Genomic DNA, 57,671 nt, shown 5'->3' with positions numbered 1-57,671 from the left:
GCATCCGTAACACGGCGGAATCGCCTTAAAGTGTCCCAGCAATCTCGTTAGCAGACGCCGGCCATCTTGCAGAACCGCGATTTGTCTGCTAGTAATATCCGGTTTTTGAACTTGGTTTAGGAGTTTACGGATGTCCAGCGCCCAAAAAGCCGATACCCATGTGACACCTTTCAGCTTCACGCCTTACCCGCTCAAGGAAGGCGAAGAATACATGAATGAGGCTCAAGTCGAGCACTTCCGTCGCATTCTACAGAATTGGAAGGCGGAACTCATGAAGGAAGTCGATCGGACGGTGCATCACATGCAGGACGAAGCGGCTAATTTCCCGGACCCGAACGACCGCGCGACGCAGGAATCCGAATTCAGCCTGGAACTGCGTACCCGCGACCGGGAACGGAAACTCATCAAAAAGATCGAAGAATCCCTGGAAAATCTCGAGCGTGGCGATTACGGTTATTGCGAGACCTGCGGCGTGGAAATCGGCCTGCGGCGCCTCGAGGCGCGGCCGACGGCGACCCAGTGCATCGACTGCAAGACTCTGGATGAAATCCGGGAAAAGCAAGTCGGCTAATCTTTGGTCCATTCATCCTCGGACTTGAACGACACCCAATTCTCGACGACCTCTTCTAAGCCAAAATACCGGGGCCGTTTCGCGCCATCGCCTACCGGCCCCCTGCATTTAGGCTCCCTCTACACAGCTCTCGCCAGTTTTCTCCAAGCCAAATCGCAGCAAGGCGAATGGTATTTGAGAATCGACGATGTCGACCCTTTTCGCACCATTGCCGATTCAGCAGACCGGATTCTTCGCACCCTGGAAACATTCGGTTTGCACTGGAACGGGCCTATCCTCTATCAGAGCGAGCGTTTGGAGGCCTATCGAGCCGCACTTGCGCGGCTCGATCATCAAGAGCTCCTTTATCCCTGCACCTGCTCGCGCAAAGACCTTGCGTCGTTCTCTGACGGAAATACGGACGCATCGATTTACCCGGGGTTCTGCCGGAACAGGAACAAGAAACCTGTGACCGACCCTCATGCCTTGCGCGTCATAACGGAAAACGCTGCGGTAACGTTCGAGGACATGCTCCAGGGACCAGTGACACAGAATCTGGCGAACGACGTCGGAGACTTCATCGTCTTCCGGCGCGATGCAGTTTATGCCTACCATTTGGCAACCGTGCTCGATGATGACGAACAAGGCATTACCGAAGTGGTTCGGGGCGTCGATTTGCTCGACTCCACGCCCCGGCAGATTTATTTGCAGCGGCTACTCGGATTGCCCACTCCGGTATACGCGCACGTTCCGGTTCTCCTAGATCAAATGGGACTCAAACTGAGCAAACAGACCTACGCCGATCCCGTGGATGGGCAAAATCCATCATCGACCTTGGTTAGCTTGTTGACCCTCTTAAACCAAAACCCGCCTCCGGATTTGCAATCGGCAAAAACGGACGATGTCCTCGATTGGGCACTCCGAAATTGGGACATTTCACGACTCTCGGCTCAGCGCACCATCCCGGTGAACTTATCGTGAGCTATCCTTACAAAACCTAAATAATGATCTCGTCTCTTACTCCGAATGCCGTAATGGCCGACGTCCCGCAAAAACAAAGTATTTCAGTCGGTTTTATGGTTTGACAAGTTATTGCTTTTCTTTAAAATTCCGTCCTCCAAATCACGACCCACTTCCCCGATTTTTCCTTAATGAAGGATTACCTGCTCATCCTGGTCGGCACGACCCTGGTCAATAACTTCGTCTTGGTCAAGTTTCTCGGGCTTTGCCCCTTCATGGGCGTATCCAAAAAACTTGAGACTGCGATGGGCATGGGTCTGGCGACGACCTTCGTACTGACCCTGTCTTCGGTGAGCAGTTATCTCGCCAACGAATATCTTCTGGTCCCTCTGGGACTGGAATATCTCCGCACCATCGTCTTCATCGTCGTCATCGCCGTGGTGGTGCAATTCACCGAAATGTTCGTACGCAAGTCGAGCCCCTTGCTCTATCAAGTGCTGGGCATATTTTTGCCCCTCATTACCACCAACTGTGCGGTGCTTGGCGTTGCGCTGCTGAATGTCCAGTCTCAGCACGGATTCATCGAGTCGTTTTTGTACGGTTTCGGTGCCGCTCTCGGCTTTACCTTGGTTTTGGTTCTGTTCGCAGCGGTTCGCGAACGAATAGACGCATCCGATGTTCCTTTACCTTTCCGCGGCAACGCTATCGCCTTGATTACCGCCGGCCTGATTTCCATGGCTTTCATGGGATTCTCCGGCCTCGTCAAGGGCTGATCCGGTTTCATCCATGTTGGCCGTATTCGTCGTTTGCGCATTGTTCGCTTTATTAGGCTTGATCCTGGGCTATTCAGCCCGGCGCTTCAAGGTCGAGGGCGATCCCTTGGTGGATAAAATCGACGCCGTATTGCCGCAAACGCAATGCGGGCAATGCGGTTTTCCCGGTTGCCGCCCGTATGCAGAAGCCATCGCGCGGGGCGATGCGGACATCAACCAGTGCCCTCCGGGCGGCGAGGAAGGCGTTATCGCGCTGGCCGATCTGCTGGGCGTCGAACCAAAGCCTTTGAGCGCCGAACATGGCATCGAAAAACCGAAGTCCGTTGCCATCATCGATGAAAGCAAATGCATCGGCTGCACCCTTTGCATTCAGGCCTGCCCCGTCGATGCGATCCTCGGCGCAGCCAAGCACATGCACACGGTCATTGCGTCGGAATGCACGGGCTGCGAACTGTGCGTGGCGCCGTGCCCGGTGGATTGCATCCGCATGGAACCCGTTAAGGAAACCCTGGCCACCTGGCGATGGCCCGAACCCAAAGCGGTGGGTCAATGAGCTTGTTCAAACTCTGGAACTTCCATGGCGGCCTTCATCTGGATGGCCATAAGCAGGAGTCCTGCAAAGCCCCGCTCGCCGTCGCGCGTTTACCGGAAAGGCTGCTTTTTCCGCTGCAACAGCGGAATGGCGAAGATTCCAAGCCCGTCGTCGCGCCCGGCGACCGGGTTCTGAAAGGCCAAGTCATCGCCTGCGACGACCACCCGTTCTATCCGCCGATTCACGCCTCCAGTTCCGGCATCGTCCGGAAGATCGAAGACTTGCCTCTGCCCCACCCGTCCGGCCTGACTGGATCGTGCATCGTCATCGAGACCGACGGCGAGGATGCCGCCATGGACTTCGCCGGCATAGAGGATTACCGGCAGTGTTCTCCCGACGAACTGCGCCGCAGGATATACGAAGCCGGAATCGTCGGCCTTGGCGGAGCCGCGTTCCCTACCTCGGTCAAGGTGGCACCGGGCAGCGATCGCAAGGTCGACACGCTGATTCTGAACGGCGCGGAATGCGAGCCCTACATCACTTGCGACGACAGCCTGCTCAGCCACTATCCGAACCACGTGCTGGAAGGCGCCAAAATCCTGCTCCAAATCCTGAAGGCGGAACGCTGTCTCCTGGCCGTGGAAGACGATATGCCGGACGCGCTGGCCGCACTGGAGAAGGCGAAGCAGCGCGGAGGTTTCGAGGCTATTCAGCTCGTGCGCGTTCCCGCCATTTATCCCACCGGCGGCGAGAAACAATTGATCAGCGTGCTGACCGGCCGCGAAGTACCGACGCGCGGCATTCCGGCCGACATCGGTATCGTCTGCCAGAATGTCGGAACGGCCGCAGCGGTTTATAACGCCGTCGTTCACGGTACTCCTTTGATTTCCCGAATCGTGACGGTAACCGGCCGCGGCGTAAAACAGCCACAGAATGTTCTGGCTCGGATCGGTACGCCTTTCGCCGATCTCATCCAACAATGCGGCGGCTACACCAACGAAGCCGAGCGGCTCGTTCTGGGCGGACCGATGATGGGCTTTGACGTGCCGACCGACAATCTGCCTTTGACCAAATCGGCCAACTGCATACTGGTTGCCGGTCGCAACGAACTGATCGGCGAAAAACGATCCCTGCCCTGCATTCGTTGCGGCGCTTGCGCCGAAGTCTGCCCGGTGAACCTGCTGCCGCAGCAGCTTTACTGGTACGGCCGTTCGGACCAGATCGAACGGGCGCTGGATTACAACCTGTTCGACTGCATCGAGTGCGGCTCCTGCGATGTCGTATGCCCCAGCCACATTCCGCTCGTCCAACATTTCCGCGCCACGAAAGGCAAGGCCATCGCCAAGCGGCGCGAGCGCGAAAAGGCCGATCATGCGCGCCTTCGTTTCGAGTCGCGCCAGGCTCGAAAGGAACAGGAGAAGCGCGAGCGCGCGGAAGCCGCGAAGCGGAAGAAAGAGAACCTGGGAACAGGAAAGTCGCCGGAAATCATCGAGGCTATCGAACGCGCAAAACTCCGCCGCGCGGAAAAATCGGCACCGTCAAGCGAAGGCGCCGCGCAGATTGATGGCGATAAGCAAGAAACGGTAGTGCCGCCGGCAGGCGCCGAGACTCGTCGAGAGTCCGCCAAGGTCGTTCACACCGAGACTCCGCCAGGCGGCCCGGAATCCGAAGCTCAAGCGGTGCCTTCGGAGATCGATTAGCCGGGCATTTCCAAATTCGACAGCCACTTGAAATACATCCATCATCCAACACTCGCTCACATGCGTTTTCCGACCGCTCACGCGCCGTATCTTGCCCCCGTCAACAGCGTCAACCGCATCATGCTGGAGGTGCTCGTTGCTCTGATTCCGGGCTTGGCGGCATTGGTCTGGCAATTCGGCCCTGGAGTGCTCGTGCAGTGCATGATCGCCCTGCTCGCGGCGCAGCTGGGCGAAGCCGCCATGCTCTCCTTGCGTCGCCGTCCGATTGCGCCTGCTCTTAGGGACTATAGCGCTGCCCTCACCGCCGTGCTGCTGGCCGTGTCGCTGCCGCCTTTGGCGCCCTGGTGGCTTACGGCTTTCGGAGCGCTTTTCGCCATCGTCATCGGCAAGCACCTGTACGGCGGGCTGGGATACAATCCCTTCAACCCGGCGATGGTCGGCTACGCCGTACTCCTGATCTCTTTTCCCCAGCACATGACCGCCTGGCTTCCGCCCAAGGAACTGAGCGGTTCAGCGCTGAGTTTTGCCGATGCCTGGAATGCGATCTTCACCCGCACGCTGCCGTCGGACATGACTTTCGACGCGCTAACCATGGCGACCCCGCTCGACACGATCAAGACCCAGCTCGGGCTAAACCGGTTACTGGACGAAATTCAGGCCGGGGGGCTTTTCGCAGGAATCGGCGGGCGCGGCTGGCAATGGGTCAATTTCGGCTTTCTCCTGGGCGGACTGTGGATGTTGAAACGCGGCATCATCGGCTGGCAGATTCCGGTCGGATTCTTGGGCGCCTTGTTCGGCATTTCGTTGATCTTTTTCCTAATCGATCCGGCGGTCTACCCGACGCCGCTGTTCCAGTGCTTCAGCGGAGCCGCCATGCTCGGAGCCTTCTTCATCGCGACCGATCCGGTCACGGCCTCGACCACGCCGCGCGGGCGATTGATTTACGGCGCATCGATCGGCCTACTGGTATTCGTCATCCGCTCCTGGGGCGGCTATCCGGACGGCGTCGCCTTTGCGGTTCTGCTGTTGAATCTGGCTGCGCCCACCATCGATCACTACACCCGTCCGCGGGTCTACGGACATCCGAAATGAATTTGCCCAAGCCCATCATCAATGCAGCCGCCGCGCTCGGAGTGTTCGCCGTCATCGGCATGGGACTCGTGGCCCTGGTGCACGACGGAACGAAAGAGCGCATCGAGTCCAACGAACAGGCCGTCCTGCTGCACACTTTGGAATCCTTGGTTCCGGCCGACTGGTTCGACAACGATATTCTCGCCGACACCATAACAGCCAGCGACCTCACCCTCGGCACCGATAAAGCGGTTACCATTTATCGCGCACGAAAAAACGGCAAGCCCGTGGCGGCCGTGCTCTCCCCTGTCGCTCCGGACGGCTACAACGGCACAATCAGACTGCTGGTAGCAGTCCGCACGGACGGCTCGCTAGCCGGCGTCAGGGTCGTCAGCCATCGCGAAACGCCCGGACTCGGCGATCCCATCGATACCGACAAATCGGACTGGATATTGGGCTTCGACGGCCGCTCGCTGAGTAATCCTTCAGAATCCCGCTGGAAAGTCAAACGGGACGGCGGCGAGTTCGACCAGTTCACCGGAGCGACGATCACGCCACGCGCGGTAGTCAAAGCCGTTTACAAGACCCTGATTTTCTTTGAGCGGAACCAAGAGCGCCTATTTGACCAAGAGTCGGGAAGCTCCCTAGGATCGAATCCATGATCGACTTTTCCAAATACCAGAAAATCGTCCGCGACGGCCTCTGGCACAACAACCAGGCCTTCGTCGCGCTTCTGGGATTATGCCCCCTGCTGGCGGTCAGCAATTCGGTGATCAACAGCCTGGGGCTGGGTCTCGCCACCACCATGGCGCTGATCTTTTCCAACGTCATCGTTTCGCTGATCCGCAATCACGTCGCGACCGAAATCCGGTTGCCGGTGTTCGTACTCATCATCGCCTCGAACGTCACCGTCATCGAACTATTGATGAATGCCTTCTTCCACGATCTGCATAAGATTCTCGGCATCTTCATACCTCTGATCGTCACCAACTGCGCCATCATCGGACGCGCCGAAGCCTTCGCATCCAAGAATCCGGTCGATCGCGCGCTCATGGACGGCTTGTTCGTGGGGTTGGGATTCACCTTTGCACTGGTCATGCTCGGCGCCCTGCGCGAGGCGATAGGAACCGGTGCCGTGTTGAATCGAGCGGACTTGATGTTCGGCGAAATCGCCAAGAACTGGACTTTACCCGTCTTCAGCGACTACGACGGATTTCTGCTGGCAATTCTCCCGCCTGGCGCCTTCATTGGCCTCGGCCTCCTGATCGCGGTGAAAAACCTCATCGACGCCCGGGCGAAAACGAAAGCTCTCGGCAAGACTGCGCCGGTCCAAACAGACTCGCTCCATAAATCTCCCATGCATGAATCATGAACGCCGAAAAGCGCAGACGGATTTTCGAGCGTCTGGCCGCGGCGATCCCGGAGCCGACGACCGAGCTCAAGCACTCGACGCCTTTCGAGCTGCTGATCGCGGTGGTGCTGTCGGCGCAAGCGACCGACAAGGGCGTCAATAAGGCTACCGCCGAGCTATTCCCGGTCGCCAATACGCCCGAGACCATACTCGCCTTGGGTGAAGAAGGTCTCAAGGAATACATCAAGACTATCAACCTATATCCGAGCAAGGCCAAGAACATCATCGGACTTTGCCGGTTGCTGCTGGAAAAACACGGCGGCCAAGTGCCGCAAACAAGAGAAGAGTTGGAAGCACTGCCGGGTGTAGGCCGCAAGACCGCCAATGTCATCCTCAACACCGCATTCGGCCAGCATACCATCGCGGTTGATACCCATATCTTCCGCGTCGCCAACCGAACCCGGCTCGCGCCTGGCAAAACGGTATTGGAGGTCGAAAGGAAACTGGAGCGTACCGTTCCCAAACAGTATTTCAAGGATGCCCATCACCTTCTCATCCTGCACGGCCGCTATACTTGCGTCGCCCGGAAACCGAAATGCCCCATTTGCCCGATCGCCGACTTGTGCGAATACCCGGACAAAACTCCACCCGAATCCTTTTCGGATACCAAATAATCGTCCGAGACGATTTAAAACATTAGTGCTTGACTGAGAACCTCGTAACAGGTTTAATACGCAACTCGATTCGCCACTGGCCAGGTAGCTCAGTTGGTAGAGCAGAGGACTGAAAATCCTCGTGTCGGCGGTTCGATTCCGTCCCTGGCCACCATGTAAAACGAAAGTTTGCAATTATTTTCTTCTGCGCAAACCTTTCTCGTCTTTCCGAAGACGTCTCCGAAAAACGCACTCACCCAAACCGACCAATCGGGCTTGCGATCTTAAGCGCCGCCACTGCGCCCGGCTCATGCCCTAGCCCTTAGAGCTAGTCGCCTTGGTCATCCGTAATGATCTTGGCCTTTAGGGGCGTCGAGGCAATACTTTCCGGTCACATGCTAATCGTCCGGCGGCGTGGCTGGTAACGAATCCTCGCGGATCTTTTCCGTCCCCCCCTGCGGATGACAGTGAACACGTGCCACTGCGCATGCGCTTCGCAAGGAGACCATGTTGCGACAACCACGGCTCGGTGCAGTTCACGGCCGCGATGTCTTGGGGGTCATGAGGGTGGCATTTCAGTTATCCCTTATCATGCCGTCATCGGGGTGGTATAAATTCGCCGGAAGGGGGCACGGTATAGGTGATCTCCAGCGTGATGTTGGAGAGATCCGAGACACAGACCGTGTTGTCCTGAGCCGTTAGACCATCGATCGACGGGCCTCCGGTCAGCAGAACGCCATACCCCCGCATTCCGCCCAGCGGAGGCGCGGGGCTGGAGAGTTGCCAGGCGATCGGAGAGGTTACATCCCATTGACGTGCATTGATGCGCGATATCGGCTGTCCGCTGGCGAAGGTCGGGAGTCTACCCTGCACCGTTCCACCATTACGAACCCAATCCATGGAAGGGATGCGCACTTCCACGCAGCCGTTCGCTTTCACCTCGTAGTTTCCCTCTCCGTTTTGCCAGCATCGGTAGCTGTATCCCACGACAAGCGGACAGGAAGGAGCTTCGACCTCGTCGTAGCTCAGCACGGCACGGTCGACGATCTTGTCCGGAATCATGTCCATGAGAGTGAAGTCGAATTGCACGGCGCGCTCAAGAACGAAGGCGAAGCAATTTTCGCCGAGCCATCCGATCTCCGCCTGTCCCCACCCTACCATGCCGTCCATCACTCCGGGCATCGGGGTTAGCTCTCCGCAAGTGGAACTGTAGGTTCTACTCTCCCAGGCGTTACGGCTGGTGGTGACTCCTACGAGCAAGGTGTGCTGACCTACAGTGCGGAAGTCTACCCCTCCAGCAACCGTCCTCGATGCTGCGAGTGCGTTCTCTTCCCACACCCGCTGTCGGGCAGCTGGGGTAACACAGACCGTGTCTCCCTCATATGCCTCGCGCCAGACAAAGCCCGACAAGCAATAGTAGACGCCATCGCGCGGTCCCGGCTCGCGCCTGAACGGGGCTTTGGCGTTCTCATCCGCAGCAAGGGCACGGGATTGCGGAATGACGCAGACCAAGTCGTCTGCTCGCGCCGCTCGCCAGACGTATCCGGGAAGGCAGTCGCGAGGGTCTTGGGCAACAGACTCCTCAGCAACTCCGCCGATGAATGCAGGCAGCAGCAACAATGCGAGGGTCTTGTATCCGATCAACATAGTTTTCGACCTTTCTCTTGAAGCGCAAGAGCGATCCGGAATCCCAGGAAAAATAGACGCCTTCTTTTATGTAAAGGAGGACTATAGGGGGGATAGGAAGTTCAAAGGGCGTGATCGGTCAGTTCAGGTGAATGGTTCGCTTCCGATGAGCCGCCATTAAGCGGTGAGCGTTGAGACAACGGGCGGCTTGGGCTCGCGCTCGTTCGACCTTTGACGGTACTAAGTACATTCCGCAAATATTTGCGGAATCTCGACAGATTGGCTTGATTGGCGGGGTTGTCCTGCAGGTTGTCTATGCCGCAAGACTTCCCTGAATGTACTTAGAGCGTTTTCATCTCGCTCGTACGGCAAAACAGGCTTGGCAGGAGTCGTTGGCGCCTTCGGCTCGGGTGAATGGATTCAAGCATTCGTAGGTCGGCAATCCTTTGCCGACGAACCCGTTACCCCAACGGCACCGTCGGGAAGGGCGGCTTCGGCGCTCCCGAAGACGCCGTTTGCGATTGGAAGGGTCGCGACTAAAGCGACCGTTTGCGATTGGGAGGGATTCCCGACCTACGCGCGAGTGCCCGTACAGTCGGTATGAAAATGCTCTAATTGAAGGGGCGGTTCTTTACGTGATTGATCTCATACGCAAGAAAGAAGGCGTAAGGCTTTCGCTATTTGCCTGATGCCGCACAGCTCAGAACGTTCGTTTCCGTCCGCACGTCATGCTGGCCGGGAGCCGCTCATTGACGCTCCGAGCGTGTTCGACATGAGGGGTTCGGATCGCTTTTTCGAATCAAACGTTACTCTTCCTTGATTATTTCCAATTTCATTGTGGTCGAGGCCGAGGCGCTTTGGAGGGGTTTGAAACCAAGCTTTGGATCGTCGGTTCTACCGCCGCTGCATCCGAGACGCATGCAACGCTCCTTGAACTCCCCGAGGGCTTTATTTGCAGATGCCGCAGATTCATACGGCCCCATGATGCCTTCCCTAGCCTCGAAAAACCATTCGACCTGCCCTGTCGTACCGTTACGCGCCGAAAAAACACGATTGACGTTAAACATTGTTCTTATAGTAAGGATTACCAAGCATAACCAACACTTCCCGCTCAGTGGCTATACCTGTATGTTTGCTGGCAACTGATTCCGGCAGATGCATGACGGATGAGCAGGCAAAATATAGCACAAGGCATTTTCGCCGTTCTTTTCCGGGACGGTATCAGGTGGTTGACTTTCTCCTGTGGCCAGCCACAACCCGACCACAGGATTAGGAAGGTGTCCGGCTTTTCCATTCGGCATTGAACCGTCCCCGTCAGCGAGATCAGGGGACCACCTCCACGGTGGCCATCATGCCGTTGTCCTCGTGCGCCACGATATGGCAGTGGTATACGAACTTGCCGACGATCACCGGATTGGTAAACGGAATCAGCAGCTTGACTCGGCTTTTCACGGGAAGATTGACCACATCCTGCCGGCCTGTAAAAGGCACCGGCTGCCCGTCGATTTCTGTGACCTGAAAATCGAGCTGATGTATGTGAAACACGTGCATTTCGTCAGTCACATTCTCGATCGTCCATTCTTCCACATCCCCTAGCTTGACTTGGGTGTCGACGCGATTCGGATCGAACTGCTTGCCGTCGATGAAAAACTGGTTGGTGTCGGGATCCTCCGAGAATTGGAAACTGCGGTGCTGGGCAACGGGATGCCCGCGCAAATCCTCCACCGGAGGGAATTGGTCCGCGGTCGGAAGCTCGACCGGTTCGCGCTCGGCACCTTCTGAAATCAAGGTCGCCAGCACCACTTCCGGATACTGATCCCCATCGGGCCCGGTATCGACGGCGAGAGTGCGCAGTTGATAGATTCCGTGGCGACCGCCCTGAATCAACACCTCGGTGCGCGATGCGGGCGGCAGTAAAATTTCGTCCCGCGGCACGAGCTCGGTATGGCGGTTGCCATCCGCGGCGATTTCATAAAGTACGTGATCGTCCAGCTTCAGACGGTAATAAATATCCGCTCCGATATTGCCGATCCGCCAAAACTGCGTTTCCCCTGGGCGAATCTTCAGGGTCGGGTTGACCATGCCGTTGACGGTGCGGGTCGTGCCGGCATTGCTATCGATGTTGTCCGAAGGGATCTCGCCGCCGATGTTCTGAAAATCCTTGAGGAGCATGATGCGCTCCTTGATGCCGCTCAACTGCGGAAACGGATCGAGCATGCCCTCGACGATCAGGCCACCCGACATGCCTCCGAAAATCTGCGCCTCGACCAAACCGTGCATGTGAGGGTGGTACCACAGAAAGCCCGCAGGGTGCTCGTCGGGAAATACGATTCGTTGCCGATAACGCGTATTCGGCATGATATCGACGAAGACATTGTCGCCATTATCCAGCGGCGACACGTTCGAGCCGTGGTGATGCAGATTCGTCGAATTTTCCAGCGAATTGACCAGCTCGAGATTCAGGGTATCACCGGGCCGAACTCTCAGCGTCGGTGGGATATAACTGTCATTGAACACCATGGCGACGACGCTCTGCCCGCCAATCTCGATTTCCCGCTTGCCGGCGGTAAGCATGACGTTCAAGGCGCCATCCGAACTCGCGACTTCGGGTGGATTTCGGAATGTTTCGGCAGAATCGCCCTGTTCTTGGCGTCCGTTTCCGTTTTCGGCGGAGTCGTCATGTTCCTCGCCCACGGATGCCTGAATGATCGACTCCGGACCGGCATGAACCCATGGATTCGGGAGCGTTGCAACGACAAGACCGACAACCGCCAGCAAGGCTGCAACGGGTAGAAAGGGAAATTTGCGGGGTGTACGCATGACCGGCCCTCCTTGGCTAAAGGTCTTCGGAGCGAATATCCGTTAGTGCATTAATTACTAACTCACGTTCCCGCCTGTTGGGCTAAAACAAGGCAAAAATCATGTGAGGAAGCTTCCTAACGGCTGTGACATTGCCGCATTCGGACCGAACAATGGAATCAGCAATCCAGCAGGGATCTTGCCGCCCAAAAGGCTCGTCCTTCAAACCCTAGAGCGTTTTCCGATCCGGTATCAGGGAGCCCGATAGGTAGGTCGGCAATCCCTTCCCAATCGCAAACGGTCGCTTTAGTCGCGACCCTTCCAATCGCAAAACGGCCGTCCTGGGAGCGCCAGGACGCCCCTTCCCACAAAGTCCTTTGCCGAGCCGATAAGTCGGCAAGGGATTGCCGACCTACGTTCTTCCCGCCCGAACACGAATCCGTACACCGGGATGAAAAACGCTCTATTGCCTGGACGGTCGAAGACAGCCTTTACGGGAGCCATTGTTAGAAAACGGGGAACTTCTCCGGTAGCGACGGAGTATTACGAACGAGTGCGTCGCAAGAAATCGGAGAGCCTTTTTGGTGGCCGATTTCCGGATCGTGGTATGGTAAGGCCCGGTTAAGCGTTGAATCGTTCCTCCGTTCGTCTTCCTCGCAGCAGCGAAAGTTATGGATTCCATCAGTGCGTTCGAAATCATCAAGGTGGGTATCGGCCCTTCCAGCTCCCACACGATGGGACCATGGCGGGCAGCATCGCTGTTTCTGGAAGCCTTGGGCGACCCGGACCGGGTCGAATCCTTGACCGTCCGGCTGTATGGCTCCCTCGCCAAAACCGGCCGCGGGCACGGCACCGACGTAGCCGTGTTGATGGGACTTTCCGGCGAGGATTACACGCTGATCGACACGGCCGTCATTCCGGACCGGATCGCGGCTATCAAGGCCAGCGGTTGGCTGCCCTTGGGCGGAAAACGGAATCTTCCTTTCGTCTGCGAACGGGACCTGGTGTTCGAGAGCTCGACCACCCTGCCGCGCCACGCCAACGGGATGTGTTTTCGGGCGATCCTTACAGACGGCGAAATTCTCGAGCGTATCTACTACTCTCTGGGCGGCGGGTTCGTGGCCGCAGACGATGACATGGAGCAGGCTTCGGCGGCGCGCGTCGTGACGCCTTATCCCTGCCACTCGGGGCAGGATTTGCTGCGAAATTGCAGAGCGCTGGGTTTGTCGGTCTCCGATTTGACCTATTTGAACGAGCAGGCCTGGAGATGCCGGGACGAGATCGACGCCGAGGCGCTTCGGCTATGGCGGGAAATCCGGCACTGTATCTTCCGCGGCGTGCACCGCGAAGGCTATCTGCCGGGCGGCTTGCGGGTCCGGCGCAGGGCACCGGAAATGCACCGCAAATTGCTGAACGGCGCCGACTATACGACGATCGAACAATGGTCCGATCTTCTGCGGCGTCAACCCCGTGATTTCGCCAACGTAGACCGGTGGGTGGTCTGTTTCGCCCTGTCGGTCAACGAGGAAAATGCGTCCTTTGGACGAGTCGTCACTGCACCCACCAACGGCGCCGCCGGGGTGATTCCCGCGGTGTTGATGTACGCTTGGTGCTTCGTCGACGGCTTCGACGAAGACAAGGTCATCCGCTTCATCCTCACTGCCGGCGAGATCGGCACCTTGTTCAAGAAAAACGCCACCATCTCCGCCGCCATGGGCGGCTGCCAGGCCGAAATCGGCGTTTCGTCCGCCATGGCAGCCGCGGGGCTGGCGGAAGTTTCGGGCGGTACACCGGAGCAGGTCTTGCAGGCGGCGGAAATCGCCATGGAGCACCACCTCGGATTGACCTGCGATCCGGTCGGAGGGCTGGTGCAGATTCCGTGCATCGAACGCAACACCATGGGCGCGGTCAAAGCCATCACCGCAGCGACCATCGCCCTGGACAGCGATCCGGCGGACGCCAGGGTCAGCCTCGATGCGGTGATCCAGACCATGTGGGAGACCGCAAAGGACATGAATGGCCGCTACAAAGAAACCGCCGAGGGTGGTCTTGCGGTACACATTCCGGTGAACGTGCCGGAGTGCTGAGCGGAGTATCGTGAGCATCCGATGCGCAAAAACAGGATAATGAGCGGCGCGCCCGCCACGCCCCCGCCGGAAAAGGCGGAGTTGACGTCCACAACTTCTGGCGCGCTACACCATGCCATTGCAAGCTCGCGCTTGTCGTATTGCCGACAATCGGAAGCGGTGGTCGTCACCGAGCTCGGCAATGCAGAGCTCCCGCTACGACCGCGTCTCCACGAACTCGACGGGTGTACTAGCGGCGCATCAGCACAAACGTAGACGGCGCATAAATTGCATTAGTGCCAAAATCAACAACGAGGAGACAAACCCGTGCCTGGATTACTACCCAGCGTCGATCCGGATGGCCTGCTTGAGTACTCGGTGGTCTACACCGACCGTGCGACCAACCACATGTCGAAGGTGTTTCAGGAAAGCATGCGCGACATCTCGCGTATCCTGAAAACTGTGCACAACGGCCACACGGCCGTCATCGTGCCCGGCTCCGGAACCTTTGCCATGGAGGCCGTGGCGCGCCAGTTCGCCACGAGCAAGAAGTGTCTGGTCATCCGCAACGGCTGGTTCAGCTATCGCTGGACCCAAATCTTCGAGATGGGCGGCATCCCATCGGAATCCACCGTCCTGATGGCGCGCCCCGTCGAGTCCGGACCGCAGCCCGCCTACGCCCCGCCGCCGATCGAAGAAGTCGTTGCCGCGATCGGCCGCGAGAAGCCGGATCTCGTGTTCGCCCCGCATGTGGAAACTTCGGCGGGAATGATCCTGCCCGATGACTATCTTCGCGCCGTGGCGGATGCCGTACACGCGGTTGGCGGCCTGTTCGTGCTCGATTGCATCGCATCCGGCACGGTCTGGGTCGATATGCGCCAAATCGGAGTGGACATCTTGATCGGCGCACCGCAAAAAGACTGGAGCGCCCCGCCCTGCTGTGGGCTGGTGGTATTAAGCCCGGCGGCGCGCGACCGTATCGAGAACACCGCCAGCACCAGTTTTGCCGCTGACCTCAAAAAATGGCTGCAAATCATGGAGGCCTACGAACAGGGCGGACACGCCTACCATGCCACCATGCCAACCGATGGCCTGCGCGCTTTACGCGAGGTGATGCGCGAAACTGAAGCCTACGGCTTCGCCAAGGCGCGCGATGAGCAACTGGAACTCGGTCGCCGGGTGCGTGGGATATTGGCCGAGCGCGGCATCAAATCGGTCGCTGCGGCCGAGTTCGGCGCCCCCGGCGTGGTAGTGTGCTACACCAGCGACGACGCCATCAAAACCGGCAAGAAATTCGCCGATCTCGGTCTGCAAATCGCGGCCGGGGTCCCGCTGCAATGCGGCGAAAGCCCCGATTTCAAGACTTTCCGCCTGGGTTTGTTCGGCTTAGACAAGTTGCAAAACATCGAGCGTACGGTTGCGACCCTGGCGCAGGCACTGGATCGGATCGAAAGGTTCTGAACGATTGCGTCATCGCGTCGGCGACGGAGTACGGTTCGGCGTAAGGGATTAGACTGCTGGAACAGACGCACTGGCTGCACAAGAACCAGCTCATCGGACGAGTGCGATCGGAACTGCGCGGAGAAAACGGGCGACCCTATTGCCTGCCGCGCAGATGCTCTCTTCTCGGAGATAAGGATTTTCGAAAGCCGCGTTTCGGACGGCTTCATACTTTTTTTCGACCTTCGCTTGCAAATTTCGATGACGGGTTCAGCCGATTGTCATGCACGATTCAACCAGCCCATAGATGAATACAAGGACGCAAATCGCCAATGCGTCCGGTCAACACCGGACTGCAAGCTTCCCGCCATAGGCACTCCAGCATTTTTCCCGACAGGTTCGTCTGTCGGATCTTGTTTTCGCCTCACAACCTCGCCTTCCTGACTTCGAATCCAGCATTTTTTTCGTCGACGATGCGGGTTTTCGCTGGCTGATCCGTCTTAACTTGATAGACCGTTGAATTCATAAGCAGAGGATAAGGGGGGATGAAACTTACGTCGCAAACTCGCGATGCAGGCATGTCTTCGGAATTCCGGGTATTTCCGTCGGCGCGTTATTTCGAGATTTGTTTCGAGCGACTTTATCGGCTGATTCAGAATCTGATGGATACCGCTGATCGCGATCTCCTACTGGTGCCGACGCACTTGGGTATTGACGTCGCGCAATGTGAAACCATCGCACGCCCCGTCTATCCCTGCTCGCCCAGCAAAACCGTCTCGAGTCGTCGACTCTACACGCGAAATATCCCTGACGATCTTACCGGCCGATGAGTTTTGCTATCGGTAGGATCGACCTGGTCCGGTTGTCGGTTACCCTCTTGACCTTAGTCCTCTCGCTTCTGGCCGGGTGTGGAACGGCGCCAGATCGGGACGCGAAAAATGTCGGAGCGGGGATTCCCTCATTCTGGACGGCAACGTCAGGCCCTCAAGAAACGGTTTCCGAGCGTTGGGTCGAATCATTCGCCGATCCGACTTTGAGTGCCTTGGTGCATGAGGCTTTGGCAAGCAACTACGACCTGAAGTCCGCGGCCGCCCGTGTGGAGGCCGCCCGGCAGCAAGCCCGTATCGATGGCGCCGGACGCTGGCCTCAGCTTTTCTTCGCGCCGAGCTACGAACGCGCTCAGGTGCGTAGCGCGGGTTTCGGCTCGACCGAATTCGGCGCCTTCGAAGCCTTGTTCACGCTGGACTGGGAAGTGGATGTCTGGGGGCGGATACGCGCTTTCCAGCAGGCGTCCCAACAGGAAGCTGCCGCGACGGAAGCCGATTTCCACGCCGCGCGCCTGTCCCTCGCGGCACGGACGGCACAGGCTTATTTCGAACTGGCGGAGGCCAAGCTCCAAGCCGAGGTTGCCGAGCGGTCGATCCGGGACCGGCGCACCATTGTCGACCTGGTGCGCGGCCGCTTCGCCCGGGGACTGGCGCGCGGCCTCGATCTGCGGCTGGCCCTTACCGACCTGGCCAATGCGGAAGCCCAGTTGGCGGCTGCGCGCAACCGGGTTCAAATCGTTACTCGCGTTCTGGAAGTCTTGCTAGGGCGCTATCCGGCGGCCGATCTGACGACGACGGCGTCTTTGCCCGATCCGCCCGCGCCGCTGTCGGCCGGGGTTCCCTCGGAACTGCTCGAACGGCGCCCTGACCTGATCGCCGCTTTCGACCGCCTGCGCGCCGCCGATTTCCGGGTGGAGAGCGCGCAAAAAGCCCTGCTGCCGCGCCTGGCCCTCACCGCTACCGGCGGCACCCGCAGCCCGGCCTTGACGGAACTGGTCGATCCCCGCGCGGCGGTCTGGAACGTCGCGATAGGCCTTCTGCAACCGCTCTTCACCGGCGGGCGGCTCAAGGGAGAGATTCGGCTGAACCAAGCTCTGGCGGAGGAAGCACTCAATCTGTACAAAAACACGGTGCTCAACGCCTTCCGCGAGGTGGAACAATCGCTCGCCGCGGAGGAATGGCTGAGGGAGGAAGAACGGGCGCTCAAGGAAGCCGTCGAACAAACCGAAGCAAGCCGAAAGCTGGCGGTCTATTCCTACCGTCACGGCTTCATCGAAATCCTGACCCTGCTGGACAGCTACCGAAGCACCCTGAACGCGCAAAGCGCACATCTCGCCGTCAAGCGGCAATTGCTCAGCAACCGAATCGATCTCTATTTGGCGCTGGGAGGGGAAGTATGAAAGCGGAGAGTTTATCGTACGGAATATGTTGCACACCACGCAGTGTGGGCCAGACCGACGCGGATCTGGTACCTACCAACTGTCGAAGGATTTGGTCCACCTCCTGTCAAAACGCCGAATCGCGATTGCACCGGCACAAAACAGGCTCCGTTGCAAAAACTGTGTTGTCGAGCGAGGATGGCCGCGAGGGACTGAACATAGGAGGTCAAACGTGGATTCCGTATTCCGGTGGCGGCGCTTTGCGCCCGAAGTGATCCTGCCGGGCGTGCGCTGGTATTGCAAGTACGGCATCAGCTACCGCGACCTGGAAGAAATGATGCCGGAACGTGGCATCGCCGTCGATCATACGACGCTGTACCGCTGGGCGCAGCGCTACGCGCCCGAATTGGAGAAGCGTACGCTCTGGTATCAGAGCCGCCTGAGCTCGAGCTAGCGTGTGAACGAGACCTACATCAAGGTTCGCGGCGTGTGGAAATACCTGTTCCGCGCCATCGATAAAGAGGGCCGCACCCTCGACTTTTGCTTGTCGGATATCCGAAACGCCAAGGCCGCCAAGCGTTTCCTGGCCAAGGCGCTGAGGCGCTCGAAGCACTACCGGCCAGGCAAGATCAACACCGACAAGAACCCGGCCTACGGCGAAGCCATTCGCGAACTGAAGAAGGAAGGTTTGCTGCCGGCGGACTGCCTCCACCGGCAAGTGAAATATCTGAATGATCGCCTTGAATCCGATCCCGGTAAACTGAAGCGCTTGATTAAGCCGACCCTCGGCTTTCAGTCGATGCGAACGGCGTATGCCACGATCAAGGGCTTCGAGGTGATGCGCATGTTCCGGAAGCGCCAGTTCGACTTTTGGATCGACGCCGTCGGTGGCCGAACCGAGGCGTGCTTCGTCAACCGGCTATTCAGCGTGTATGCCTGACCCGGCGACAGGCCGAACGGCTCAGAAACGTGCTTAAACCATTTTTGCAACGGAGCCGGGCGCCCGGTGTGCGCGTAGCGGGCCGCGAATTCGTCCGACAGCGAGGCCAGAATGCCATCCACCAACAGCCGCATCCGGCGCAACGGATGCGTTTGAGGAACCCGGTCTTCCCGGTTCACGTAGCTAAACAGGGCTCCTTGGGTGACATCTTTGCCGCGCATCGTCGTTCTCGAAAAAATAAAGCGGGTAGTTTAACCGGTCACAGTCCCACACTACCTGATTAGGTGCGACCGGCAGAGTTTTTCACCAACCTGCTAACGTGAAAACAATAGTTTATACCGTTTCATTCGGAACTTGGGTGGCCTGTAGACAGCCGCCTTGGGCAGATCATGACTTTACGGTGCCTTTGAGTTGTTCACCCAATAAGCCCCGGTTTTGTTGGAGGGATTTTACTGCCGGCGCAATAGCTCAGGTAAAACTCGATACCCAAATGGAAATCCCCGGATACACGTCCCAATACTCTATATTGTAGAGACAGCCTAATACCTCGGTCTTTGCTAATTAGACCTAGATACAGGGTAATATTCGGATTCATCCACCCGTCGGATGGATGGCTGGTACCGGCCATCCATCTTCCAGGCTGTCCGCTTGGGACTATATCATCACGAGACGATTACCTTATAACCCGGTAACTTGCAGGAAATTCGCGCCTGTTACGGGTAACTGGTTAGTAACCGCAAATCCGACAGAAGCGCCGGTCGGATGCGAAATAAAAGATATCAAGCATACACCACCGTCTGGCTGACCTCCGGTCGAGGCACCACCGATGCCGCATGTCGATCCGCCTTCCACAGTGGCCAAGACTTGGTCTTGAAGGGGGGTAGCGCCCTTAATTTCACCGAGCGCATGGAAATCACTGGCGATAGCTGGAGCGGCGATCATCATGGTTGCCAACATACTCACTGAAAACATCATTTTCCTCATTGTGATTACTCCTAAATATTGCCGAGTTGGAGCGGGTAATAGGTCCCTTCAGGGTGCGAAATACCCCATCCTTAATCGACTCAAATAAACCGGGCAAAAAATACCCGGACCAAAGTTTGAAGATATCCATTCCTCCTGACTACAGTCCGTTGGTGGGGAGCATACGAAGAATTGAATGGCTGGCCTTAGGGAAATAATCTCGAAGTGAGACAGGACAATTTCCCGAACGAATGCAATAAATATCCCAGCACCGTGATACCCGCTATGGCAGCTTATCGATTCAGCAATTAAAGGGTTATTATACGAGGGCGGATAACACGGAGTGGAGTCCTTTCAGGGTCATGCCCCGCTCCGATTCCTATTGATTAGGAGCACAATAATGGAAAAAACGATATTGTTGGGTAGTGCGATCGCAGTCAATTTGGCTCTCGCTCCAATTAGCGTATATGGAACGACTCCGAGCGCCGTTTCGACTACACCAACGGATTTGACGGGATGTATTCCAATTGATGATTCGAGCACGGATGCTTGGAATACCGGAGAGTTTTGTCCCGACTCCGGCCAGGGCATCCCGACCGCCGGCTCCGCTAATATGTCGGCTGCCAGCAGCCCTCCAGCCGCAGCGAGCGCGCGGTCAATTCACAGCACGCCAGTTTCCGCCATTAACCCGGTTATCGCTTCACCGGCCCGCACCGAATGTCTGTCTGCCGGCGGTGCGAATGCCGCCGGCCCCGAAGGGTTTTGTCTGGCTTCGGAGATCGGCACCTCGCTTGCCAAGCTGGCGAATTTTGCGGCCACCAACGAGCTGGCGGCAAAGCGCTTGCAGTTTCTGCAGGTGACTTTCAAAAACAGGCCCACATTGAGCGGATCTCGGCTTCTTCCCGCGGATGACAATACCCCTTTGGTTGCGGAATGCTCGTCGGCAGGCGGTTCGACCGCGTTTACCGCCGGAGGGTTTTGCCTGAGTTCGGACCTGACCGAACTCGCAGCGAACATGGCGAAACTTTCGGTCGCGAACAGTCTCTCCGCAGCGAGCCTTAATTTCGTTCAGGTTACCTTCGGCGACCGCGAAATGCTTGGCGAAGCCGGTGAACTTTCGGGTTCTGGGACGTCGACGGGTCCGGAATGTACGTTGGTCGACGGCTCCCGTGCTGTGGCCGGAAATCCGGGAGGGTTTTGTATGGCATCGGACCTCGGCTCGTCGACTGCCGATCTGTTCGCGAATTTTACGGTAGCCAATGACTTGCCCGTGGTCGGCGTGCAATTTCTGCAAATTGCGTTTGATCAAGCGCACTCACAACATTTCCGCAGGACCGTTTGGCCTGGGGGCAAAAAGTGCGAGTCAGTTGACGGCTCGGCCGCGACTATCGGAGATGCTGACGGGGCCTGTATGGTTTCGGACCTTGCGACGCCCAGTACCGACTATTCCGCGAGTTTTTCGGTAGCCAATAGTTTAGCCATCGCGGGTATGCAATACGTACAGGCTACGTTCGGGCGCAATCAACTCCCCGCCGGCACGGCACGTTCCACGACTGTCGGCGCGCCAACCGACAGGAGATGTTCGTCGGCTCAGGGTTCGACTGCGGCTAGCACGAACGCCGGCGGATTTTGCCTTGTTGCGGATCGCGGCAGGTCGGCCTTGGGCTTTGCAAATTTTGCGATTGCCAATGACCTGCCGGTTGCAAGTTTGCGGTTCCTTCAGGTGCCGTTTGGAGACAGGGCCACAGCGAAAAAACTTGGTGCCGGGAAGGAAGGTGATCCGATCGGCGCTGTCATTACGGATTCTTCGGCTTTTAATCGTCGGCTGGTGCCGCCGAGTCTTGTGGTCAGTACCGGTAATCTGCCCTTCCATTTCCCCGCTTTTGATCCAACATTCGCCTTCAGACCCTACTCAAACCAGGATCGAAAGAGGAACTCTTTTCTTTCGCTCTCGTTAGGCTGCGAGGCCGAATATGCGGATACGCCGGCAGATCAATCGCTATTGGGGCGGTTGTTGAATCTCGGTCCGGCCCCATGTGTTCGCGATCGGGTACGCTGGGGAAAGCTTTTACTTCACTGATCTTGAAGTGCCTTACCGACAATGAACCGCCCCGGGTTTGGTGGAGGCTCCAACCTTTGAGAAGATGGAGCCATGAGGAAGTCTACGAAGTTTTCCCCCGAGGTGCGCGAGCGTGCGGTTCGATTGGTGTTCGAGTGCCGCAATGAGCACCCCTCGCAATGGGCCGCTGTTGAATCCATCGCGGGCAAGATTGGGTGTACCCCCCAGACACTGCTGGAGTGGGTGCGCCGGCATGAACGAGACACGGGTCAACGCGACGGTCTAACCTCGGCTGAACAGCAGCGCATCAAGGAACTCGAGCGGAAAGTGAAGGAACTGCGCAAGGCCAATGGAACCCTCAAGCTGGCTAGCGCGTTTTTCGCCCAGGCGGAGCTCGACCGCCGACTCAAGTCCCGAGGGCCTTCGTCGACGCGCATCGGGAGCGCTTCGGGGTCGAGCCGATCTGCACAAGGTCTTGCAAATCGCCCCGTCGGGCTACAGGCGCTATGCTGCACCGCAGCGCAACCCCGCACTGCGTTGTGCACGTGCCCAGCGCGACGATACCCTGATCCCACATATCGAACACGTCTGGCAGGCCATCCTGCAGGTCTACGGTGCCGACAAAGTTTGGCGACAAATAAACCGGGAAGGTATCGCGGTGGCCCGCTGTACGGTCGAGCGGCTCATGCGACGTCTGGGCCTGCGTGGCGCCATCCGCGGCAAGGTGGTACGTACCACGCTTAGCGATAACAAGGCGCCATGCCCGCTGGACCGGGTCAATCGGCAATTCGAGGCCGAGCGCCCCAACCAGCTTTGGGTGTCGGACGTCACCTATGTCTCCACAGAGCATTTTCATACCTACTGTACGGGCACTCGCGCGTAGGTCGGGAATCCCTCCCAATCGCAAACGGTCGCTTTAGTCGCGACCCTTCCAATCGCAAACGGCGTCTTCGGGAGCGCCGAAGCCGCCCTTCCCGACGGTGCCGTTGGGGTAACGGGTTCGTCGGCAAAGGATTGCCGACCTACGAATGCTTGAATCTATTCACCCGAGCCGAAGGCGCCAACGACTCCTGCCAGGCCTGTTTTGCCGTACGAGCGAGATGAAAATGCTCAAGCCGAAACGATCAACGGGCTGTACAAAGCCGAGTTGATCCACCGGCGGGCGCCCTGGAAGACACGGGAAGCCGTCGAATTGGCCACTCTCGAACGGGTGTCCTGGTTCAACCACTCCAGGCTACTCGAACCCATCGGCTATATCCCGCCAGCAGAAGCTGAGGCAAACTATTATCGGCAACTAGCCAATCAGGCTGCCTCGCAGACCTGACTTAAACCAACGAGCCTCCACGATTCCCGGGGCGGTTCACTTTAGTCTTAAAGGTCTTGGTGATGGGGGGCTCTCCCTTGCGGCGTACTTGGATATTCCAGGAACCGCTTGGAAGCTTTCGGAGTGTGGCCATGCAGAACCTCTCTCAATGTTCAGTGTGAACAAAATGTGAACGAGAAGGGTTCTGAGGAGAGCAAGAACTACATTAAGTTCTTGTTTCAAATGGCGCGCCCGAGACGACTCGAACGTCCGACCTTTGGCTCCGGAGGCCAACGCTCTATCCAACTGAGCTACGGGCGCATGCCGCGCATTTTACAGGAATCAGGATCGGTTTAATAGACTTCGGACGGCGGCAAAGCTGTCCATGGCCCGTTCTTTTTTCTGTTCGGGATCGAGCGCGCGCCGTTCCGGCCATTCGAGCTCTTCTTCCGGCAGTTCGTTCAGAAAACGGCTGGGCTCGCAATCCACGATTTCGCCGTGGCGTTTGCGATGCGTGCAATAACTTAAAGTCAGATGCTTCTGCGCGCGGGTGATGCCTACGTAGGCCAGGCGGCGTTCTTCTTCGATCGTGTTTTCTTCGATGCTGGTCTGGTGCGGCAATAGATTTTCCTCCATTCCGACCAGATAGACGTACGGGAACTCCAATCCTTTCGCCGCGTGCAGCGTCATCAGGTTGACACGGTCGCCGGCGTTTTCTTCCTGGCTGCGCTCCAGAACGTCGAGCAGCAGAATTCGGGAAACGACTTCCGCGAGACTCTTTTCTTTTTCGTCGTCCTTGGCGATGCGTTTGAGCCAATCGATCAGTTCGCGTACCTGTCCCATCCTGCGGCGGGCGGCGTCTTCGCTGTTGCTGGTCTCCCTCAGCCAGTTTTCATACCCGATCTTGACGATGAAATCGTCGATCACGGCGAAGGTGTCGCCGCGCTGGGCGCGATCGGCGACATCGGTAATCCATTCGGCGAAGTGGCGCAGGCGCTGGATCGCCGTCTCGCCGAGAGACTGCTGAAGCCCGAATTCGAAGCAGGCCGAAAACAGACTGATGTGGCGCCGGTTGGCATAGGCGCCGAGTTTTTCCAGGGTTGTCGGCCCGATCTCCCGGCGGGGAACGTTGACCACGCGCAGGAACGCCGCATCGTCGTCCGGATTCACCAGCAATCGCAGATAGGCCATGATGTCCTTGATCTCGGCATAGCCGAAGAAAGACATTCCGCCGCTGATGAAATAAGGTATGGCGTGCTCCCGCAACGCGCGCTCGAAGAGCCGCGACTGGTGGTTGCTGCGATACAGGATCGCGTAGTCCTGAAAACGCGTGCCGTGGCGGAACTTGTGATGCAGCAGGTCGGAGGCGACCTGCCGCGCTTCGGCGACTTCTTCCTTATGCGTGAGCACGCGCAGCGGATCGCCGTATCCCAGCGCACTCCACAGGCGCTTTTCGAATACGTGGGGGTTGTTGGCGATGAGCTTGTTGGCGACCTTCAGGATCCGTCCGGTCGAACGGTAGTTCTGCTCCAGTTTGATGACCTTGAGCCGCGGAAAATCGCGCTGTAGCTGGGCAAGGTTTTCAGGTTGCGCCCCGCGCCACGCGTAAATCGACTGATCGTCGTCGCCGACCACGGTAAAACGGCCGACTTTGCCGGTCAGCAACTTAACCAATTCGTACTGGGTCAGATTGGTGTCCTGGTATTCATCGACCAATAAATAGCGTATCCGGTTGCGCCACTTGTCGAGGATGTCCGCATGCTCGTGAAACAGGAGCACCGGAAGGAGAATCAGGTCGTCGAAGTCGACGGCATTGTAGGACTTCATGTGCCGGACATATTCGGCGTACAGCTGAGCGGCGGGCTGTGCATCGCCCTGCCCTTCCGCGATAGCCCGCTCGGGGGTCACGAATAAGTTCTTCCACCGGCCGATGCGCCAGATATAGCTTTCCGCCTCGTCGATATCCCAGCTTTCCGAGCCGTGCTTGATGAGTTCCTTGGTCAGCGCCAGGCGATCGTGCTCGTCAAAAATGGAGATATTTTTCTTGAGGCCGAGCGCGCCGTGCTCCTCGCGCAAGATTTCGAGGCCCAGCGAATGGAAGGTGGACACCGTCAGGCCGCGCAAATCCTTGTCGGAAAGCAGCTTGCCGACGCGGCTCTTCATCTCCCGCGCCGCCTTGTTGGTAAAGGTTAGAGCGGCGATGTGCTTCGCCGGGGTGCCGTGCTTGACCAAATACGCGATTTTCTCGGTGATCACCCGCGTTTTGCCGCTGCCCGCCCCTGCAAGAACGAGCAAGGGACAATCCAAAGTGGTCACGGCAGCGAGCTGCTGCGGATTCAGTTGAGAGACCATCAAACGGCCGAAGAGATACGGTCGAGCCGCCGGAAGCCAATGGCTTCGCTGAGATGCGGAACGGCGATTTTGTCCTCGCCGGCGAGATCGGCGATGGTGCGAGCGAGTTTCAGAATGCGGTGATAGGCGCGATGCGACAATCCGAGCTTTTCGGTGGCCTGCTCGAGCAGTCGGTGTCCATCGTCGGTCAATTGGCAGTAATGCTTGACTTCTTGAGGCGCCATCGAGGCATTCGGCTTTCCGGTCCTCTGCAGAGCCACTTCCCGAGCCGCGATCACCCGCCGGCGAATGTCGGCGCTCTTCTGCTCTCCGCCGGGCGCGCCATGACGCAACATTTCTTTAGAAACGCGCGGCACTTCTATGTGTATGTCGATGCGGTCGAGCAAAGGTCCGGAAATCCGCGCGCGATAACGCTGAACCTGCTCCGACGTGCAGCGGCAGCGTCCGGAGGCGTCGCCCAAATAGCCGCACGGACACGGATTCATCGCGGCGATGAGCTGAAACCGGGCCGGGAAATCGACCTGGCGCGCAGCACGGGAAATCGTGATACAGCCCGTCTCCAACGGTTCCCTCAAAACCTCGAGCACCTTGCGGTCGAACTCCGGTAACTCGTCGAGAAAAAGCACGCCGTTATGAGCCAGGGAGACTTCTCCCGGCTTGGGATTGCCGCCGCCGCCCACCAAAGCAGGGGCCGAAGCCGTATGATGCGGCGAACGGAACGGAGGAATGCGCCAGCGTCTCGGATCGAAAGGCAAATCGCTGACCGATCCGATGGCTGCGCTTTCCAACGCTTCGTCGTCGGTCAAAGGCGGGAGAATACTCGGAAATCGAGCCGCCAGCATGGATTTGCCGGTTCCCGGAGGTCCGAGCATTATCAGATTGTGTTTTCCGGCGGCGGCGACTTCCAGGGCTCGCTTGGCGTGATAATGCCCATGCACGTCCGCGAAATCGGCGAGTTCCTCCAGGCCAACCGATGCCCCCTCGTTCGATTCGAACGGGATCTGTTGCTGGCCATTCAAATGAGCGCATACCTCGAGAAGATGGTGTGCCGCGAGAATTTTCGCACCCTCTGCAAGAGCCGCTTCGCCCGCGTTTTCCTTCGGCGCGATTAACGTACGCCCCGCATGCTTCGCCTGAATCGCGACCGGCAATACCCCGCTGACGGGGCGCAATTCCCCGCCCAGAGAAAGCTCACCTACGCACTCGATCTCCCGGAGAGCATCGCTCCTGATTTGTCCCGACGCCGCCAAGATGCCCAGCGCGATCGCGAGATCGAACCGGCCGCCTTCTTTCGGAATGTCGGCGGGCGCCATGTTCACGGTGATTCGCTGGAGGGGAAATTCGAACTGACAGTTCAGAAGCGCGCCCCTGACCCGATCCTTGCTTTCTTTCACCGCGGTTTCCGGAAGGCCGACGATGGAAAGGCTCGGTAAACCGTTGGAAATATGCACCTCGACGGTGACTAACGGCGCTGCGATACCTTGCCTGCCCCGAGTGAAAACGACGGCCAGGGACATGAATTCCTCGTCCGTTCGAATTATCGATTGACGATCTGCTTTTCCAGCTCGGCGACTTGAGCTTCCAGTCGTTCCAACTGCTCCCGCGTTCTCGCGAGAACGGCGGTCTGCACGTCGAATTCTTCCCGGCTGACCAAATTCATCTTGGCGAACGAGGCTTGAAGGATTGCGCGGAAATTCTTTTCCAAATCGTCCTGCAATTTGAGGAAGTCGGACGGTACCGCCTCGGCAAGGCGCCGAGCGAGATCGTTTAGAGTGGTTTTATCAAACATATCGAAAAGCATAGCCGAGTAACGCGGTGAGCGTCCAGTCGGACGCACTCCCGTCGATATGCACCGTCAGAGTGCATGCCAAATCAGACGCTCCGTGATGGTGCATTTTTAGCGTCTGCCATCTTGACAATTTCATTTTTTGCCAAGCCCACCGCACAACATAAAGCTTGGCACAGGTCCTGCTTCTTGGTCGAAGAACGCCTCAACACTGAGCAGGGCTTCGCCGGTTCAGCGTCGAATCGAAGGCGGCGTCCGCACATTCTATAGGAGAACTCTCGCATGAAATTTGTGACCGCGATTCTAAAACCGTTCAAATTGGACGACGTCCGCGAGGCATTGTCCGATGTAGGCATTTCCGGCATCACCGTTACCGAGGTGAAAGGATTCGGCCGACAGAAAGGACATACCGAATTGTACCGGGGCGCTGAATACGTCGTCGATTTTCTGCCCAAGGTCAAGCTCGAAGTCGCGGTAACAGACGAGCAGCTGGAAGCCGTGATCGATGCCATCTCCAAAACGGCCAATACCGGAAAAATCGGCGACGGCAAAATTTTTGTGCTCGACCTTGAGCAAGTCATTCGTATCCGTACCGGTGAAACCGGAGCGGAAGCCCTTTAATCAAGGAGAAAAACAACATGAAACGAATCCAGATCGCCCTTTTCCTGTTCATGTCGCTGTGTTTCACAGGAATTGCATTCGCCGAAGAAGCCCCCGCTCCGGTCCCCGATAAAGGAGACGTCGCCTGGATGATCGTAGCCACCGTATTGGTTATTTTGATGACCATTCCGGGGCTGGCCTTGTTCTACAGTGGCATGGTCCGCGCCAAGAACACGCTGTCCGTTCTCATGCAGGTGTTCGTGATTTTCTCGCTAATGGCGCTGTTATGGGCGATATACGGCTACAGCATTGCGTTTACGGAGGGAAACGCCTTCTTCGGCGGGTTCAGTAAACTGTTCTTGAAGGGCGTGACGCCGGAATCGCTCGCCGGTACGTTCAGCAAAGGCGTCTATGTTCCCGAATACGTCTATATCGTATTCCAAGCAACTTTCGCGGGTATCACCCCGGCACTGATCGTCGGCTCGTTCGCCGAACGCGTGAAGTTTTCCGCAGTACTGCTGTTCATGGTTTTGTGGTTCACGTTCTCCTATCTTCCGATGGCCCATATGGTCTGGTTTTGGGCAGGCCCGGATGCGTACACGGATGCCGCCGCCGCCGAAGCCGCCGGCGCGACGGCTGGTTTTCTTTTTCAAAAGGGAGCACTGGATTTCGCCGGCGGTACCGTGGTGCATATCAACGCCGGCATAGCGGGACTGATCGGCTGCCTATTGATCGGCAAGCGCATCGGCTACAAGAAGGAATTTATCGCACCTCATAGCGTAACGATGACCATGATCGGCGCATCGCTGCTTTGGGTCGGCTGGTTCGGCTTCAACGTCGGATCGAACCTGGAAGCCAACGGCATCGCCGCGCTAGTCTTCGCCAATACCTTGCTCGCGACCGCAGCAGCGACCTTGGCCTGGATGTCGGCCGAATGGCTCGCTCGAGGCAAGCCCAGCATGTTGGGTGCCGCGTCGGGCGCAGTCGCCGGGCTCGTCGCCATCACACCGGCCTGCGGCTTCGTTGGTCCTATGGGCAGCATCGTTCTCGGCCTGATTGCCGGTGCCGTCTGCTTCTGGGCGGTGACCAGCTTGAAAAACATCTTGGGCTATGACGACTCGCTCGATGTATTTGGGGTTCATGGCATCGGCGGCATCATCGGCGCGTTGGGAACCGGCATATTCGCCTCTCCCGACCTCGGAGGCGCCGGCGTATACGATTATGTGGCCAATGCCGTCGGCGAATACGACATGATGGCCCAGGTCATCAGCCAGGCTTGGGGCGTGGGAACCGTCGTCATCTGGTCAGGGGTGGTCTCTCTCATCGCCTACAAGATCGTGGACATGCTGATAGGGCTTCGGGTCACGGAAGAGATCGAGCGTCAAGGGCTCGATACGACCGAACATGGAGAAACCGCCTACCATCTTTAATTTGGCAGCCTCTTGTCATGTCTATAGCGGGCGTCTTCGGACGCCCTCTTTTTTGCTACCGGCGCGATTCGAGCCCGATCAACGGGACAAAATCCAATTCCGGAGATTGGCCGCATTCATTGCGCCCATCGCCCGATCGACCTCTTTTCCGCCGTCGAACATCAATAGAGTGGGAATGCTGCGAATATTGAATCGTCCCGCAAGAGCGCTTTCCGAATCGACGTCGACCTTGGCAAAACACACTTGCCCAGCCAATTCGCTCGCCAACTGATCGAGCACCGGCGCCATCATTTTGCACGGTCCACACCAACTCGCCCAAAAATCCACTACGACAGGCAAATCACTTCTTCCAATATAGGTTTCGAAATCCCTCTCGGTCAGATTTGCCGGCTGCCCGTTAAGGATTTCTTGGCGGCAACGCCCACATTTCGGACGATCTCTAATCCGCTCCGGCGAAACGCGGTTTACGGTCATGCAGAAAGGACAGACGATGTGCATATCTTCACTCCGATTCCGCTTCTGCTATTCGTCTTCTAAATCGCGATCGGGGTTCCAGCCCAAGGCTTTTGCCCGAGCAATCGCCTCCTCCTGAATGCGCAGATATTTCTGGAGAAGCTCCTCCGGAAAGTTGTGCACCGAAAATCCGTACTGGTCCCAGGTTTGCTGAACCTTTTCCCACAAGTTCTCGATGCCCCCCGCTTGCCATCCCTCACAGGTCTCGGATTCAGGAATCAGCCCGAATGCCCAGGCGTCCCGAATGATGCGGCCGATATCCGTCATACCGCCGTAGCGGTCATTATGTATTCCGACATACGGTTCATTATTTTTCATGCCAATGCACAGATCCCAGTCAAAGGGCCATTCTACAAAGGTCCAGGATGAAGTACAGCATGCCGGCGCCGGTCGCCTTCTTCACCGGCAAGAATACGACGCTCAAGCTTGAAACGGTTTCACGAAAGTCAATTAAAAGGCGAAAAGGACATCGGCAATCTCAAGGTCAGCTTGACGTCCTGCGCATCTTCCGTGGCTCCGATGCTTACCGATAGATTTAGGCTGGTGTCTCTGGTGAGTTTGAACGAATACCCCAAAAGGAACTCCCCGATATCCAAACTCGATCCGGAAACGGATTCTCCGTCCACTTCCGTATCGAATACGTGCTTATGCGAGTATCCGATGCTGAAGGATGATCGTTCGTTAATGCTGAACCCCAACCCGAAGCTTGCTCCTATCGAGTCGCCGGGATCGATCGTTCCGACATCCTCATCAGTCTCGAGGGTGTAGCCATAATTGAGATTTGCGTAAAACACGGCCGGATCGGTCGGGTAGAGCGCCGTAATACTCGGCTGAACACTAACGTAACCCGAGCCGGTCGGGAGCTCTGTCGGAAAGCGGGCGCCCGGCACACCCTGAGCCAGCACATAGTCCACATCGTAGGGACTTTTTCCTGTGGGAATGGTAGTTGCGAGATTTCCCACGAATATCGGCCAACCGTTGGCTCCGCCATTAAACTGATACCGTGCCGTAAACTCGATATCGCCCAAACCGGATCCATCGGCATTGAAGGTCTCATCCACTCCGGCACCGATTGAAACAGCTCTCGATCGCTGCATGTCCTCTCTGTAAAGGAAAGGTACGCGGCCACTGATTTCGAGGCGATCGGTTACGCCGTAGCGGCCGGTAATCGCACCGATAAACGTATGCCGGTCGATTTCTCTAAGATCGATCAATCCGATGGCAATGGCCGGAACAAACGTAAACGCGTCAAGAAAAACCCGATTGTTGCTCGCGTAGTTGTATTCCAGCGATGGCTCCACAATCAGGTGGCCCTTCGGCGTCAACACGCCGCCTACGGTCTCCGAGATCCTGGGCAGTTCCGGGGGCTTCGGCTTCGCCTCCGGTTCCGGAGCTTGTCCGACCGGACCCTTGGGCATAGCCGGCTGTCGGTTATCGGCAACTTTGACGGGTCCGGGAGGCTGGTCCTTGATTCGTGCTGCTTGTGCCGTACCGGGGTTTGTTGCAGTCTGTTTGGCGGGCGCACCGCCGGCTATACGTTCGAGCTGGTTTTGCAGGGTTTGAAGCTTTCGTTGCTGATCCTCGAACGCTTTCTTCTGAAGATCCAGTATCCGTTGCTGCTCGGCTAAGGCCCGCCGCAACTGCTCGATTTCGCTGCCTTTCGCCGCGTCACCGGCAGCCTTTTTGCCTTGAGGCACAAGAACGGCTCTCGATTTTCCCGCACTCTTAACGCCCGGCGCTTGGCCCGCACGCGCCGCCAATGCGGGCTTCGGAAAATCCACCAGAAGCTTGGGCGAAGCCCCATAGGAAACCGGCTCCCAAAACTGGGTAAAAGTCGCGGGCTGTTTTAAGTCGACGATCAGGCGCGAATCGTCATCGCTTTCTGAACCACTGATTACGCGCGAAAACAGGGGATGATCCCGAGGAGGTTGGGGGAGTGTTCTGCTGATTCGGCCGCCGGGAAACTTGATAACCAAGCGATCCGGGCCATCCAAAAAGGAAGCTTGCACCGAGACATAATCCGAAGCCGTTATCTCGAGCCTAAGCGCATCGACCGACTCTCCATACCTTATATCGGTGATTTCCGCTCCCAAACAGTCGGAAACTAGAAATACCCCAAAAATCGAGGAAATAACTAGTACACGCACTGACGTACCCTCCCTGGGTCCATGTCTTATTTTTGTGACGTAACAGAACGTACTTTAATTTGACTGGTTTGGCAAGTTATTTTCGAAGGATATGCGTGTACCAATAAAGCCTTGATTAAAAGAAAAATAGCCCTGCCCGCCATAAATAAATGACGGGAATATCTTGGACGCAAAGGAAATGCCTCGACGATGATCTAAGTCTTTCATGTCGTGAGGCGTTAAAGATCCGATATCGGCCCAAATCATGCGGCAGATATGGCGGTATAAATCATAAGGCGTATTTTATCAGTTCATCATTAATATATTATTCGATAATAAACAAACATATTTAGATGATCCAACGATAACTTATCCGGCGACATGCTCAACGCCGGGAACCGTAATGGAATGCTTTTCCATCAAGCGATATAGCGTCACGCGGGAAACTCCGAGCCGGCGTGCCGCGCTGGTAATACTTTTGGATTCCGACAACGCAGACATCACGGCTTGTTCGACGGCTTGCGCTTTTATCTCTCTAAGCGTTCTTCCACTGAATTTCGCCGGACGGGATAGCCCCAAATCCACCTCGGTAATCAGACGACCTGTGGAAAGAACGGCAGCTCGATTCACGCAACTCATCAACTCCCGCACGTTTCCAGGCCATGAATAATCGAGAATTGCCGAAACCGCTTTTTTCGACAGACGCTTCGAATTCCGCCGCTTCCCCTGATTAAATCGATCGACGAAATATTCCGCGATTTCAGCTGCGTCGGTATCCCGTTTTCTTAACGGCGGTACATCGATCTGCAATACATTGAGACGATAAAACAAGTCCTCTCTGATTACGCCGGCAGTCACCGCTTCTCGCAAGTTCGGGCTTGCCGAAGTAATAATCCTTACATCTATCGGACGTGATTCTTTAGAACCGAGGGGAGTTAACTCCTTTTCCTGCAAAAACCTTAACAGTGAGACTTGCCCCAACGGAGAGAGATTTTCGATTTCGTCCAAAAACACGGTACCGCCAGCTGCGGCTTCGAAATGCCCTACTCTCTCCTCGACCGCGCCAGTAAACGCTCCCTTGTTATGGCCGAAGAATTCGCTTTGCACTAGCGTGTCGGGAATGGCGCCGCAGCTCACGGCGATGAAAGGTTTTTCCGCCCTGGACGACAAGCCATGGATTGCCCTCGCAATGAGTTCCTTGCCCGTCCCGGTCTCGCCGGTAACGATTACCGGCTCATCACTCCGGCTGATTTTTTGGACATTTTCATAGACCAGCGACATTGCTTTACTGGACCCGATCAATCCAAACCTCTGATTGATCGCTAGACGAAATTCTCCGCGACTGGCCTCCGCCAGTTTTGCCGCGCCGTAAGCGTGCCCAAGCGAATATGCCAGTCTACGGACATCTACGGGGGTCGTATGAAAATCGAAAAAGAAAGAGCTCAAAAAAGAGGCGTGCTCAATAGAACCCATACTCCCTGGATCGACGATCGCAATCCACTCGGTAGACGAGCTTTCATTGATTACTTCCAATAGCCCGCTTTGCGTTTCCTCACTGAAACTTGCATCGAGCAGGACGACACCGACATAGATCTTGCTCGATCTGAGATGCCTTATCGCATCTCGCGTATCCATCGAGATGTGAGCCTTCCAGCCCTTTTCAGCGAGACTCTTCGCCAGACCGAGCGAGTCAGCCCAACCCGGCTGAAGCAAGATTAAATCCCTAGAATCGCCCCAGGCCTGATTGGCCGGAAACACCCTTTCGATTCGAGAAATCCCAGCTGTTAGTTCCATCTGTTTTCCCTTCCTTTTGATTATACAACACAGGACAATATTCCCTATTATTACAAGAACCTATGTAATTATATCTCCCTATAAATAAGCCGCTGCTTTAGATATTATGGAGCGAATCCACCGCCGTACGGTCCAAAACCGTTAAAATCCATACCCTTAACATTTGAAATGGTTAAATCGATGGACCGCATCATAGTTATTATCTGATTATCCATAGTATTTTGAATAACTGCCATGTTGTTCGTCCCAGCATCCGACATCGCGAAATTGTTGGGACCATTATTTACGGCCACTCCGCGCAACTGATCGATGGAAAAATCGTCGGCCAGCGCGAAACGGTCCGAAAACTGTTCTTGTCCATTGACAAATACGGATGTGGCCAAGGATAAGTCAACAACCATCCCGTTGTCCAACACAAACCCGGCACGCAACTCATCAAGCTCTGCGTCCTCGGCCGCTGTCCAGCCGGGAAGCGACTCAATGCCTCCCTGCCCACTTGCCGCACAGATTTTTATTGCTTGAGGGATCGAAGCAAGAAAGATGACACTCAAAACCAGCCGCATGACATCGAATTTCTTCGATGCTCGAACATCCTTGGCCGACATCATGATATTACTCCTTGTTTCTAAAAATCATATCTTCCCGGTTGTAGCAGGTTGAAGGAGGCGAGACTACCATTATCGACTGCCATACCCAATGGGGCTTTCGGACTCAAAGCCCATTCTTCACCGCTGTTGAAATATTTGCCCGCAATATTCTTTTTATTTCGAATAACAAAAAGGATGCGGTTGTCCCATAATTCTCTAAACGTCTGAAGATCCACCCTTTTCAAACCCATGGCCGGATCTCCAAGCAACACAGCGGAGTCGTTCGTGCCTTTTATGATGACGAAGTGCAAATAGCCCTTATTATTGATAATAGTAATCGCGGGCACCTTCGCCTGAGCCAGCTGCTCCAAGCCGATTTTGTAACCGTCAGCCTTGTACCCTCGGCGTTCGAGGTATTGTTTCATGTCCAGCAAGGAAAAACCTTGCTGTTGTATTCTCTGCTGGTCGCCATGCTCCCACATGTCGCCGAAGACTTCCAATTCGCCGACCGTATCTTCGTAATGGAATGACAGCAAACTCGCCAGCGCTGCCGAGCCGCAGCTGAAATCATACTGCTGCTTCAGAATGGTCTTGAACCGTCTCTCCGCGTAGCTCGTTGTGCCGATGTTATAGAATCCCGGCCCCGCCACTCCATCGAAAAACTGCACGGAGCCGGCGCGAACCTCCGACACCGTGCTCATAACACAGAGAACGAGCAAAAGACTTGAACGAAAAAGACCGGTACTTTCGCTCATGGCGTTATGGTGACGTTGACGTCCGTGAGATTTTGAATGATTACGTTGTTTCCGGTGTTTTGAATGACCGATATGATTCCGCCAGCATCGGTGAACGCGCTGCCATCGATACTGTTATATGTGGTCATATTACTGGTATTTGCAGTGTTACCAGCCATTGTCGCCTTGAGCGCGCCGCGGGCGAACGCCAAATCGTCCACGCCCTCGCGGGCCCGCTCCTCGCCCAAATCGCCGCTCCCAACCGCCGCATACGATTCGGAAGCGAATGCGACTTCGTCGTCGAGACCGCTTGCTTGGCCGGTCGACCAAAAACAACTGACGAGAAAACATAGGCTTCCAAGCAATCCTTTTTTCATCGTTCACACCTTCTTTCCTTTAGGCTTTGGCAGAGAGCCGGTGAGCGTTTCGGCGCTCACCGGTACCCTAATCGGCTGTTATCTCGTCAATTTCAATTGTTGACGTTCACGGTGCCAAAAACATTGGTGCTTTGTTGAATCAACGAGGCGTGGCCCAGGTTTTGGGAGAGCTGAACGATACCGGCGGCGCCGTTGGCTGAACCGTCGATGCTGTTGGATGAAGCCGCAACCGGCACCCCTGCCTGGACAGCGACACCGACCGGCACTACAACCACATGCTCGACTTCCCCATCTAGCTCGACCTTGGTACTGTTGTCGATCTCCACTTCGCCGCCCCTATGGACGTTAAAAGCATTCCCGTCGCCGGCGACCGAAGCCGAATTTACCTCGATCTCCCCGCCATTCTGCGCGCTTAACGCATTCCCGCCACCAGTGGCCGAGGCCGAGGTATAGTCGATCTCACCGCCGTTCTGGGCAGCAAAAGCATCCCCGCCAGCGTTAGCCGTTGTGTTTTCGCTCTGGTCGCGAGTTGCCGTGCCCCCGTTGTTCGCGGCTACACCGTCGTCCTCGGCCTCAGCTTCGCTGTTGTCGGCAGAGGCCGTGCCGTTGCCGGCCGCGGCAACAGAACCTTCGTCCTCCGCCTCAGCTTCACCAGCGTTGGCCGTGCTCCCGTTGTTCGCGGCAGCAGAGTTTTCGTCCTCGGCCTCAGCTTCGCCAGCGGTGGCCGTGCCCCCGTTGTTCGCGGCGGCAGCACCGTTGTTCTCGGCTTCCGCTTCGCTTTGGTCGTTCGTCGCGTTCCCGTTGACCGCAGCAGCGGAATCCTCCTCGGCGTCAGCTTCGTAGCTCGCGTCCACCGCTACATTTAGGTTATTGTTTTGGGAGTCGATCTCCGCGTCAGCCCATGCCCCCGACGAGAAACCCAATGCCAGGCTGATACCGACCGCCAACAAAGTCTTATTGAAGTTCGTCATCGTATGTCTCCTTAAATTCAGTGGTTACCGGGCTGAACTCCAGCTCTGACCCGGAGCGTTCTTCCAAACGCCGCCATATTCCCAACAATTTTCGTACCACGGCGTTATGTCGCTGTTTTTACGAATTTTTTCGAAATGACGCGGTACTCGTTTTTGTAAATGTAGTGGAACGTCCGGCGTCCCCTAGTGGTGCTTTGAAACCCAGTTTCTTATGTATCGTAAATAGCAACTTCTAGCGGAAAGCCCGATCCGATCGTCCGTAGATCATTGATAGTTAAATCTTTTTAGACTCAGGGCGGTGCTGATGATGGCGTTTCCAAGAAATGTAAAATTTTCTGACACCGGAGCCTCCCGCCAATTTTCGCGGGCAAAAATCACGGCTTGAGAACAACATCAATCTGTCGCACCATTCGCAGTTATTAATCAGGCCCGTAAATACCCTCCTGGTATTTCGGGCCGCCGCCCAGGCCGGTACAAGCCCGGCCTGGGCTCACGCGGCTTGTCGCCGCGCCGGGGCATCCCTGCCCCGGATTAACCCGGCCTATATTTATAGGCCGGGTTAATAAAACCGACTGCATTCGTTGTCCCTGAAAAAATACAGCCCCCGAACAACAGGAGCACCTCAGACATGAAAAGTTACCGTAAAGAACTTTGGTTCGAAGCACCGAGCCGGATCGCTTTTATCAACATTACCCATCAGGTGGAGACATGTCTGAGAGAAAGCGGAGTGCGGGAAGGTCTCGTTTTGATTAACGCCATGCACATCACGGCATCGGTCTTCATTAACGATGACGAGTCCGGTCTGCATCGCGACTTCGAAACCTGGCTCGAAAATCTGGCTCCGCACGAACCGATCAGCCGCTATTTCCACAACCGCACTGGCGAAGATAATGGCGATGCCCACTTGAAACGGCAGGTCATGGGCCGGGAAGTGGTCGTGGCGATTACCGGCGGACAGCTCGATTTCGGCCCGTGGGAGCAAATTTTTTACGGCGAGTTCGACGGCCGCCGCAAGAAGAGGGTTTTGGTGAAAATCATCGGCGAGTAAGCCGATCAACGACGGTGGAAGCGAATTTCGGTTCCCATGGGAGGGGCAAAGGCCGATAGGCCGTGCCCCATCCCCGGCATCGATGGGCTAGCGGCGCTTTACTCGCCCGGAAAGCCAGGCCTGGCCTGTTCAGGTTGACTATTATGAGCCTATCCCAGTAGGCCGTTCGCCCTGAGCTTGTCGAAGGGTTTCTTGAGCCTACTGGGATAGGCTCTAAGACCACCCAGGGCCTCACGGCAAACGTCGTTTGTCGCTTTCGGCTCCCGGCGAATTTGTACCCATCCCGCTGCGCCATCAGGGGAAAGACTCGGTAGCTTCTTCAAGGAAGCCGTGAACAGATGGATTCCGCTCATGCCCCTTCGACAGGCTCAGGGCAGGCTCAGGAGAGCGTTCGACAAGCCTGTCCTGAGCCAAGTTGAAGGGCCTGTCCTGAGCCGAGTCGAAGGGCTCACCACGAACGGAATCGATACGTTACCGTTCGTCCTGAACCTGTCGAAGGGCCCAATCAGAGCTCCCTTAAGCTCTCACCAGTTCTCGTCATCGTCCTTGTAAGGCTTTGGCTTGACCGAATCGGGGATCTTGGGCTTTTTCGCGGTTCGAAGCAGAATCATCAGATTACCGAGAATAATGGCAACCACCAGCACTATCGCGATCCAAAACATTCCCATAAAAATCACATCTTCACAAATGCATGAGTCAGACTCTAGGATAAGCCGGAAACGCGCCCGCCCCCAACCACTCTTACCGTTTCGACACCGATGCCGGGAAAATTGCTCAACCATCAACCCTCGATAAAATCCGAACGGCAGAACATCTGCGCCAAAGGCTACGCCCCATGATCAAAACAACCTGGCACATAGGCCAATTGTTAAATGCCGTTCAGAGTACCTTCATCGGCGTACTGCGCGTTTTGTCGATCCCGATCGTCCTACTGCTCAGCGTTGCAGAGGGATACAACACCTGCTACGGCCTCAGCTATTTCATTCCTCAGTGGATCGCGCTGATCATGACGATCGCCGTGCAATCCATGATCGTGATTTGTACTTTGGAACTGGCCGGCATGCGCTGGCGCGCCAATCGCTTGCGCTATCTCAGCGTGGTGCTGTCGCTGTTAGTGGCTCTGACCATATCGATATCGTTCGCCTATTTCAGGTTTTACGAATTTTCCCAGCGCGATGCCATCCTGCTCGAACGACAGACCAGCGTAGTCCATGACGCGAACCGCTATATCGAAAGCGTGGTCGGTCTCAAGAGCCAGCTCACGGCGGCTCAACAGAAGCGCGTCGAGCAGGCGTCGGAGGATGCCACCCGGGCTTACCTGGGCACTCATCCGGGCATGCAGGGACAGATAGGCAAGGGCAAAGTCTGGGGTTTTTACAACGAGATTCTGCAAAGCGAACAAGCCAGGCTGAAACAACTGAACACGTATTCCGAGAGCATGGAAAACCGTTTGTCCGAGGTGAGAGGCTCCCTACAGGAATTTTCGCTTCAGGTAAACAATTCCGAGGCTTACGAAAGGCTGGTCCGGAACTTCCAGAGTCTGCAAGGAGAAGCGGAAATCCTGGCCGCGACCTATGGTACGCCACCCATCGAGGCACCCCGGTTCGGCTCCTATGCCGAGTTTTCCCTCGGCATCACGCCGTCCTTTGCCATGTGGAAGAACATCTCTTGGTTTACCCTGGCCTGCGCCGCCATGGTGGACTTCTTCATCCTGTTCCTCTCCTACCGGCTGGAATCCACCGCGCCCGGCCCGCTTACCGAAGAGGAAAAGGAACTGGCCTATCTGGGACTACGCCAGTTCGGCGAATTCACCATCAACAAGAATGACGAATTGGAATTCGTGATCGAGAAAACCGAGCTGGAACGTGCCCGCCGTTATTCCGACTGGACGCGGATGTTTTCCGTGGCGTTTCTATTGAATCGGGGTTATCTTCGTAAGATAAACGATAAATCGGTGGAGTTCGCCCCGAACCTCTACCCGATCATCGCCGAGCGCATCAGGCCCCGGCAGACAACCGAAACTCCCGGGGAACCGGCCAACGAGAGCGAGCTCAAAGACACCCTGACGAGGAAAGGTTATGTTTGAGGACAACCCACTCGACTCCAACTCGCATTGGGAAGCGGGTTTCGAAGGCGACCGCCGCATCGTCGTCTCCGTTCTCGGCCCTTACCGCCGCGTGTTTCCTCGTCCAAACCGCTTTATCCGGCGTTTTTACCACCGTGTATACGAGCTGAAAATCGAAGATTGGCAGATCCCTCTGGAACCTCTGAGGCTGGGAACCCTTTGCACCATCGAAGCCGAGTTGTCGATCCGCTTCCAGCCAACCATTAAATACGCACACGAGCATCTCGACCACATTGCGAACCTCGGCGCCTATATCCGAGCCAATTATCTAACGCTGTTGCAGGATGCGGCGGAACACGAGTTGCGACAATTGGAACAGACGGAATTCGAGGATAACCACGTTCTAATGGAGCGCCGCATCGAAAACATCGCCAACGAACTGCTGGCCATGCGCGAAATTCAATGCCGCACACGCTGCACGATCCGAACTGTTTTCGCCGAGCTGGATAATATCGAGGAGTATGCCGAAACCGTCGACGCCAAGCACAACGGCATCTATCTCGAGTTGGTCCGGCGCCGCCGTCAGCTCAACGAAAGGCTGGCGAGGGAGCACTACGAACGCGAGACGAACGAACGCAAACTTAAGCTCGAGCACGAAGAACGAATGCTCGAATTGATTCGGCGCGAGGCCGAACTGCGCAAGGCGCAACGGGATCATGAGACCGAGCACGTCCGCGCCGAATTGACGACGGAAGAAACCCGCGCGGCCGAGCAGTATGACAGCGAAGTGCGTCTCCGCGAGGCGCGCATTCACCACGAGACACGTTTGAAGCAGTTGGAACTGGAGGCCGACCTGGCCGAAAAAACCCGCCGGGCAGGAGCCTTGGATGATGTCGAAAATCAGCTCAAGCGGGAAATCGAGTTGCTCGCTTTGGAACGCCAGCGCCTACTCCTGGAAGAGGAAATACACGACGTCAAGATCGCCAAAGCCAAAGGCTGGGTCATCAACGCCAAGCGTCGGTTCCCTTTGGGTGAAAACTCCAAAACGCTGAATTCGCAGGATTCCGGCGTCGCACAAAACCCCGGCAGCGACTAAGTCTCGCTGTCGCGCATTCCCAACACTGGCCGCCATGCGTTCGATCCGACGAGCACTGATTCTTTTTTTTGCCGTTCCCGGCGCTATTCTCGCTAATCCCTGGGCGGAGGTTCCCGGCCCGATCAAAGGCCCTCCGCGCGCAATCGGCGAAACCAACAACGGCTGCGTCAGCGGGGCGGCCGCTCTGCCCACGGAAGGCGATGGCTATCTCGTCATGCACTTGGAGCGGAAGCGCTACTTCGGCCATCCTTCGTTGATCCGGACGATTCAGACCTTGGGCAAGCGCGCCCACGAAACTATCGGGGTGATTCAGGTCGGCGATCTCTCTCAAGCGCGGGGGGGACCCATGCCTTTCGGCCACCGCAGCCATCAGACCGGCCTCGACGCCGACGTCTGGTTCAACCTCGATCCCGGCCTCTATTCGAATGCGGACGGATGGCGCGCCAACATTCCCGCCCCGAGCCTGTTGAATCGCGCCGGGAACGGGTTGGATCGCCGGCTTTGGAGTACGCAGCACGCGCGGCTGTTGAAACTGACGGCGACTATTCCCGAGATCGATCGGGTCTTCGTAAATGCGCACATCAAGCGCGAACTTTGCCGAACGGTTCGGGGAGACCGCAGCTGGTTACGAAAAATCCGCCCCTGGTACGGCCACCACGACCATTTCCACCTTCGCCTCACCTGCCCCGCCGAGAGCCCCGAATGCGTCCGGCAGCCCCCCTTACCGGCCGGTGACGGCTGCGATTCAAGCCTTTCCTGGTGGTTTCAAAAACACCCGCCGGGCCCGGCCAAGCCGGAGCCGCCGAAGCCCCCGATGCCTGAAGCCTGCCAAGTGCTCCTGAACGGCGATTAAGACGCCGGCACTCGATCATTTTCCAAAAGAACCGGCGGTGAGTGGAACGCCGAATATCGTTCCCTATCGGGGAGGAGCCACGGTGTTGAAATCCCGAGGGTCCTCCATGGACGCAACGAGCGCGGAATAATTTATAGGTGTTTAGAGCCTATTCCAGTCGTCACAAAACCCTCCGACAGGCTTAGGGCGAACGGCCTACTGGGCCTACTGAGATAGGCTCTTAGAGCTCTTTCCATTGCTGAGCTTAGGTCTTAAGCCCGGTGCCGCGCCGGAGCAAGACGAGGCTCCAGGCTACGAGGATCGAAATCGAGCCGCCGATGATCAGGAAAGCAGTCCGGATATCCACGTCGGAGATCCCTACGAATCCGTAACGAAAGGCGTTGACCATATAGAGAATCGGATTCGCCAGGGACACCTTCCGCCACAATTCGGGCAACAGCTCGATGGAATAGAAGACGCCGCCCAAGTAAACCAGCGGCGTGAGAACGAAATTCGGGACGATAGAGATGTCGTCGAAGCTGTTGGCGTAAACCGCATTGATGAACCCCGCCAGCGAAAACAGCGCCGCGGTCATGAAGAACACGCTCGCGATGAGACCGGGATGAGCCGGCCGTACATCGGTGAAAAACATCCCGACGATGGCCACCACGCCGCCCACCGCCAACCCGCGGGCTATCCCCCCGCCGACGTAGCCTGCCAGAATGATCCAGTTGGGTATCGGCGAGATCAACAACTCCTCGATATTCCGCTGGAACTTGGTGGAGTAAAACGACGCCACGACGTTGCCGTAGGCATTGGTGATGACCGACATCAGTATGACGCCCGGCACGATATAGTCCATGTAGGACATCCCGGCCATCGGCCCTACCCGCCCGCCGATCAAGGTCCCGAAAATCAGGAAATAAAGCGAGGTGGTGATCGCCGACGGCAGGATGGTCTGCGGCCAGATGCGGACGAAACGGTGAATTTCCTTGAAAAGAATCGTTTTAAATGCAATGAGGTGATGCATGTGATTGATGTATGTCGGACAACTCGGTCAGGCGGTTTTTCGCGCCGGGTCTATACGCTGGTTTTCCACCAAATCAATGAATAGCTGCTCCAAGCGATTCGCCGCATTGCGCAGACTGACCACTTCCATGCCCTGCGCGGCCAACTGATCGAGCAAGCCGTGCAACCCCAGATCCATGGGCACGTCCACGGCCAAGGTATGGTCTTCGAGCGGCTCCAGCTGGTAGCCTTCGACCGTGGGAGCGAACGGCGCGGGGTTTCTCAGCTCGAGGATATAACGATTGGTGTGAAGCTTTCTCAATAGATCCGCCATCGCATTGTGCTCGACAATGTGTCCGTGATTGATGATGGCGATGTGGCGGCACAGATTTTCCGCTTCTTCCAGGTAGTGGGTCGTCAGGATGATCGTGGTGCCTTCCTGGTTGATTTTCCGCAGGAACTCCCACATCGAGCGGCGAATCTCGATATCCACGCCAGCCGTGGGCTCGTCGAGAATGAGAAGTTTCGGCGAATGGACCAGGGCCCGGGCGATCATCAGGCGCCGTTTCATGCCCCCCGAAAGATGGCGCGACACACTGTTCCGTTTGTCCCATAGGCTGAGCTGAGTCAAGCATTCTTCCGCGCGCTGCAACGCCTCTTTCCGGCGAATGCCGTAGTACCCGGCTTGGTTGACGACGATATCCAAAACCTTTTCAAACTGATTGAAATTGACTTCCTGCGGCACAAGGCCGATGCAGCGCTTGGCGGCCTCCCGCTCTTTATCCAGATCATGACCGAAGACTTCGACCGTTCCGCTGGTCTTTCTGACCAAGGAACTGACGATGCCGATCGTAGTCGACTTCCCGGCGCCGTTGGGCCCCAAAAGCGCGAAGAAATCTCCGGCTTTCACATCGAGATCGATGCCTTTCAGGGCTTCAAAGCCGTTCTTATAAGTTTTCCGCAGATTACGAATGGAAAGGGCGTTCATTTCTGGCTGTTTTTGCCGGCAATATTTGTAAAAATACGGCTGCGACGCGAGAATCCCCGACTTTGAAATCACGCGCCGGGCCTCTCGATAACCGCAAGATTGTAACAAATACCACCCCTCTTAAATTCTCCTCTTACGCTTCCTACGGTTCCATGAGTCAATCGCAAAAACACCCTCCCGAGCACGTCGCAGCCGTGGACCTCGGTTCCAACAGTTTTCACATGGTCGTCGCGAAGCTCCGGGCCGGAGAGCTGATCGTCGTCGATCGGCTTCGGGAGATGGTCAGGCTCGGCGCGGGGCTCAACGCCCAGCGTCATCTGACCCAAGACGCGCAGCAGCGCGCGCTGGCATGTCTCGATCGTTTCGGCCAGAGGCTTCGGGATCTGCCGCCGGGATGCGTTCGAGCGGTGGGCACCAATACCTTGCGTACGGCGCGCAATGCCGGCCAGTTTCTGATCCAAGCCGAAAAAGTGCTGGGATATCCGATCGACATCATATCCGGTATCGAGGAAGCGCGGCTGATCTACGAAGGCGTCGCACAAAGCCTGGCGACGGACGGCAAGCGGCGGCTGGTGATGGACATCGGCGGTGGCAGCACCGAATACATCATCGGCGTGGACAAGGTCCCGCTTCGCAAGGAAAGCCTGCGGATGGGCTGCGTATCCATGAGCCTCGCTCACTTCTCCGACGGCAAGATCACCAGCAAGCGCTTCAAAAATGCGGTCATCGCGGCTCAACATGAACTGGAGCCGTTTGAATATACCTTTCACAAGGACCATTGGGACGAAGCCGTAGGCGCCTCCGGAACTTCGCGGGCGATCCGAAAAATATTGGTCGGCCGCGGGTGGAGCAAGGACGGCATTACTCGGGACGGGCTAGACCGGCTGGTCGATACGCTCTTGAGTCTCGGACGGGTCGACAAATCAGGATTCCCGGACCTCAACCCGGACCGTTATCCGATCTTCGCCGGTGGCCTCGCCATCTTGCATGCGACTTTCAAAACGCTGGGCATCCAGCAGATGCAAGTTTCCGATGGCGCCTTGAGGGAAGGCTTGCTGTACGATCTCCTCGGCCGGATTTACAACGACGATATTCGGAGTCGAACGGTGGCGGCGCTCGCGACCCGCTATCACGTGGACCTGCAGCAGGTCGGCCGTGTTCAGGAGACGCTGAAATCGTTTCTGGACCAGATTCCATCGATCGGCGGCATTGATCGGGAAGCGGCCGAACAATGGTTGAATTGGGCGGCGAGCTTGCACGAAATCGGCCTCGATATCGCTCATAGCCAATATCACAAGCATGGCGCCTACATCATCGAAAACGCCGACTTACCCGGCTTTTCCCGCCAGGATCAGGTGCTGCTGGCCACCCTGGTGCGTGTCCACCGGCGGAAATTCCACCTCAAGTATTTCAAGGAATTGACTCCACCGTGGAATGAGGCCGCACGGCCTCTGGCGGTGCTGCTGCGGCTCGCCATCGTTCTGAACCGCAGCCGGCACGGCAATCCGCCTCCCGATATCGCATTCGGCTTCAGCGATTCCAGAGTCGATCTACGATTCCCGAGCCAATGGCTGGAGAATCACCCCCTAACCGCCGCCGACCTGGAGCAGGAAGCCGGCAATCTGGGCGCTGCCGGGATCGAACTGACTTATCTCTGAGAGGGTGTGCGAGACGCGTCACGAGTGCCCCGAGGACAAGCCTGTCCTGAGCTTATTCCATTCGGCATTCGAGTGAACATTATTAATCAGGCCCGTAAGTACCCTCCTGGTATTTCGGGCCGCCGCCCAGGCCGGTACACGCCCGGCCTGGGCTCACGCGGCTTGTCGCCGCGCCGGGGCATCCCTGCCCCGGATTAACCCGGCCTATATTTATAGGCCGGGTTAATAGAGCGTTTTCCATCCCGGTGTACGGATTCGTTCCGGGAGGGGAGAGCGTAGGTCGGCAATCCCTTCCCAATCGCAAACGGTCGCTTTAGTCGCGACCCTTCCAATCGCAAACGGACCTTTAGTCGGTCCCTTCCAATCGCAAACGGCATCTCTGTGAGCGCCAGAGCTGCCCTTCCAATCGCAAACGGTCGCTTTAGTCGCGACCCTTCCGACAAAGCCCTTTGCCGAGCCGATACGTCGGCACGGGATTGCCGACCTACATATCCAAATCCCTTACACCGATTCGGAAAACGCTCTAATTGTAGGGTGGGTTAGGCGCGCACCGCCACGAACCGTTCCGTGACCACAGGGCTCTCTACGCGCCGTAACCCACCGGTTCCGCGGCCTTGCCCGGTGGGTTACGGCGCGCGGAAACGCCGAAGGAACTTTGCCGGTTCCGTGTAATGCGCGCCTAACCCACCCTACAAAATTTAATATTGAAAGCGATTTGGAATCAGTCCTCTTTCAACTCACTTTCTTCAATTGCTCCAGCAAAACGGACTGCGCTTGAATACCGCGCGGATTATCGGGCTGCGGGCGCTGATAGCTTCCGTCGGAAGCCAGCAACCAAGCTTGGCTGTCGTCCCGGAGATAAAGGTCTAAATCGGCCCGAATGCGGTCGGCCAGTTTTTTGTTCTCGATGGGAAAACAGATCTCGACGCGACGGAACATGTTGCGAGGCAGAAAATCGGCGCTCGTGAGATACACTTCCGGATGCCCGCCGTTCTCGAACCAGTAGACCCGGCTGTGCTCCAGAAATCGCCCGATAATCGAGCGGACTTCGATGTTTTCCGAGACGCCCGGAATTCCAGGGCGAAGACAGCAGATTCCGCGGACGATCAACTTGATCTCCACCCCGGCCATGGAAGCGCGGTAAAGCGCCTGGATCAACTGCGGCTCCGCCACCGAATTCACCTTGATGATGATGCGAGCGGGACGGCCGGCCAACGCATGCTCGATTTCGCGGTCGATTTTCTTGAGCAGGGTCTGATGCAAAGTGAACGGCGATTGCAACAGCTTGTTGAGCCTCCCGACTTTGCCCAGACTGGTGAGCTGGACGAACACCCGGCGGATGTCCTCCCCAAGCTCCTGGTCGGCGGTCAATAGCCCGTAGTCGGTATAGAGCCGGGTCGTGCGCGGGTGATAATTGCCCGTAGAGAGATGGGTGTAATAGCGCAGGTGCCGCCCCTCACGCCTGAGGATGAGCAACATCTTCGCGTGCGTCTTGTATCCGACGATGCCGTAGACCACCTGCACGCCCGCCTCCTGCAAGCGCGTTGCCAGCGAAATATTGGCCTTCTCGTCGAAACGCGCCCTAAGTTCCACCACTACGGTGACTTCCTTGCCGGCGCGGGCGGCTTTGAGAAGAACGTCCACAATCGGCGAATTCGGACCGGTACGGTACAAGGTCTGCTTGATGGCGACCACATGCGGATCGTCGGCGGCCTGCCGGATCAGTTCGATGACGGGCGTGAAAGATTCGTAAGGATGGTGCAGCAGGATGTCCTGCTTCTTGATCGCCTCGAAGATATCCCGTCCTCCGGCGAGCTGGCCCGGGAATCCGGCCGTGAACAAGGGATATTTGAGATCAGGCCGATCGATCAAATCGTAGACTTCACGGGTGCGACTGAGGTTGACCGGGCCGTCCACCCGGTAAAGCCGATCCTCGGTGAGTCCGAACTGGCTCAGCAAAAACTCGACAATCTCATCCGGACAATTGTCGGCCACTTCCAACCGCACTTCGTCTCCGTAATTGCGGGTGCTCAGTTCGCCTTCCAAGGCGCGGAGCAAATCGTCGACTTCTTCCTCGTCCAGGTACATTTCGCTGTTGCGCGTCACCCGAAACTGATAGCAGCCGCGCACCTTCATGCCGTAGAACAGATCGTCGACGAAGGCATGAATGATGGACGAAAGAAACACGAAATCGTACGGGCCGCTCTCGGTTTCGCCTTGCGGCAGCTGAATGATACGAGGCAAGGCTCTCGGCGCTTGCACTATGGCGAGCGTGATATCGCGCCCGAAAGCGTCCTTGCCGGATAACGGCACGATGAAGTTCAGGCTCTTGTTCAGGATGCGCGGAAACGGATGCGCCGGGTCCAGGCCGATAGGACTCAGGATCGGAAGCAGTTCCTCCTCGAAATACTTCTTGAGCCAAGCGTGCTGGGAGGGATTCCATTCGCTCCTGCGGACGAATCGGATGCCCTGTTCCGCCAACAAAGGCAACATCACCTGATTCAATACCCGATACTGCTCGGCCACCAGCTCGTGGGCGCGCGCGCTGATCGCGGCCAATGTTTCCTGGGGCGCGAGACTATCGGGCTCGGTTTGGGTCGCCCCCAAATCGGCGAGCTGAATCAAACCGGCGGTGCGCACCTCGAAGAATTCATCCAGATTCGAGCAGGAAATGGAAAGAAAATTCAGGCGCTCCAAAAGCGGCGTGTGTTCGACCTTGGCTTGCTCGAGCACACGCCGGTTGAACTCCAAAAAGCTCAGCTCACGATTGATATAAAGCTGGCCATCGGATAAATCGATGGAACCGACAGCGCTCTCGCCCTCGCTCCCGGCCTCGGCCGAACCTTCCGCGCGTTTGTCCAGCAGTCTTCGGGCGCCGCTCGCCTTTTCCATGTCGCCCACCAGATACTTGGCCGCCCGAATCATGCGCATGGCCTTGGCTTTATTGAATCCCGCCATTTTGACCAATTGCTCGGCATCGGCGTTCGCCAATTCTTCGACCGAAAATATTCCGTGCTCGGCCAAGATGGTTCGAGTGGACTTAGTAATGCCTTTTACTTGGTTGATGATCAAACGTGTATCCCCTAATTGTTCTGATTCGGCAATCATAGCGCACCGCGGTCCGCTCAAAGTTGGGAAAACGCGGCGAATTGAAAACACATATGGCATGTACCGGTCGACTGCCGTTACGACCGGTTCTTGGAACGAGAACGAAAATACGCGGCGATTTAGCGGCTAAATCGGTCTCGACAAGCCAGACCCGTCAGCTTTTTTTGTTTGGTCACTTCGTCTTTTCGAAAAGAGCCCGGTACTCCCCGTAGCCTTCTTTTTCCAAATCTTCCTTGGGGATGAACCGCAAAGCCGCCGAATTCATGCAGAAGCGCTTTCCGGTGGGCGGCGGACCGTCATCGAACACATGACCGAGGTGCGAATCGGCGTGCTTGCTGCGCACTTCGTTGCGAACCATGAACCAGGATCGGTCCTGCCGGTAAGCGATGTTGCTCGGCTCCAACGGCTTGGTGAAGCTCGGCCACCCGGTGCCAGAATCGAACTTGTCGAGAGAACTGAAGAGGGGTTCGCCCGACACCACATCGACATAGATGCCTTCTCGGTGATTGTCCCAATACTCGTTCTTGAACGCTCTCTCGGTGCCATCTTCCTGAGTCACTTTGAACTGTTCGCTCGTCAGCTTCTTGCGGAGTTCCTCCTTGCTCTCGTTTTTGAACTGTGACGAATCCCACGACATGGCCAGGCCTCCATAAGACAACAAGGTAAGCAATAATAACAAGGCTTTCATGATGTTCCTGCGTCCGCTTTCAAAAATACCGGCGCGCTTCTCTTTCTGGTTTTTCTTATGTGTCAGCCGATTTCGACCTCTATGACAAACAAAATCGGTCGAAAAATCCTTTGACGTAAAACACCGAGGCATCCGATCCGTCTAACTTTATCTCGCCAACCGAATGGAATTTCCGGGAGGGCAAGATGCGACCGGAGTCAAGGAAAATCCCAGCAAGAACGGCCGATGCGCTATTGATGCTGATGGCCGTCTTATTCTCCAGATCGATTTTGGCGACGGGCGACGAGCTCGCCATGGTCGTAGGCTCTCATTCTTTATTGAGACCTCCAGCCATGATAGCCGTCAAGAAAGGCGCGATCCTGCACGGGCTGGACGCCAGAATGTATTCGGCCATTCATAAAGCCCGCCGGGTTTGGACGCGGCACGGAAAAACCCTGGTCGTGACGTCGGGCTTGGACGGCCGGCACAAAAAGGGGAGCCTGCATTATGCGGGCTTGGCTGTCGATCTCCGTTCCAGATATTTCGTTCCCTCTACCCGCAAGAAGGTCACTCGCGAATTGCGGAGGAGTCTGGGCGACGGCTTTCAAGTGATCGGCGAAAAACATCATATCCACGTGGAATACGATCCGTGAAACGAGATGTGGCAAGCTTATAAGTTCCTTTCGATATTCACTGCGTTTCTCGTCATCGCCCTTGATTTCACATGACGGGCCGAGTTTTCGAGTCCGCAGTTTGCGATAATTCCCATTTTCAAGCGCGCCGCGGTCCTGCAAGGGTTCGTCATTCGTGAAACGCGCTCATTTGCCGCGGTCTTTGAAATTCCAAGGCAAGATTAATTCAAACCCAGTCCAACCGGGGGGATTCGGCCATGGCCGACGAGACTTCCAATCTAATCGATCTTCAAGCACTCCGAACGAAGCGACTCGCGGAACGGAGGAAAGACAAATCACGCCTTCAGGAAAGATTCGGGCGGGAGTTTCTCCTGGATCTTTTTTGGTACGAACACGAACGAGAACCCGCCTCCGCTGCCGAGTTAGAGCAATTCCTCGAGGCAAGGGGCCTGCCCACCATGACGGACTCGGCGCTTTTTCGCGGATGGCTGATGCGCCGCCTCCGAGAAGATGCCTAAGTCGGCGTGGTCCGCGTCGAGCGGGGCTCAACGACTCCAACCAAAAGCTCCCTCATATAAATAGCTCGCCGCGACCTCTCAGCCCGTTTTATTCGTCGCCTATTGTGTGCAATTATCCGGTTTGTGAACCAAGACGGCCGCGATGCCATTGCGCCTTCGGTTCTCGTCTTCCAGCCAGGCACGGACGGTGTCTTGTCGAGTGCCCGGCTATTCAAACACGAACTTAGGAGGAGTTTGATTATGAGATCTTGTTCCGCAACAGCCGTTAAATCGGCATGGGGCATTATCGCCTGTTGTCTGCTTATCGCTGGCGCGCATACGGCACGCGCCGAGGGACCATACAAAGTCGAAGGCAACAAGGTCGATAAAGCGACCTTCGAAGGCTGGAAAATCTACAAACGGCAATGCTGCGAAACCTGCCATGGCCCCACCGGCGAGGGCGGCCCCGCTTTTCCCAATCTGCTCAACAGCATGAAGAATCTCTCGAAGGAACAATTCCAGCAAGTCGTTTTGGAAGGCCGGAAGAATATGCCTGCCTACAAAGGCAATAAGGCGGTCGTCGATAACATGGACGGCCTTTACGCCTATCTAAAAGGCCGCTCGGATGGTGCCATCCCGGCTGGCGAGCTGGTCGAAATGCAGTGACTTGTCTTAGAAAGCACCGTTTGACGGGAGCGCCATTCCAGTCGATGTCGCGACGGTGAATTCCTCCCCCTGACCGGGGGAGGCATCTCCGCAGCCCCGTCGAAAGGGCCGGGATGGCGGTGTTTCCAACGAACGCTGTCAGTCCCGGAACACCTTGTCTCTCTTCGATCGGCCGGTTCCGAACCTTCCCCTTCACACGCTCTTACCTCGGTACGATTCAGTCGAGATGAATTCAGATCTCTAACCTAGAAACGGCAGTTGGACGCGTCCGAGTGCCGTTTCTAGATTTAAACTCCTCCGCCTCTCCGGCAACTGAAGAAACCCGCATCAAACAAAACCTACGTTACACTGTATCCGTTTGGGTGATACGGCGAACACGCCGCTCACTCGTTACAAAGCAAGCACGTCCATTCGAGGAGACAATAATGTTTAAGAACACTATTACCGCCAGCGTAGTCGCCATGTTATTGACGGGCTGCGCGAGTGGTCCTTACGGGGGTTCACCGCAATTCGGCAAGACCGGCACGGGGGCATTGATAGGGGCGGCCAGCGGCGCAGGGCTAGGCGCAATCATCGCCAAGGACAAGGGGAAAGGCGCGCTCATTGGCGCCGGCGTAGGCGGATTGCTGGGCGCCGGAGTGGGTGCTTACATGGATCGCCAGGAGACGCAACTGCGCGATCAGTTGGCAGGTACCGGCATCGAAGTGCAGCGGAGCGGCAATGATCTGGTTCTGAACATGCCGAACAATGTCACTTTTGCCTACAACTCCGACCAAATCTCACCGCAAGCGGCAAGTGCGTTGACGCAAGTCGCGTCGACTTTGAATCAATTTCCGGAAACATTGCTCACCGTGGTCGGACATACCGATTCGGACGGCAACGACGCGTACAATATGGACCTGTCTCGCCGGAGAGCCGGCGCCGTCTCCGAGTTCTTGATGGCACAGGCCGTTGCCGGCGGTCGCCTGCACACGGTCGGAATGGGCGAAAGTCAGCCTATCGCCAGCAATAGCACGGAAGAAGGTAAAGCACGCAACCGTCGGGTGGAGCTGTTGATTCGCCCCAATCAAGCTGCCGCACAGCAACCCGTAGCGCCGCAGAACCCAGGTTACTACCCCGCACCAACCGGAACTTATCCGCAAAACGGCTATCCTCAGCCGAACGCTTATCCGCAGCAGCCCGGCAGCTATCCTCAACCGAGCACTTATCCTTATCCCCAACAACCGGGCGGCTACCCTCAACCGCGAACTTACCCCCAACAGCCGACAGGATACCCTCAGCAAGGCAATTATCCGCAATATCCTAACAGCGATCCGCAGCAGACCTATCCGACTCGCACTTATCCGTATTGATTCATCGGATTCGGTCTTTTTTCTTTTGAGGAAGCCGTAGAAGCCTGTCTATGAAGCTTTTGCGACACGGACAGGGAATATTTCTCGTTTTCCAGATTACTCAACGGTTTATTACCCGTTGGGAAGTGGCGAACGTCGCATTTTTCGGCACGATTCGTTCCGGGGCGGACCGAGATTCCCGCCCCTTTCGAACGGCCTTGTCACTAATTAAGCATCTACTTGTCTCACTAGAGTCTAGGTATTATCTTACGGCGTAGTCTGGCCGCTACAAATGCAACTCTAGTCCGGCTTCCCGATGCCGCTTTTTGAAACTGCGGCTCCGCCCCGCTATCCCAACCAGTCCGACAGCAAGAATCAGAATTACTCGAGAGGACCCTATGCAAAATTGGAAACGACTGCTGATGTTGATTGCCGCCGCCATCATTGGCTTGGCTGTCGTGCTTTTGGCATCCGGCATCGCTTTGACGAATTTCATAGTGGATTATTGGTGGCACGACGAGCTCGACTATGGCGGATATTTTTGGCTTAAACTTCTTTATCGCTACATTTTGTCGGGTAGCGTCACTCTGTTTTTCTTCTTCATCTTCTTCCTGAATTTCTGGGCTGCGTCCCGTTATCTCGGCATAGACGAAACCGCCTTTGCCAGATTGGGCCATACCGAAGGAACCCGCTACCGGCGATTGTTGAAACTCTTTCAAACCGGCTCTTTGCGGGTTTACACGCCATTGTCCTTAATTTTGGCCATTCTCATCGCGATTCCGTTCTACAAACAATGGAATGCCGCATTGCTGTTCTTGTTTGCTCCCAGCGCCGGAGTCACCGATCCGGTATTCGGGAACGATGTCAGCTTTTACATGTTCTCCTACCCGATCTTTACGCTGATTCAAAGGGAATTGCTCATCGCATCGGTCATCGCGACGCTGGCGATCGCACTCCTTTATTGGCTGGAGCATCGGTTACTTCCGGGCGAAAAAAAGGAGTGGCCTATCGGCGCGAGAATTCACCTCAGCGGCCTGGTCATCATCACCGCGCTGATCGTGGCATGGGGTTTCATTCTCTACCGCTTCGGACTGCTATATACGGACGTCCACGAGCCCCAATTCTTCGGTCCGGGGTTCATCGAACTTCGCTATCACTTGCCTTTGATTTGGCTCGCTATTTTGACCCTGCTTGGGGCGGTGGCCGCCAGTTTGATCTATGTACACCGAGGCAACGGATTGACTGCACTGGTCAGTTTGGTCCTCATTTTCTCAGTCGCTTTGGGTGCCCGTAAGATCGACTTCATCCCCGGCTTGATCGATCGGTTTGTGGTAAAACCGAATCCCGTCAAGGTCGAGCAAGAGTTCATGCGGAACAATATCAATGCGACCCTTGCCGCTTATGAGCTGAACGACATCAAGATCATCGATGTCATGCCGGGTCTCCCTAACCGAGATATTCTCGATCAGGCCTTCCGCGAACACCTGTACAACATTCCGGTCTGGGATCCCGAATACCTTGACGACGTGTATCAGCAGATGCAGGGTATTCGGCCCTACTATCGCTTTCCAGGCGTGGACATTGCACGCTATGTAATCAACGGCCGGCTCGAGCAGGTGAATCTTTCCTCGCGCGAAGTCAACATCACCAAGCTGCCGTCCGAGGCTCAGAATTGGGAAAACACCCACCTCCGTTATACCCATGGCTACGGTGCGGTCATTACGCCCGCCGCTCAGGATGGCGAAACGCCGATGAAGTGGTTTCTCCGCGACTTGACCCTTCAGTCAGGAGTCGGCTTCGCGATCGAAAAGCCCGACATCTATTTCGGCGAAGAGAACTTAACCTACGCGATCGTACCGAATCGGCTCAGCGTGGTAGGCATTTCCAGCTTCGACGAGGAATCCAGCTACAACTATACCGGCAGCGGCGGGGTGCCGATTTCCTCGTTTTTCAGGAGACTGCTTTTCTCAATTTATTTCAGAGACGAGAAACTGTTTTTTTCGGTCAACATCCGCGGTGACAGCCGGGCGCTGTTCCGGCGCAACATCATCGATCGGATCAAGAGCCTCACGCCCTATTTGTCCTTGGACAACGACCCCTACGCCGTCGTCACGCCAAAGCGTATCTACTGGATCGTAGACGCCTACACGACTTCCGGCCTGTACCCGGTCTCAAAAACCTCGGTCACCCGTTTCAATCGGGACAGCGAGGATAAGCAATTCAATTACATCCGCAACTCGGTCAAAATCGTCATCGACGCTTTCGACGGTAACGTCGACTACTACGTCGCGAACCCAAACGATCCCATCATCCAGGGCTACAGAAAAGCTTATCCGGGTGTCTTCAAGGATATGAGCGCCATGCCGCCGATGCTCCGAGAGCAACTTCGCTATCCCAAGGATATGTTCACCACTCAGATGAGCATCTACGCCCGCTATCATCAAACCGACCCGGCTTTGTTCTTCCAGCAGGCGGAGACCTGGGATTTTCCTCTGGTCAACGATTCCATCCTGAAGCCCTTTTACTTCACAACTTACCTGTTGGAGGGACTTCGTGAGCCAGAAAACTTCGTTCTGATCAACCCGATGACCCCCATAGGACGGAGCAACCTCAGCGTGCTGGCAGTCGCGGGCACGCCGGCCGCCAGGGGGGGACGTACCGACTTTTTCAAGGAGATCGTCCTCTACAGATTCAGCCGCGAGGTCCAGGTCGAAGGCCCGTCTCAAGTCAGCGCTCTGATCGACCAGGACCCGGAGATCGCGAGACAGTTTGCCCTTTGGGACCAAAAGGGCTCGCATGTATTGCGCGGCCGCATCATCGTCCTGCCGGTGGGTCGATCGGTCTTGTATGTACAGCCCGTTTACATCGTCTCGACCGGCACCACGAGAATCCCGGAACTGCAACGGATCATTTTATCGATGGGAAACGTCGTCATTATGGATGCGTCTTTGGAGAGGGGAATGGAAAGACTCCAGGAGCGGCTAAGGGAAATAGGGCCCCAAGTACCGCCTAGCCCTCCGACGGCGCCCGTGGAGCCGCCACCGCCGCAATTGCCTGAAATCAGGCCGATGTAAGGCAAGACGAGTTTCGAGAAATCCACGGAACTCGATCGCGGCAGTGAAAAGAATCACTGCCGCGATCGACCCTCTAATTCCATTCGGCATTCGAGTGAACATTAATTGTAGGGTGGGTTAGCGAAGCGTAACCCACCGATTCGAGGCCGCTTGGTGGGTTACGGCCTCGTGGCCTAACCCACCCTACAAAAATTAATTCCTTATTGAAAGCAATTTGGAATAAGGCGCGTAGGAAAAAGAGGCGGACAGACCGTTGTCCTAGGTCCTAGAAACGGCGGTTGGAACGTACCCGAGTGCGCGGCGTCACCCAAACGGTTCAGCGGATAGCCGCCGGGCTGTCCAAACTCGCACAGCTTTTCCGGTATTTCCTAACCACACAGTTGCCGTTTTTGGACTATCGGACTTTTGGCAACAGTTCGGTCGGCGAAGGCAACTCCTGTTTGTCGGTCGCTTTGATATCGATCGGCGTCGTATTCGTGGGATCGGAATCAGACTGTAGTTCGGGCAAAGGAGGCAGCCCATTCTCCAACTCGCCTGGATCTGTCGGCAAGGTTTCCGCTCCTGATTCGCCTGCTTCCGGAGATACCGGGGCTTCGTCATCTTCCAAGGTTTCCAAAGTATCCAGCTTATCTTCAAAAGTGGAGCCGGTATCGAGCGAAATCAGGCATCTTTCAGGCAAAGCCAACTTGTGTTCCGCTCCGGTAAATTCGATTTTCAAAACCCCTTTCAACGAGCGAGGTCCGGCAGCCAAGTATTGCTTCTTGACCGAATATTCCAGCAATGCCGAATCCAACTGATCGCCTACGGTAAAATCCAAAGGTGTTGCTATAGCGTCATCCGAACCGCCTTGCGAGAAGAAGGTTTCGAGCTTCAACTTATCGCCAGTCGGAACGCCGACGCCGCTGCCGGTGGCAAAAAAGCCCTGTAACTTGGCGCGCGCCATGATCTTTCCATTGATGCCAGGCGGAAATTCATGCTCGAATTTGATGACCACCTCCTGTTTCACCGGCGGTTTGGCAACAAAGGTGGCATTCGCAATGCTGACCGAGTTGTTCCGCGAGCCGTTGTAGCAAATTCTCGGAGTTTGGCCCGGATTATCGGCCTCGATTCGCACACCTCGATAATCACCGGTAATATCGACGCAGGTTTCGCCGGGCGCTTGCGGTGCAAGCCGGGTACCCTGAATATCTACTACCAGTCCGGAAGAAACGCCGGGCAAGAAAGACAGTAAAATAGACGCGGCGGATAAACTTTTTTTCCAAGGCATTGATGTTCCTCTAGTCGATTTCATATCCCACGGCCATGCTCGGCATTGTGTCCGTCGTGGCGCAGGGATGTCGGTGAGTCGAAATATAGCAAGCTTCGCATAAATGTCTCCACCGAAATACACCCAGAAAAGCGCATCGCAATGCGCACAACACGTTTTACGAATAACTCTCGACCAGCTTGGCAAATTGGTATGACGGATATCATCATCATCGGCGGTGGCGTTATCGGACTGATGACGGCGCGCGAACTCATAAGATCTGGCGCTCGCGTTCTCATCCTGGAAAGGCAGATGATTGGTCGGGAGTCTTCGTGGGCGGGCGGCGGAATTCTCAGTCCGCTCTATCCCTGGCGAGCCGTGGAGCCGATCCTCCAACTCTGGCTTCCAAGTCATGCTGAATATCCCAAGCTTGCCGAAACTCTACATCGGCGCACCGGGATCGATCCGGAATGGCGAAAGAGCGGATTATTGATTGCCGACTGCGAGAACGTGCATCTCGCGGAAACTTGGTGTGAAAGCTACGGGATTGCCTACGAACGGCCGGATCTCGCGCGCTTCCGTGAACTGGAGCCTGCCGTGCAATTTATGCCGAGTTCCCCCATATTCCTGCCCGACATCGCTCAGGTCAGAAATCCGAGATTGCTCCGAGCATTGCAGTCGGAGCTATTGACAGACGGCGTGCAAATTTCGGAACACCGGACGGTCACCGAGATTGCCGTGGACCGCAGCAAGATCACGCATATTAACGCCGGGGACGAAACTTACTCCGCCGACCAATACGTCATTACTGCCGGAGCTTGGTCGGGAACGATGAATGATCGCTTTTTTTCCGTGCCGCGCCTCGACGTGGAACCAGTGAAAGGACAGATGATCGTCTTTTCGGCTGAGCCGGAGTTGCTCAGACATATGGTCCTGAGCCGAGATCACTACTTGATTCCTCGAAAAGACGGAAAGATCTTAGCGGGCAGTACCTTGGAGCACTCCGGCTTCGACAAGAGCACCACGGAGTCCGCACGGGACGAGCTTGCCGAGTTTGCCTATACCGTGCTCCCGGCACTCCGCGCTTGCTCGATTGAAAAACACTGGGCAGGACTGCGCCCCGGCTCGCCTAGGGGTATCCCGTATATAGGCAGGCATCCTGAGATTCAGAATTTACATTTCAATTGCGGCCATTTCCGCAACGGATTCGCCATGGCACCGGCTTCTGCCCGCCTCCTGGCCGACCTCCTCTTCGCCCGTACTTCTGAGCTTTCTCCGGAGCCTTATTCTCTGACTGCCGAGCATTGAGCAAATAGCCGGCGCTTTTTATTGACTCGGTCTAAGAATATAGGCCGGGTTTATCCGGGGCAGGGCTTCTTAGCGCGGCGACAAGCCGCGCGAGCTAGGCCTATAGCATTTTCTGATTCGGTGTAAGGGAGCCCCATATGTAGGTCGGCAAGCCCTTGCCGACGTACTGGCTCGGCAAAGGGCTT

At 56.5% G+C, this 57,671-nt stretch carries 48 protein-coding genes, 2 tRNA genes, 2 pseudogenes and 1 other annotated feature; of the genes and pseudogenes, 30 read left to right on the top strand and 22 right to left on the bottom strand.

Going from position 1 to position 57,671, the window contains the following annotated elements:
- Positions 1 to 130: 130 nt before the first annotated feature.
- The 10 genes from dksA (at position 131) to B2A78_RS22775 (ending at position 7,765) form a co-directional block, all read left to right on the top strand.
- The gene (dksA, locus tag B2A78_RS22820; RefSeq protein WP_077732350.1) at positions 131 to 571 is read left to right on the top strand and encodes an RNA polymerase-binding protein DksA; all 441 of its coding nucleotides are present in this window, start codon (positions 131 to 133) and stop codon (positions 569 to 571) included.
- 3 nt (positions 572 to 574) lie between these two features.
- Positions 575 to 1,531: a tRNA glutamyl-Q(34) synthetase GluQRS gene (gene gluQRS / locus B2A78_RS22815; protein ID WP_346425856.1), complete on the top strand. Its 957-nt coding sequence runs from the start codon at positions 575 to 577 to the stop codon at positions 1,529 to 1,531.
- A gap of 170 nt (positions 1,532 to 1,701) precedes the next feature.
- Positions 1,702 to 2,283 carry an electron transport complex subunit RsxA gene (gene rsxA / locus B2A78_RS22810; RefSeq protein ID WP_077732349.1) on the top strand — a complete coding sequence of 194 codons (582 nt, stop codon included), beginning with the start codon at positions 1,702 to 1,704 and terminating at the stop codon, positions 2,281 to 2,283.
- Between the two features lie 13 nt (positions 2,284 to 2,296).
- Positions 2,297 to 2,836, top strand: coding sequence for an electron transport complex subunit RsxB (gene rsxB, locus B2A78_RS22805; protein ID WP_077732348.1), 540 nt, complete (start codon positions 2,297 to 2,299; stop codon positions 2,834 to 2,836).
- Entirely contained in the window at positions 2,833 to 4,515 is a 1,683-nt protein-coding gene (gene rsxC, locus B2A78_RS22800; protein ID WP_240502641.1) for an electron transport complex subunit RsxC, read from the top strand. Before rsxB ends, rsxC begins: the two co-directional genes overlap by 4 nt.
- Positions 4,516 to 4,575: 60 nt before the next feature.
- Positions 4,576 to 5,607, top strand: a complete 1,032-nt coding sequence (gene rsxD, locus B2A78_RS22795) for an electron transport complex subunit RsxD (protein WP_077732347.1) — start codon at positions 4,576 to 4,578, stop codon at positions 5,605 to 5,607.
- The gene (gene rsxG / locus B2A78_RS22790) at positions 5,604 to 6,248 is read left to right on the top strand and encodes an electron transport complex subunit RsxG (RefSeq protein ID WP_077732346.1); all 645 of its coding nucleotides are present in this window, start codon (positions 5,604 to 5,606) and stop codon (positions 6,246 to 6,248) included. Before rsxD ends, rsxG begins: the two co-directional genes overlap by 4 nt.
- A complete protein-coding gene (locus tag B2A78_RS22785; protein ID WP_077732345.1) occupies positions 6,245 to 6,958 on the top strand; it encodes an electron transport complex subunit E in 714 nt (237 codons plus the stop codon). Before rsxG ends, B2A78_RS22785 begins: the two co-directional genes overlap by 4 nt.
- The gene (gene nth, locus B2A78_RS22780; protein WP_077732344.1) at positions 6,955 to 7,611 is read left to right on the top strand and encodes an endonuclease III; all 657 of its coding nucleotides are present in this window, start codon (positions 6,955 to 6,957) and stop codon (positions 7,609 to 7,611) included. Before B2A78_RS22785 ends, nth begins: the two co-directional genes overlap by 4 nt.
- 78 nt (positions 7,612 to 7,689) lie before the next feature.
- A tRNA-Phe gene (locus B2A78_RS22775) sits at positions 7,690 to 7,765 on the top strand.
- 422 nt (positions 7,766 to 8,187) lie between these two features.
- On the opposite strand, the gene B2A78_RS25880 is transcribed toward B2A78_RS22775, so the two are convergent.
- From B2A78_RS25880 to B2A78_RS22755, 3 genes are all read right to left on the bottom strand, one after another.
- A complete protein-coding gene (locus B2A78_RS25880) occupies positions 8,188 to 9,237 on the bottom strand; it encodes a hypothetical protein (protein WP_143735289.1) in 1,050 nt (349 codons plus the stop codon).
- A 785-nt stretch (positions 9,238 to 10,022) separates the two neighbouring features.
- Positions 10,023 to 10,283, bottom strand: a complete 261-nt coding sequence (locus tag B2A78_RS22760) for a hypothetical protein (protein ID WP_143735288.1) — start codon at positions 10,281 to 10,283, stop codon at positions 10,023 to 10,025.
- 256 nt (positions 10,284 to 10,539) lie between these two features.
- The gene (locus B2A78_RS22755) at positions 10,540 to 12,036 is read right to left on the bottom strand and encodes a multicopper oxidase family protein (protein WP_077732340.1); all 1,497 of its coding nucleotides are present in this window, start codon (positions 12,034 to 12,036) and stop codon (positions 10,540 to 10,542) included.
- 650 nt (positions 12,037 to 12,686) lie between these two features.
- On the opposite strand from B2A78_RS22755, the gene B2A78_RS22750 reads away from it, so the two are divergent.
- The 5 genes and pseudogenes from B2A78_RS22750 to B2A78_RS22730 all read left to right on the top strand — a co-directional run.
- A complete protein-coding gene (locus B2A78_RS22750; protein WP_077732339.1) occupies positions 12,687 to 14,102 on the top strand; it encodes an L-serine ammonia-lyase in 1,416 nt (471 codons plus the stop codon).
- Between the two features lie 306 nt (positions 14,103 to 14,408).
- On the top strand, positions 14,409 to 15,542 hold the full coding sequence (locus B2A78_RS22745; protein WP_077732338.1) for an aminotransferase class V-fold PLP-dependent enzyme: 1,134 nt from the start codon (positions 14,409 to 14,411) through the stop codon (positions 15,540 to 15,542).
- Between the two features lie 524 nt (positions 15,543 to 16,066).
- Positions 16,067 to 16,351, top strand: coding sequence for a hypothetical protein (locus tag B2A78_RS22740; protein ID WP_077732337.1), 285 nt, complete (start codon positions 16,067 to 16,069; stop codon positions 16,349 to 16,351).
- A complete protein-coding gene (locus B2A78_RS22735; protein WP_077732336.1) occupies positions 16,348 to 17,748 on the top strand; it encodes an efflux transporter outer membrane subunit in 1,401 nt (466 codons plus the stop codon). The genes B2A78_RS22740 and B2A78_RS22735 overlap by 4 nt, the downstream gene beginning before the upstream one ends.
- 211 nt (positions 17,749 to 17,959) lie before the next feature.
- Positions 17,960 to 18,589 (top strand): annotated as a pseudogene (locus B2A78_RS22730) (IS6 family transposase); the annotation flags it as partial.
- Positions 18,590 to 19,345: 756 nt separating this feature from the next.
- On the opposite strand, the gene B2A78_RS22725 reads toward B2A78_RS22730, so the two are convergent.
- Complete coding sequence (locus B2A78_RS22725) at positions 19,346 to 19,651, bottom strand: hypothetical protein (RefSeq protein WP_077732335.1); 306 nt, start codon at positions 19,649 to 19,651, stop codon at positions 19,346 to 19,348.
- Positions 19,652 to 20,030: 379 nt separating this feature from the next.
- Here B2A78_RS22725 and B2A78_RS25875 point away from each other — a divergent pair, with 379 nt between their 5' ends.
- Complete coding sequence (locus tag B2A78_RS25875; protein ID WP_143735287.1) at positions 20,031 to 21,710, top strand: hypothetical protein; 1,680 nt, start codon at positions 20,031 to 20,033, stop codon at positions 21,708 to 21,710.
- 72 nt (positions 21,711 to 21,782) lie between these two features.
- Positions 21,783 to 23,013 (top strand): annotated as a pseudogene (locus B2A78_RS22710) (IS3 family transposase).
- Positions 22,061 to 22,179, top strand: a sequence feature (AL1L pseudoknot). It overlaps the preceding pseudogene by 119 nt.
- Positions 23,014 to 23,236: 223 nt before the next feature.
- On the opposite strand, the gene B2A78_RS22705 reads toward B2A78_RS22710, so the two are convergent.
- From B2A78_RS22705 to B2A78_RS22690, 4 genes are all read right to left on the bottom strand, one after another.
- A tRNA-Arg gene (locus B2A78_RS22705) sits at positions 23,237 to 23,313 on the bottom strand.
- A gap of 21 nt (positions 23,314 to 23,334) precedes the next feature.
- Positions 23,335 to 25,344 carry a DNA helicase Rep gene (rep, locus tag B2A78_RS22700; protein WP_077732332.1) on the bottom strand — a complete coding sequence of 670 codons (2,010 nt, stop codon included), beginning with the start codon at positions 25,342 to 25,344 and terminating at the stop codon, positions 23,335 to 23,337.
- Positions 25,344 to 26,861, bottom strand: a complete 1,518-nt coding sequence (locus B2A78_RS22695; RefSeq protein ID WP_077732331.1) for a YifB family Mg chelatase-like AAA ATPase — start codon at positions 26,859 to 26,861, stop codon at positions 25,344 to 25,346. Before B2A78_RS22695 ends, rep begins: the two co-directional genes overlap by 1 nt.
- Before the next feature lie 20 nt (positions 26,862 to 26,881).
- A complete protein-coding gene (locus tag B2A78_RS22690) occupies positions 26,882 to 27,133 on the bottom strand; it encodes an accessory factor UbiK family protein (protein ID WP_077732357.1) in 252 nt (83 codons plus the stop codon).
- A gap of 279 nt (positions 27,134 to 27,412) precedes the next feature.
- Here B2A78_RS22690 and glnK point away from each other — a divergent pair, with 279 nt between their 5' ends.
- Positions 27,413 to 27,751, top strand: a complete 339-nt coding sequence (glnK, locus tag B2A78_RS22685; RefSeq protein WP_077732330.1) for a P-II family nitrogen regulator — start codon at positions 27,413 to 27,415, stop codon at positions 27,749 to 27,751.
- Between the two features lie 17 nt (positions 27,752 to 27,768).
- Positions 27,769 to 29,160, top strand: coding sequence for an ammonium transporter (locus tag B2A78_RS22680; protein WP_077732329.1), 1,392 nt, complete (start codon positions 27,769 to 27,771; stop codon positions 29,158 to 29,160).
- Between the two features lie 78 nt (positions 29,161 to 29,238).
- On the opposite strand, the gene trxC is transcribed toward B2A78_RS22680, so the two are convergent.
- The 8 genes from trxC to B2A78_RS22640 all read right to left on the bottom strand — a co-directional run bounded on the left by trxC (position 29,239) and on the right by B2A78_RS22640 (position 36,262).
- Positions 29,239 to 29,658, bottom strand: a complete 420-nt coding sequence (gene trxC / locus B2A78_RS22675; RefSeq protein WP_077732328.1) for a thioredoxin TrxC — start codon at positions 29,656 to 29,658, stop codon at positions 29,239 to 29,241.
- A gap of 24 nt (positions 29,659 to 29,682) precedes the next feature.
- Positions 29,683 to 29,991, bottom strand: a complete 309-nt coding sequence (locus tag B2A78_RS22670; RefSeq protein WP_077732327.1) for a hypothetical protein — start codon at positions 29,989 to 29,991, stop codon at positions 29,683 to 29,685.
- 128 nt (positions 29,992 to 30,119) lie between these two features.
- Positions 30,120 to 31,820: an AMIN domain-containing protein gene (locus B2A78_RS22665; RefSeq protein WP_077732326.1), complete on the bottom strand. Its 1,701-nt coding sequence runs from the start codon at positions 31,818 to 31,820 to the stop codon at positions 30,120 to 30,122.
- A gap of 348 nt (positions 31,821 to 32,168) precedes the next feature.
- Positions 32,169 to 33,593, bottom strand: coding sequence for a sigma-54 dependent transcriptional regulator (locus tag B2A78_RS22660; RefSeq protein ID WP_077732325.1), 1,425 nt, complete (start codon positions 33,591 to 33,593; stop codon positions 32,169 to 32,171).
- Positions 33,594 to 33,697: 104 nt separating this feature from the next.
- Positions 33,698 to 34,201, bottom strand: coding sequence for a hypothetical protein (locus B2A78_RS22655; protein ID WP_077732324.1), 504 nt, complete (start codon positions 34,199 to 34,201; stop codon positions 33,698 to 33,700).
- Positions 34,202 to 34,218: 17 nt separating this feature from the next.
- Positions 34,219 to 34,935 (bottom strand): C39 family peptidase, encoded by a 717-nt coding sequence (locus B2A78_RS22650; protein ID WP_205780879.1) that lies wholly within the window; start codon positions 34,933 to 34,935, stop codon positions 34,219 to 34,221.
- The gene (locus B2A78_RS22645; RefSeq protein ID WP_077732323.1) at positions 34,932 to 35,291 is read right to left on the bottom strand and encodes a hypothetical protein; all 360 of its coding nucleotides are present in this window, start codon (positions 35,289 to 35,291) and stop codon (positions 34,932 to 34,934) included. Before B2A78_RS22645 ends, B2A78_RS22650 begins: the two co-directional genes overlap by 4 nt.
- A gap of 92 nt (positions 35,292 to 35,383) precedes the next feature.
- Positions 35,384 to 36,262: a hypothetical protein gene (locus B2A78_RS22640; RefSeq protein WP_077732322.1), complete on the bottom strand. Its 879-nt coding sequence runs from the start codon at positions 36,260 to 36,262 to the stop codon at positions 35,384 to 35,386.
- 628 nt (positions 36,263 to 36,890) lie between these two features.
- On the opposite strand from B2A78_RS22640, the gene B2A78_RS22635 reads away from it, so the two are divergent.
- On the top strand, positions 36,891 to 37,310 hold the full coding sequence (locus B2A78_RS22635; protein WP_077732321.1) for a secondary thiamine-phosphate synthase enzyme YjbQ: 420 nt from the start codon (positions 36,891 to 36,893) through the stop codon (positions 37,308 to 37,310).
- Positions 37,311 to 37,834: 524 nt separating this feature from the next.
- Here B2A78_RS22635 and B2A78_RS25865 read toward each other — a convergent pair.
- Positions 37,835 to 37,978, bottom strand: a complete 144-nt coding sequence (locus B2A78_RS25865) for a DUF2897 family protein (RefSeq protein WP_240502640.1) — start codon at positions 37,976 to 37,978, stop codon at positions 37,835 to 37,837.
- A gap of 167 nt (positions 37,979 to 38,145) precedes the next feature.
- Here B2A78_RS25865 and B2A78_RS22630 point away from each other — a divergent pair, with 167 nt between their 5' ends.
- The 3 genes from B2A78_RS22630 to mepA are packed head-to-tail and all read left to right on the top strand — an operon-like array spanning position 38,146 to position 41,324.
- Positions 38,146 to 39,396 (top strand): hypothetical protein, encoded by a 1,251-nt coding sequence (locus B2A78_RS22630; protein WP_077732320.1) that lies wholly within the window; start codon positions 38,146 to 38,148, stop codon positions 39,394 to 39,396.
- On the top strand, positions 39,389 to 40,471 hold the full coding sequence (locus B2A78_RS22625) for a hypothetical protein (protein WP_077732319.1): 1,083 nt from the start codon (positions 39,389 to 39,391) through the stop codon (positions 40,469 to 40,471). The genes B2A78_RS22630 and B2A78_RS22625 overlap by 8 nt, the downstream gene beginning before the upstream one ends.
- 34 nt (positions 40,472 to 40,505) lie before the next feature.
- Complete coding sequence (mepA, locus tag B2A78_RS22620) at positions 40,506 to 41,324, top strand: penicillin-insensitive murein endopeptidase (protein ID WP_077732318.1); 819 nt, start codon at positions 40,506 to 40,508, stop codon at positions 41,322 to 41,324.
- Between the two features lie 244 nt (positions 41,325 to 41,568).
- On the opposite strand, the gene B2A78_RS22615 is transcribed toward mepA, so the two are convergent.
- On the bottom strand, positions 41,569 to 42,333 hold the full coding sequence (locus tag B2A78_RS22615; RefSeq protein ID WP_077732317.1) for an ABC transporter permease: 765 nt from the start codon (positions 42,331 to 42,333) through the stop codon (positions 41,569 to 41,571).
- A 27-nt stretch (positions 42,334 to 42,360) separates the two neighbouring features.
- Entirely contained in the window at positions 42,361 to 43,299 is a 939-nt protein-coding gene (locus tag B2A78_RS22610) for an ABC transporter ATP-binding protein (RefSeq protein ID WP_077732316.1), read from the bottom strand.
- 152 nt (positions 43,300 to 43,451) lie between these two features.
- Between B2A78_RS22610 and ppx the strand changes: the two genes are divergently transcribed.
- Positions 43,452 to 44,957 carry an exopolyphosphatase gene (gene ppx / locus B2A78_RS22605; RefSeq protein WP_077732355.1) on the top strand — a complete coding sequence of 502 codons (1,506 nt, stop codon included), beginning with the start codon at positions 43,452 to 43,454 and terminating at the stop codon, positions 44,955 to 44,957.
- A 732-nt stretch (positions 44,958 to 45,689) separates the two neighbouring features.
- On the opposite strand, the gene ppk1 is transcribed toward ppx, so the two are convergent.
- Together ppk1 and msrB are read right to left on the bottom strand one after the other, a co-directional pair.
- Complete coding sequence (gene ppk1 / locus B2A78_RS22600; protein ID WP_168175526.1) at positions 45,690 to 48,029, bottom strand: polyphosphate kinase 1; 2,340 nt, start codon at positions 48,027 to 48,029, stop codon at positions 45,690 to 45,692.
- Positions 48,030 to 48,237: 208 nt separating this feature from the next.
- Positions 48,238 to 48,702, bottom strand: a complete 465-nt coding sequence (msrB, locus tag B2A78_RS22595; RefSeq protein WP_276205417.1) for a peptide-methionine (R)-S-oxide reductase MsrB — start codon at positions 48,700 to 48,702, stop codon at positions 48,238 to 48,240.
- 236 nt (positions 48,703 to 48,938) lie between these two features.
- On the opposite strand from msrB, the gene B2A78_RS22585 reads away from it, so the two are divergent.
- The 5 genes from B2A78_RS22585 (at position 48,939) to B2A78_RS22565 (ending at position 54,932) form a co-directional block, all read left to right on the top strand.
- Positions 48,939 to 49,385, top strand: a complete 447-nt coding sequence (locus tag B2A78_RS22585) for a hypothetical protein (RefSeq protein WP_139841136.1) — start codon at positions 48,939 to 48,941, stop codon at positions 49,383 to 49,385.
- Between the two features lie 236 nt (positions 49,386 to 49,621).
- On the top strand, positions 49,622 to 49,882 hold the full coding sequence (locus B2A78_RS22580) for a hypothetical protein (RefSeq protein WP_077732311.1): 261 nt from the start codon (positions 49,622 to 49,624) through the stop codon (positions 49,880 to 49,882).
- Positions 49,883 to 50,122: 240 nt separating this feature from the next.
- Entirely contained in the window at positions 50,123 to 50,527 is a 405-nt protein-coding gene (locus tag B2A78_RS22575; RefSeq protein ID WP_077732310.1) for a cytochrome c, read from the top strand.
- 425 nt (positions 50,528 to 50,952) lie between these two features.
- Entirely contained in the window at positions 50,953 to 51,879 is a 927-nt protein-coding gene (locus B2A78_RS22570) for an OmpA family protein (protein ID WP_077732309.1), read from the top strand.
- A 377-nt stretch (positions 51,880 to 52,256) separates the two neighbouring features.
- Positions 52,257 to 54,932 carry a UPF0182 family protein gene (locus B2A78_RS22565; protein WP_077732308.1) on the top strand — a complete coding sequence of 892 codons (2,676 nt, stop codon included), beginning with the start codon at positions 52,257 to 52,259 and terminating at the stop codon, positions 54,930 to 54,932.
- A 394-nt stretch (positions 54,933 to 55,326) separates the two neighbouring features.
- Here the strand turns inward: B2A78_RS22565 and B2A78_RS22560 are convergent, their stop codons facing one another.
- Positions 55,327 to 56,385 (bottom strand): hypothetical protein, encoded by a 1,059-nt coding sequence (locus B2A78_RS22560; RefSeq protein ID WP_143735286.1) that lies wholly within the window; start codon positions 56,383 to 56,385, stop codon positions 55,327 to 55,329.
- A gap of 6 nt (positions 56,386 to 56,391) precedes the next feature.
- Between B2A78_RS22560 and thiO the strand changes: the two genes are divergently transcribed.
- Positions 56,392 to 57,486 (top strand): glycine oxidase ThiO, encoded by a 1,095-nt coding sequence (thiO, locus tag B2A78_RS22555; RefSeq protein ID WP_077732306.1) that lies wholly within the window; start codon positions 56,392 to 56,394, stop codon positions 57,484 to 57,486.
- Positions 57,487 to 57,671: the final 185 nt, after the last annotated feature.

The sequence above is a fragment of the Methylocaldum sp. 14B genome (assembly GCF_002005105.1).
Taxonomy (GTDB): domain Bacteria; phylum Pseudomonadota; class Gammaproteobacteria; order Methylococcales; family Methylococcaceae; genus Methylocaldum.
Note: the sequence above shows the minus strand (reverse complement) of the source record. Positions and strands in the feature narration are given on the sequence as shown.

Coding starts and splice junctions, on each gene's coding strand:
- dksA (WP_077732350.1), top strand. CDS start 131: ATGTCCAGCGCCCAAAAAGCCGATACCCATGTGACACCTTTCAGCTTC.
- rsxA (WP_077732349.1), top strand. CDS start 1,702: ATGAAGGATTACCTGCTCATCCTGGTCGGCACGACCCTGGTCAATAAC.
- rsxB (WP_077732348.1), top strand. CDS start 2,297: ATGTTGGCCGTATTCGTCGTTTGCGCATTGTTCGCTTTATTAGGCTTG.
- rsxC (WP_240502641.1), top strand. CDS start 2,833: ATGAGCTTGTTCAAACTCTGGAACTTCCATGGCGGCCTTCATCTGGAT.
- rsxD (WP_077732347.1), top strand. CDS start 4,576: ATGCGTTTTCCGACCGCTCACGCGCCGTATCTTGCCCCCGTCAACAGC.
- rsxG (WP_077732346.1), top strand. CDS start 5,604: ATGAATTTGCCCAAGCCCATCATCAATGCAGCCGCCGCGCTCGGAGTG.
- B2A78_RS22785 (WP_077732345.1), top strand. CDS start 6,245: ATGATCGACTTTTCCAAATACCAGAAAATCGTCCGCGACGGCCTCTGG.
- nth (WP_077732344.1), top strand. CDS start 6,955: ATGAACGCCGAAAAGCGCAGACGGATTTTCGAGCGTCTGGCCGCGGCG.
- B2A78_RS25880 (WP_143735289.1), bottom strand. CDS start 9,237: ATGTTGATCGGATACAAGACCCTCGCATTGTTGCTGCTGCCTGCATTC.
- B2A78_RS22760 (WP_143735288.1), bottom strand. CDS start 10,283: ATGTTTAACGTCAATCGTGTTTTTTCGGCGCGTAACGGTACGACAGGG.
- B2A78_RS22755 (WP_077732340.1), bottom strand. CDS start 12,036: ATGCGTACACCCCGCAAATTTCCCTTTCTACCCGTTGCAGCCTTGCTG.
- B2A78_RS22750 (WP_077732339.1), top strand. CDS start 12,687: ATGGATTCCATCAGTGCGTTCGAAATCATCAAGGTGGGTATCGGCCCT.
- B2A78_RS22740 (WP_077732337.1), top strand. CDS start 16,067: ATGAAACTTACGTCGCAAACTCGCGATGCAGGCATGTCTTCGGAATTC.
- B2A78_RS22735 (WP_077732336.1), top strand. CDS start 16,348: ATGAGTTTTGCTATCGGTAGGATCGACCTGGTCCGGTTGTCGGTTACC.
- B2A78_RS22725 (WP_077732335.1), bottom strand. CDS start 19,651: ATGAGGAAAATGATGTTTTCAGTGAGTATGTTGGCAACCATGATGATC.
- B2A78_RS25875 (WP_143735287.1), top strand. CDS start 20,031: ATGGAAAAAACGATATTGTTGGGTAGTGCGATCGCAGTCAATTTGGCT.
- rep (WP_077732332.1), bottom strand. CDS start 25,344: ATGGTCTCTCAACTGAATCCGCAGCAGCTCGCTGCCGTGACCACTTTG.
- B2A78_RS22695 (WP_077732331.1), bottom strand. CDS start 26,861: ATGTCCCTGGCCGTCGTTTTCACTCGGGGCAGGCAAGGTATCGCAGCG.
- B2A78_RS22690 (WP_077732357.1), bottom strand. CDS start 27,133: ATGTTTGATAAAACCACTCTAAACGATCTCGCTCGGCGCCTTGCCGAG.
- glnK (WP_077732330.1), top strand. CDS start 27,413: ATGAAATTTGTGACCGCGATTCTAAAACCGTTCAAATTGGACGACGTC.
- B2A78_RS22680 (WP_077732329.1), top strand. CDS start 27,769: ATGAAACGAATCCAGATCGCCCTTTTCCTGTTCATGTCGCTGTGTTTC.
- trxC (WP_077732328.1), bottom strand. CDS start 29,658: ATGCACATCGTCTGTCCTTTCTGCATGACCGTAAACCGCGTTTCGCCG.
- B2A78_RS22670 (WP_077732327.1), bottom strand. CDS start 29,991: ATGAAAAATAATGAACCGTATGTCGGAATACATAATGACCGCTACGGC.
- B2A78_RS22660 (WP_077732325.1), bottom strand. CDS start 33,593: ATGGAACTAACAGCTGGGATTTCTCGAATCGAAAGGGTGTTTCCGGCC.
- B2A78_RS22655 (WP_077732324.1), bottom strand. CDS start 34,201: ATGATGTCGGCCAAGGATGTTCGAGCATCGAAGAAATTCGATGTCATG.
- B2A78_RS22650 (WP_205780879.1), bottom strand. CDS start 34,935: ATGAGCGAAAGTACCGGTCTTTTTCGTTCAAGTCTTTTGCTCGTTCTC.
- B2A78_RS22645 (WP_077732323.1), bottom strand. CDS start 35,291: ATGAAAAAAGGATTGCTTGGAAGCCTATGTTTTCTCGTCAGTTGTTTT.
- B2A78_RS22640 (WP_077732322.1), bottom strand. CDS start 36,262: ATGACGAACTTCAATAAGACTTTGTTGGCGGTCGGTATCAGCCTGGCA.
- B2A78_RS22635 (WP_077732321.1), top strand. CDS start 36,891: ATGAAAAGTTACCGTAAAGAACTTTGGTTCGAAGCACCGAGCCGGATC.
- B2A78_RS25865 (WP_240502640.1), bottom strand. CDS start 37,978: ATGGGAATGTTTTGGATCGCGATAGTGCTGGTGGTTGCCATTATTCTC.
- B2A78_RS22630 (WP_077732320.1), top strand. CDS start 38,146: ATGATCAAAACAACCTGGCACATAGGCCAATTGTTAAATGCCGTTCAG.
- B2A78_RS22625 (WP_077732319.1), top strand. CDS start 39,389: ATGTTTGAGGACAACCCACTCGACTCCAACTCGCATTGGGAAGCGGGT.
- mepA (WP_077732318.1), top strand. CDS start 40,506: ATGCGTTCGATCCGACGAGCACTGATTCTTTTTTTTGCCGTTCCCGGC.
- B2A78_RS22615 (WP_077732317.1), bottom strand. CDS start 42,333: ATGCATCACCTCATTGCATTTAAAACGATTCTTTTCAAGGAAATTCAC.
- B2A78_RS22610 (WP_077732316.1), bottom strand. CDS start 43,299: ATGAACGCCCTTTCCATTCGTAATCTGCGGAAAACTTATAAGAACGGC.
- ppx (WP_077732355.1), top strand. CDS start 43,452: ATGAGTCAATCGCAAAAACACCCTCCCGAGCACGTCGCAGCCGTGGAC.
- msrB (WP_276205417.1), bottom strand. CDS start 48,702: ATGTCGTGGGATTCGTCACAGTTCAAAAACGAGAGCAAGGAGGAACTC.
- B2A78_RS22585 (WP_139841136.1), top strand. CDS start 48,939: ATGCGACCGGAGTCAAGGAAAATCCCAGCAAGAACGGCCGATGCGCTA.
- B2A78_RS22580 (WP_077732311.1), top strand. CDS start 49,622: ATGGCCGACGAGACTTCCAATCTAATCGATCTTCAAGCACTCCGAACG.
- B2A78_RS22575 (WP_077732310.1), top strand. CDS start 50,123: ATGAGATCTTGTTCCGCAACAGCCGTTAAATCGGCATGGGGCATTATC.
- B2A78_RS22570 (WP_077732309.1), top strand. CDS start 50,953: ATGTTTAAGAACACTATTACCGCCAGCGTAGTCGCCATGTTATTGACG.
- B2A78_RS22565 (WP_077732308.1), top strand. CDS start 52,257: ATGCAAAATTGGAAACGACTGCTGATGTTGATTGCCGCCGCCATCATT.
- thiO (WP_077732306.1), top strand. CDS start 56,392: ATGACGGATATCATCATCATCGGCGGTGGCGTTATCGGACTGATGACG.